Source organism: Pseudomonas sp. RL_105y_Pfl2_101, from assembly GCF_963970585.1.
Classification (GTDB): domain Bacteria; phylum Pseudomonadota; class Gammaproteobacteria; order Pseudomonadales; family Pseudomonadaceae; genus Aquipseudomonas.
Genome location: NZ_CAXAPG010000032.1, coordinates 1 through 57,671, shown reverse-complemented (window position 1 = coordinate 57,671; position 57,671 = coordinate 1). Strand labels below are relative to the sequence as shown.

Sequence of the window (57,671 nt, the reverse complement as noted above, 5' to 3'; positions counted from 1 at the left end):
AGGTGTTTTCAGCCTTCAGGCTGCTGCCGGTTATCTGGATATCACCCAGGGTTCCCGCCGCGTCCCCCGTGGCAACAATCGATAGCTCTTGACCGGCATTAAGGGTGCTTTGCTTCGCCGTCAGGCTGTTGTACTCACTGCTGCTTTTGCTGCGCGTATTGGCCAGCTCGGTACCGATCTTGATCAGTGAGCCATTGCTGGGAGTGCCGCCTTGCTTGTTTTTGAATCCGGAGCTTTGCCCGTTTGCGTCCGAGGCCTGGCCACCCAGGTTGTAAAACGCGAGGGCGGCCTGGGCGATTTTTACCGCCTTGAGTCGAGGGTCATCGGCATTCTTCGCAGCTTTGGACGCGTCGCGAATAGTCCTTGCGGTGTCGACGAGCGCACCACCGATGACCCTACCCACTGCCAAGCTTTTAGAGCTGTCCTCAGTGGTTTGCCGCGCGGTTTCATCACCCGCGGTGATGGTCACGTTGGAACCGGTAAGCGCCATGTCCTTGGTACTGACCAAATCACTAGCCACCACACTCAACTCACGCCCAGCCGTAAGCGTTACATTGCCGGCACTGGAGCCAACTGTGCTGCCGGTAAGCGTGGTCTCTGTAGCCGTGCCGTTGTGCTTCTGACTGTTGATAAACAGATGCTGATTGCCCGTCATGTCATCCAGGCCCAGCTTGTTACCGGTCAGCACACCTGTCAGGTCGCGATTCTTTTCCTTGTGCATATCGGTGCGCGAAAAGGTGTTCTGCGCCGCATCGATGGTCAGGTCGCGCCCGGCCTGGACCGCCAAATCACCGGTACTGACCAGGTACGAGCCCGTCACTTTCACATCTTGGCCGCCCGCGACGGTGACCGTCTCGCCTGAGACCATGCTGCCCACGGCAGTCGTGCGTTTCTCGTCGACCTTGTCCTGGACTTTGCTCGACTTGAACCCGCCCCAACTGCTTTTGCTTTCCTTGCGCTCATGGCGAGCGCTGTCGGAGTCGGTCACGGCAAGAATCTGTACGTCCTTGCTTGCGACCAATTTCGTCGCGCCTTTCTCGGAAGTCACGGCGCTACCTGCCAACAGCAGGTTTTCACCCGCCACCAGCGTACTGTCGCCACCGGAACTGACCAGGCTGCCCACCTGGGTGGTGCTGTCCGTTTCATCCAGCCGGAATTTCTTCCCGGAAGAAGACTTCTTGGTCTTGCTGTAGAAGCTGTAGTCCTGATCCGCAGCAGCCTTCAGGGCGAGGTTGTTACCCGCCACCAGGTACGCCTCATTCCCCGCGTTGACCGTACTCGCTACCAACGTGAGATCCTGCCCCGCGCTCAGCGTCGCATCCCCGCCCGCCTTGAGCGTGGTGGACACCTGCTGGACATGATCCTCGATGCTCTTGACCTTCTTGCTCTGGCCATACGAATGCTGTTCATTCGCCGCGGGCCCCAAGGTCAAGTTCTTGGTAGCGACAATGGCCAAGTTCCGCTTGGCTTCGACCTGGCTGGCGATCACGTTGAGGTCACCGCCCGCAGCGGCCTGAAGATCACGCCCAACCGTAACGCTAGAACCATTCTGGGTAATGGTCTGGTCTCGATGTTTGCTGCCCTGCGTATGGCTGTCCACCTGCTCGGCGGCGGTGATGTTCATATTTCGGGCTGCGCGCAATGTGGTGTCGTTACCACTCTTGAGCACACCACCAACATTGGCGATATCCCGCCCAGCGCCCGCGCTCAGGTCATGACTCGCCTCAATCCGCGCCGCGCTGTCAGCAAATTCGCGTTGCTCAGTCTTGTAACCAGTGCCGCTGGCATGCCGGGTAATGGTTCGCTCATTGGTCAAATCACCAGCGACGGCAACAACACTGACATCCCGCCCAGCAATAACCCCACCCGCCCTGTTAGTCAGGTTATTACTCGCCAACGCATCAAGCCGACCACCCGCTTCCATCAACCCACTGTTGACCAAGCTGTCGCCCGCCGTCGCCCTCAGGTTGCTGGACGCGCGCAAGGTGCCCGCATTGTTCAGGTTCTTACCCGCAATCAGGCTGACGTCTGAGCCCTGAATCAGCGCACCATTCGGCGCCAGGCGATTATTGGCCTGGGCCAGATAAAGCACCGGCACCAGCACCTGTTGATTATTCACCGTCCGGTTTTCCATCCAGACGATGTCATGGGTCAGGGCCGTAACCTGTTCGGCGGTCAGGCTGACGCCCAGGGACAGGTTGAGACTGTCCTTGCTGGCGATGGCGTTGTTCATCAGGTACTTGAACATGCCGTCGTCGGAGTTCTGGCCGTCGAGGAAGCGTTGGCCGGTGCGGGCGATCACCGCCTGTTGGATCAGGCGTTGTTCGTAGAAACCGTCGCCCAGGCGCTTGGCGGCGGTGTCCGGGTCGTAGCCCAGGTTTGTCAGCAGGTAATCGGAGCTCATGAACCGGCGCATGTCGGTCAGCGCCGGGTTGGTCTCGATCAGGTACTTTTGCGGGTTGGCCTGGAACGAACGGTCCGGCAGGCCACGCACTTGCGTCAGGCCCGTGCTCTGGGTCGGCGTGGCCGAGCCGTCGCCGCTCATGCGGAACAGGCCGTTTTGCCCGGTGGGCAAGTCAAAACCCGGCAAGGTCAGCGGATCGACCTGTTGCTGGGTCAGGTTCGGGGGTAGCTGCCGATTGACGCTGATACGGGTCGAGAAGGCGTTGTCGGCCTGGGTGTCGGTGCGCGGGCCGGCGCCAACGTAGTTGTAGCCGCCACGCACGACGCCGCTGTTGAGGTCGCCCTGGGTAGGAATGTCGACGGCACCACCGGCCTGGATAATCGCGGCATAGGTCTGGTTATCGGTAGTACTGGTTTGGGTGCGAAACTCCAGCAGCTCACGCTCGGTCATACCAATGAAGCGGCTCATCGCCGCTTCAAGACCGCTCAGGTCATTGGCGTTGTAGCCTGGGCTCTGCAACCAGTATTTTTTGGTGAAGTTATTGGCGGCGGTGCGCCAGCTACCCGGGCGGCGCGTGCGTTGGGACCTGAAGGTGCGCGAGGTTTCAATCTCGCCGGGCTCGATGCCGATGTTGTCCAGGCTGACGAGGTTGGCGGTCAATGCACCGCCGACGCCGATGCTGCTGCTCCGGTTGGTCAGCGTGTCGCCCTGGATATTCAGGTTGCCGCCGGTGGTGATGCTGGAGGCAGCGCTGGCCGCGGTGACTTCGAACTTGTCGCGCTGGACGATCTGCCAGACGTGGTTTTCCTTGCCTCCGCTGCAATCACCGGCGTTGACCCCTTCGATACAAGCCACTTCCCTGATTGAGGCGGTGTAGATGCCAGCATCGTTGGTGGCCAAGACCTCACGGACGTTGTCGATGGTGCTGGCCGCCAGGCGCATGTTGCCGCCGCTTTGCAGCGTGCCGGAGCTGTTGAGGATGCGGCTGGCACGGGTGCCGAGGCCGTCGCGATCGATGCTCAGATCACCCAGGCTGTAGATATCGGCATAGCGGTTGGTCAGGCTATTGACGCGCAGGCTGGTATTGCCGCCGCTGAAGATCAATCCGTGTTCGTTGAGCAGGTCGCCGGTTGTGACACCGAGCGCGCCGGCACTGCCCAACGTGCCGTAGTTGTTGAGCGTGGCGGCCGTGACGCTCAGGTCCGCCGCCGAGGTCAGCCGACCGTAGCTGTTGAGGACGCCATCGACCACGACGGTTGTGTTGCCACCGCCAGCGATACTGCCGTTTTGCTCCAGACTGATCAGCGCGGCCTTGAGGCCCAAGGTGCCGAGACTGCTCAAGCGACCGTTGCCTGTATAGGCGCCGGTCAGTTGCAGGTCGATCGCCCCATCGCTGCCGATCAGGCCGTCGACGCGCCAGTTGCTGCCACGGCCCACCATGCTGTCGGTACTGAGCAACTGGCCGGTGGCGGTCTGGGTCAACTGGTCGACATCCACGACCAGGTTCCCGGCCTGGATCGCCGTGCTGTTGGTCCAGCGATCAGCCGTCACCGTCAGGTTGCCGTAGGTCACCAGCTGTCCGCCGGCCTGCCCCAGGTTGGCCTGGCTGATGCCGAACACTCCCAGGCCAGTGTGCAACAGCTTGCCACCCACGTTCTGAATGCTGCCGGTGTCCAGGCCGACATTTTGGCTGGCGGTTTCCAGGGTGCCGTCGTTGTTATCGAACAGGTCACCGATGTTGAACACCGTGGTGCTGTTCTGGCCCAGGGTGCGCAGTTGGCCTTTCTGGTTGCTCAAGCTGGCGGCCAGAATGTCCAGGCTGTCCTGGCTTTCGATGATGCCGGCGTTGTTGTTCAGCGCACCCGAAAGGTCAAAGTCGATACCACTGGCGCTGACCTGCCCGCCGCCGCTGTTGTCCATGCCCCGGCCAGTGACCCAGACCTTGCCCGTGGCGTATATCCCGCCGTTGCGATTGTTGATATCCGCCGCCGCGTTGGTGACCACGACATCGCCGGCTTGTGCAGCGATGCGTCCGCCGTCGTTGAACAGCCCAGCCAAGGCTCGGATGTTGAGTCCTTGAGCCTGGATCGTGCCGCCCTGGCGGTTCACGTCATGGCCGTTTTTCAGCACACCGGTGGTGCGTGCCTCCAGCGCCGCCTTGACGCTGGACAGCACGCCGCCACGGTTGTCCAGGTTGGTGGCGAAGACACTCAGCTTGGCGTCCTTGGCGATGATGCTGCCGCCCTGGTTATCGATGTCGCCGGATACATCCACGGTGACCAGGCCCTCGCCTTGCAGCGTGCCCTTGGCGTTATTCAGACTGGCAGCATCGAACTCGACCTCGGCAGCACGGCTGGCGAGCAGGCCTTTTTCGGCGTTGTTGACCGCGCCGGTGGCGCTGACCAGCAACTTGCCATTGGCGGCGACGGTGCCTTTGTTGCTGTTGTCCAGGCTGGCGGTGTGCACGGTCATGACGCCTTGGCTGGATAGCTCGCCGCCCCGGTTATTGATCGCGCCGGTGTTAGTGATGTCGAGATTTTTGCCGGCCATGACCAGGCCGGTCAGGTTGTCCAGGCTGCCGAGGACCAGGGTCGCGCTGTTCAGGCTCGACAGTTCACCTGCATTGTTTTCCAAATGGCCCAGGTCGGCCGTCAGCAGGCCCTGGCTATTGATCAGGCCGCCCTGGCTGTTGAGGACTTGATCGGCGCTCAGGTGCAGTTCGGTGTTACCCAGGATCCGGCCTTTATTGCGGTTATCCACAACGTTGCCGGTGACGGTGGTCTTGCCCTGCCCACTGAGCGTGCCGCCCTGGTTGTTCAGCGCTGCGGTGGTCGTGACATTCAGGTCGCGACTGGCGATGACGGTTTTGCCGGCGTTGTTCAACTGCTTGGCGGTGAGGGTGACATCACCCGTGGTATTGCGGCTGTTATCGGCGTTGACCCCGGCTTCGATAATGCCGTTGTTGCTCAGTGTGCCACCGCTGTCCAGATGAACGTTGTCGCGCGCTACCAGGTTGTTCTGGCTGATCAGGTCGCCCTGGGTCTTCACGTCCAGGCGGCTACCGGCGTAAACCTGACCACGGGTTTCCAGGCTTTTGGCGTCGATGACGATGGCGCCGGCAGCAGCCGTCTGCGCCATGCTCAAATGACCATTGGCATCCAGCTGAATATCCCCCCCACTGGCAACCATCTTGCCGTCCAGCTTCACACCAACCCCGGCCTCGGTGCCCACCAGCTTGATCGCGCCGGCGTACATACCACCCAACGCCGAAGAGTCGATAGCCAGTTCTGGTTTCGCACTGCCGTCATCAGCACGGGCAGTGGCGTTCAGGGTATTGGCGTTGACGTCATTGCGCCCAGCCACGATGGTCAGGTTCTTCGCCTGGATCTCGGCGTTGATCTTGGCGCTGCGAGTGATGATTTCGAAGCGGTCGACGTTGTTCGCGTTCAGGCCCGCGCCTTCAATGGCGACGCTGCCCTGGTCCACCTGATAGCGACCCACCTGGCCGTTTTCGATGATCGGCTTGCCCGTGGTCAGGGTCGCCTTCGGGGTATTGATAAACCCGCAGCCATTGCAGGTGATGCCATAGGGGTTGGCAACGATGACGTGGGCCGACTGCCCCGCCACTTCGGTGTAGCCGCGCAGTTGGCTGGGGTTGCCGCCGTTGACTTCGTTGAGGATGACTTTGGCGGCCGTGCCCTTGAGGTTCGGGTTGCCGAGGATGATCCCACCCAGTTGCGTGGACTGGGCGGCGTTGGTGGCGTTGTTGAGGATCACGCCGTTGCTGCCGACGTTGTAGTCCTTGAACTGGTTGTGAGACAGGCCGCTGCCGTTGGGCTTGGCGATGTTGACCACCGGCACGCCGTTGCCGGCCTGGCCGAGGCTGGTGCCCGGCGCGCTGACCACGATGCCGCCCGCCTGGGCCCACATCGGCTGCCAGAACATGACGTTGGCCAACAGGAACGCCAGGCCACGCTTGGGCATGCCCCAGAAGGCGTCGCGGGTTTGCAGGGCAGCAGAGGGCTGGCGGGCCAGGAAGGCGTGTTGGCGGTCGTCCATGATCAGGTCTCGTTGCAGCAGAAATTAGATGGATACATCCACGCGGAAGTAGATCGGCGCTTCGCGCTCGGTCAGGGCATCCGGACGTTCCAGGGAGTGGGCGAAGGTGACGCTGGCGCTCAGGTGTTCACCGCGGGCGAACAACTCCAGCGAGTTGCTCGACATGCGCCCGTGCTGGTCGCCGTTGTAGCGATTGCCACGAATCACGCCCTGGTCATAACCGAGGCTGGTGCCGTATTCGGCGAATACCGGGCGTAGCCATTCCAGGGTCACCGGGCGGCTCCAACGCAGGTCGTTGCGCCAGTAGCCGCCGCTGTCGCCGGACAGTGTCTGATCCTTGTAGCCGCGAATCGACGACAGGCCGCCCAGGCTCATGCGCTGCGAGGCGAACAACGCATCCTCGCTGCGCTGGCCGGTCATCAGGCTGCTGAAGCTGAAGGATTCGCCGCCCAGTACAAAGGGTTGCAGGTAGCTGAGGGTGGCGGTGTATTTGCGGTAGCGCGCATCCGGCAGCCCGGGGCCAGGGTCGTCATCGCCCTGGGCATCGAGGGCGCCGATGCCCTCTTGCATGCCCAGGTCGAGGTTGACGAAGGCATTGCCCACTCGCCGTCCATGGTTGATGCCGAACTGCGCCTCGCTGATGCGATTGCTGCTCTCGGCGAGTTTGCTGTCTTCGATGAAGTTGTTGGTACGCAAGTACGCCAGGCCAGTATTGAGGGAGGTCTTGCTCACCGCGTCGCGATGGACCACACGCTCCAGGCGCACCTGATGGTTCTGGCTGTCGCCGCTCTGCTTGAAATTGAAGCCGTTGGCCTGGCCCACGGCGCGGTACTCGCTTTGGCTGTAGGTGTAGCTCAGGTTCCACCAGCCAAACGGCAGGTTGTAATAGAGCATGCCGTTGCGCGAGGTTTTCTGGTGATCGCTGACGGCATCGTGGCCGCCGCGCAAGGCCAGTTGGTCAGCCAGGCCCAGGGGACTGTCCCAGTCCAGGGAGGCGCCCCATTGCTGCTCGCCAGTGCTTTTTTGGCCGTCGTTATGCCGTGACAGGCCGGTGCGCCAAGGTTTTTGCGGGGTGTTATTGACCCGCACTTCACTGCCACCGATGTTCTGTCCCGGCGTCAGTTCCATTTGTGCACGGTTGGACGGCAAACGGTTCAGTTGATCGACCATCTGCTCGATCTCACGCAGGTTGAGCAGATCGCCGGTCTTGCCGGGAAACGCCATCGTCAACTCGCGATCCGACAGCTTGCTGTTCTCGGCACCTTTCAAGCCTTCCAGGCGGCCCTCGACGACCAGCACTTGCAGGTGGCCGCTGGACAGGTCCTGTTGGGGCAAGTAGGCGCGACTGGTGACCAGGCCTTTGTCGAGATAATGGTCAGTAATGACTTTGAGCAGCTCGTTGAGCTGCGGCACGCCCAGGCATTGGCCGATGTAAGGCTTGAGCAGGCGTTCGCGCGCCACATCGGACAAAGCATCGGCGCCCTTGAGCTCGATGGTCTTGATCGGGAAGCAACGGGTATCGACAGGTGCCGTCGGCTGGGTCGGCTTCGCTTCCTTGCCGGGCAGGTCCTTGAGCTCTTCAAGGCGTCGGCGCTGCTCTTGGAGCAGGCGATCCTGACGTTCACGGATCAGGTCCGTGTCACCGGGGGTTGGTGCGGCGACGGCACTGCTCATCGCCAGAAAACACAGCGAAGCAACGACTAGCCTCGTCCCTAAGGCAAATACGGACATGTTCAATCCCTCGATACAGAAATGACAGCAGGCTTGCGAGCAGGTGTGCATAGCAATGCGCGCACACCAGACCCTGCATATCGTTTTCGGTTCAAGAGAGCGGAAACTTTCTACGTAAAAAAGAGACGCGTCTCACAAGACGCGTCGAAAAACACAACAAAAACGACGATTCAGATTGCGCAGACGCCTACAAACACCCATCCAGGAAACTCACCACCGTTCCCATACAAGCCATCCGCTCCTCGATATGGGGCATATGGCTGGAGTGTTCGAACAACGCCCAGCGAATGTCGGGAACATGATCCACATAGGGTTTGACCACCAACGGCGTCGCTTCATCGTATCGGCCTGAAATCAGCAGTGTCGGCACCTTGATCCGAGGCAAGCGATCGGTGATGGACCAGTCCTTCATGCTGCCGATCACATGGAATTCGGTGGGGCCATTCATGGCGTGATAAACAGTAGGATCAGCATCGATCTGGGCAAAGGTACGGGCGACGTCATCGGGCCAGGGCGTGACACGACAGACATGACGGTCGTAGAAAACCCGAGCGGCCTCAAAATACTCGGTAGACGTCAAGGTCCCCGCCCGCTCGTGCTTGAGCAGTGTTTGCTGCACCTCAATGGGTAGAAGCTGGCGCAAGCGATTGACTTCAAGGAGCCAGGTGGACATGTCCGCCGGGGAGTTGGCGATAATCAACGCGCGCAAGCCCGTGGGCTGGAGCACCGCATGCTCGCTGGCCAACATGCCGCCCCAGGATTGCCCCAACAGTGCATAGTTGTCGCCAATGCCCAGATGATCCAGCAGGTTCGCCAACTCATCAAGAAAGAGCGCCACGTTCCAGAACGAGGGGTCTTTTTCCGGAAGATGGGTGGAACGCCCATTGCCCAGTTGGTCGTAATGAATCACCGGATAGCCACTGTTGGCAATATCCTTGAAGGCATCGACATAATCGTGTGTGCAGCCTGGGCCGCCGTGCAGGACCAGCAGCGGCGTACGGCCACTACTGAAATCGCCCGTGATGCGATACCAGGTCTGATACGAACCAAAAGGCGCAAAGCCTTCGTGTGTTAGGGGAAGATCCATTTCGTTCCGCTCTCTAGAAATCCTGCGGCACACGATACCGGGGACTGGCCGGCGGAATAACTAGAGAAACAGATAGGTTTTTGCCCGATTTCAGCTATCGAGCAACCGATAATGCACCGCCCTGACCACGGCCTGGACCCGATTTTTGGCGCCAAGCTTGTGCATTGCAGACGTCAGGTGGAGGGTGATGGTGGCCAAGGAACGATTCAGTTGCCTGGCGATGTCCCCCGCCGTCAACCCTTCAGCGGCTAATCTCAAGCACTCACGCTCGCGTTTGGTCAGGCGAACCGGGCATGCGCGGGCTTCCTTGCCGAGCAGCGGAAAAGCCGCCTCTTGCAGGGCATGGGAAATCAAGCTGAAGTCGCCCAGCGTTTGCCGGATATCCGGCAGGGAGCTCCCCTTCGTATCGGCGCGCAGCCCGGTCAATGTCGCAAAGCCGCCTTTGGGCAAATGCATCGGCACCGTCACGCCACAGGTCATGCGCGAATCCTGCAGATAGCTCACGACCGGTGCATGACACTGGCCGATGAACGACTGCAGCACCGTGTCGGCCTCCGGTCGATAGGACCAGACAAAAGGGGAAATGGTATTGATTGCCAGATGCTGGACAGGGTCGATCTGGTAATAACCTTCTTCACACCAGAGCGAGTGCCAATCACGGGGGGTATTGCGCAACTTCAGCACAGCCGGGGTGATCAGCGCCCCTTCATGATCCAGCGGCACCGGACTGTAGTCGTACACCAACGCTTCAAAGCCTAACGCCTGGACCATCCCCAAGGCGTTATCCATCTGTTCGTCCAGGCTCCTGCCAGATAAAAGACGAGTATTGAAGTCAGACAGCTTGGCCTGCATCCATTCAGCTCCCTTATTAATTTCAATCCTGAAATCGTGCAAGTAGAATGCCATGCCTGGGCGAGGGAATGCCAGATCAAACCTATAAGAATTGCTAGCTTATGGGCGCGTAGTTTCCTCGGTAAGGTTTAGCCAACGAGCGGCACCCGAGCAGGAGAGCAATGATGTGGCGTGAGATCGAGTCAGACCAGCGGTACGACGTGGAAGTCGATGGTCATCACCTGGTGGCCTATGGCTTTGGCGACGGCGACGAGGTGCTGTTGTGCCTCAATGGCGGCCCGGGATTGCCTTGCGATTATCTGCGTGACAGCCATGGCTGGCTCAAGGAAAAGGGCTTGCGGGTCATCGCCTTCGATCAATTGGGTACCGGTGCCTCGGCCAGGCCTACTGACGAATCCCTGTGGGACATCACCCGCTATGTGGCGGAGGTCGAGACCGTCCGCCAAGCCCTCGACCTGGGCAAAGTGCACCTGCTAGGGCACTCCTGGGGTGGCTGGCTGGCGATCGAGTACGCCATTCATCACCCCCAAGCGCTGAAAACCCTGATTCTGGAAAATACCGCCGGCGATATCCCCCACCTGTCCCTGGAGCTCGAGCGTCTGCGGGCTGCCCTGGGCAGTGAGACCGTCGCGATGATGCAGCGCCATGAAGCCTTGGGCACCCTGGATCATCCGCAATACCAGGCGGCCATCACCCTGCTCAACTATCGCCATGTCTGCCGTCTGGACGAGTGGCCAGCACCGGTGACACGTTCCCTGGGTGACTGGAACATGGGGCCCTACATGACCATGCAGGGCCCCAACGAATTTCTCTATACCGGTAATCTCAAGGACTGGAATCGCATCGAGCAGATGGCCGGCTTCGAAATGCCTGTGCTGATCACCACCGGTCAACATGATGAACTGACGCCCGCCTGTGCTATGCGCATGAAAATGGCGCTCAAGGATGTACAACTGAATGTGTTCCCCAACAGCAGCCACATGCCGTTCTACGAAGAGCCCCACGCCTACTTCCCAGTCCTGCTGGATTTTCTGCGCCGCCATCGGAACTAGCCCATGAACCTGGCGCGCTACCGTTTCATACTGTCGCGCCCGCTACAGCTATTGCCGGTGCTGTTTGGCATCAGCATGATCACCTTTGTGCTCGTGCGCTCAATCCCCGGGGACCCCGCCCGGGCGCTGCTGGGCTCGCGCAGCACACCGGAGGCGCTGATCCGGATTCGTGCCCAGTACGGTCTCGACCAGCCGTTGTGGATGCAGTACTTCTACTTTCTCAAGAACCTGCTCAAAGGCGATCTCGGCCAATCGCTGCTCTACAAAGTCGATGCCTTGAAGCTGATCAGTACCCGCATTGAGCCAACCCTGTTCCTGGTGCTCGGCAGCGTACTGCTGGCGCTGCTGATTGCCGTGCCGCTGGCAACGGTGGCGGCGCGCAACAAGGGCGGCTGGCAGGATCACCTGATTCGCCTGTTCACCACCGCAGGGCTCGGCATGCCGGCGTTTTGGCTGGGCATCATGTTGATCCTGCTGTTCAGTGTGCAGTTGGGGCTATTTCCGGTCTCAGGCTATGGACGTACAGCCTGGGACAAACTGCATCACATGGTTTGCCGTGCCTGACCATTGCCTTGGCCCTCTGCGCCGTTCTGGTGCGCAATCTGCGCGCCAACATGCTCATGGAGCTACACGCCGATCATGCCACCGCTGCACGGGCCCGGGGCTTGTCCGAGCGGGCGATATTTCGGCGGCATGTGCTGCCCAACTCCCTGGTGCCGGCGGTCAACCTGCTGGCGGTGAACATCGGCTGGTTGATCAGCGGCACGGTGGTCATCGAAAGTCTGTTTGCCATTCCCGGCATCGGCCAATTGCTGGTACGCGGTATCTTTACCCGCGACTACATGGTGGTCCAAGGCGTGGCCATGGTGCTGGCCCTCGCCACCGTCACGGTCAATTTCCTCGCCGATGTGCTGACCGTGATGATCGACCCGCGGGTGAACATGCGATGAGCGGCCAGACCCTCAGTCCCGCCTGGCGTCTTGCGCTGCGTTTGGGCTTGCGCAACCGTCGCCTGGCCACCGTGCTGGGCCTGGCGATTCTGTTTGGCTGGCTGTTGCTCGCACTCTTCGCACCCTGGGTCGCACCCTTCGATCCGATTGCCCAGAACACCGATATCCGCCTGCTGGGGCCGAGCCTGGCCCATCCGTTCGGCACGGACAATTTCGGCCGCGACGTTCTTTCCCGAGTGATCTGGGGCGCGCGCATCGACTTGCAGATTTCCGTGATCGGGGTGATTTTCCCGTTCTTGATCGGCACTTGCGTCGGCGCCTTGGCCGGCTATATCGGTGGCCGGTTCGACACGATCTGCATGCGCCTGATCGATATTATTCTGGCCTTCCCTTTCCTGGTGCTGATGTTGGCAATCATGGCCATCCTCGGCCCCGGCCTGAGCAGCTTTTATATTGCGATGGCCCTGGTGGGTTGGGTGTCCTATGCACGGCTGATCCGCTCGCAGATTCTGGTGCTCAAGGAGAGCGATTTCGCCTTGGCGGCGAAAAGCCTGGGCTTTGGTCATGGACGCATTCTGTTTCGGCACCTGTTGCCCAATGCCATGTTCGGCTCGATCGTGTTTTCCATGTCCGACGCGGTGCTGGTACTGCTCAATGGGGCGGCGGTCAGCTACCTCGGCCTGGGGGTTCAGCCACCCACCGCCGAGTGGGGCACGATGGTCGCCGAGGGCCAGAGTTTTATCACCAATGCCTGGTGGATCTGCACCTTCCCGGGACTGGCGATCGTCACCCTGGCCATGGGCTTCAGTCTGTTGGCCGACGGTGTCGCCGAGCACCTCGGAGAGCGTCCATGAGCACACCGGTGTTGCACGTCGAGGACCTCAGCGTGATCGCCGGCCACGGTGAGCGCGAAGTCACGCTGGTGGATCGTGTGTCATTTGACCTGGCGGAAGGTGAAATCCTCGGTCTGGTGGGTGAAAGCGGCTCAGGCAAGACGATGGCCTGCCGGGCCTTGATGCGCTTGCTACCCTCTTCGAACCTACGGGTCCAGGGCAAGGCCGTGCGCCTTGCCGGTGAGGACCTGCTGCCGCTGGATGAAGCCGACATGCGGCGCATACGGGGTCGGCGGCTGGGGATGATTTTTCAGAATCCTGGCAGTCATCTTGACCCGCTGATGCGTATCGGCGAACAGATCGGCGAGGGCATACGCCTGCATCAGGGGGCGTCCAAACGTGAAGCACGGGCCAAGGCCATTGATGTGTTACGCCAGGTGGGCATTCCCGATCCGCTAAGGCGGGTCGACAGTTACCCCCATGAGTTTTCCGGTGGCATGCGTCAACGCGCCATGATTGCCGTGGCATTGGGTTGCAACCCCCAGGTGCTGATCGCCGATGAGCCGACCACTGCCCTGGATGTCACCGTACAGGCACAGATCCTGCGCCTGCTCCTGGATTTGCGCGATCAACGTGGGCTGTCAATCATCATGATCACCCACGACCTGGGGGTCGTCGCCCAGACCTGTGATTCCATCGCGGTAATGTACGCCGGTCGGCTCTGCGAGCACGGCAACAAGCTAGATCTGCTGGCTCACCCACGACATCCCTATACGGCGGCCCTGATCGACTGCCAACCGGCTACCAGCGCCGGCCATGCCATGCTCAAAACCATCGCCGGCCAGCCTCCTCTGCTGGATGCGCTGCCCACCGGTTGCCGCTTCAATCCACGCTGCCTTCAGCAGGGCAGCCAGTGCACGCAGCTGTTGCCACAGATGCAAGTCACGGCACAGGCACACCGGGTGGCCTGCCATTACCCGCTGCCTGTGGGAGCTTCGTCATGACCCTGTTGCACGTGAAGGATCTACAGGTGCGCTTCGCCGCCCCTGGCAGTGGTCCGTTCGGGATCAACAGGCAATGGGTCAAAGCCGTCAACGGTGTGTCGCTGAGCCTGGCCACCGGGGAGGTGCTTGGGCTGGTGGGTGAGTCGGGCAGTGGCAAGAGCACCCTGGGTCGGGCCATCTTGCGCCTCAATGAGGTCAGCGCCGGACAAATCCTGTTCGATGGCGTGGATATGGCGCAAGGCAAGCGGATCGACATCGAGCGACTGCGCCACGAAACCGCGATGATTTTCCAGGATCCTTATACCGCCCTCAATCCGCGAATGAGCATTGGCGATACCCTGGCTGAAGTGCTGCGCGTGCGATGTGCGACCCCAGCATCGCTGATTCGCCATCGGGTCGATGAGTTGCTGACCCTGGTCGGCCTGCGGCCGCAGCTGGCCAACCGCAAGCCGGGCTCGTTGAGTGGCGGTCAATGCCAACGCGTGGGGATCGCTCGGGCACTGGCCATCGAGCCACGGTTGATCATTGCCGATGAATGCGTGGCCGCGCTGGACGTTTCCATCCAGGGACAGATCATCAACCTGCTGCTGGAACTGCGCCAGCGCATGAACCTGGCGATTCTGTTCATTGCCCACGACCTGGCGATCGTTCGACGGATATGTGATCGGGTCGCCGTGATGTACCTCGGCGAGATCGTCGAGCAAGGCCCCACGGAGGCCGTGTTCAGCAGCCCGCGGCATCCCTATACCGTCGCGCTGATCGAGTCCATTCCACACATCGACCCGACTCGACCATTGCTGGGCGCCCCCCTGCCTGGCGAGCCGCCCAGCCCCCTGAATCTTCCATCCGGCTGCGCTTTTCACCCGCGCTGCCGGCATGCACAACCCATCTGCGCGAAAGCGCCGCCCCCCATCCGTGACATCAATGGACATCGTTATAGCTGTGTGCTCGGAGAGCCATTGCTCTAAAAAACATTCATCAATAGGGAGTTTGACCATGCGATCGAAACATTTGAAGTTGCTGACCGCCGCGACGTTGACCGTTTGCACACTGGCGGCAGGTGTCGCCCAGGCAGCAGGCGTGCTGACCATCGGTTGCCGTGAAGAAAGTACGACGTTCGACCCGATCAAAAGCGCTCAGAACCGCGACAACTGGGTGTTCTCCAATGTTTACGACGTATTGGTGCGCGTCGACAACACCGGCACCAAGCTGGTACCGGGGCTGGCCGAAAGCTGGCAGGTTTCCGACGATGGCCTGACCTATACCTTCAAACTGCGCTCGGCCAAGTTCTCCGACGGTTCACCGATTACCGCCAGCGATGCAGCGTTCAGTCTGTTGCGCATTCGCGACAACAAAGGGTCGCTGTGGAGCGACTCCTACAAGATTATCGACAAGGCCCAAGCACCCGACCCGCAGACACTGGTGGTAACACTCACAAGCCCTTCAGTGCCCTTCCTCGCGCAGCTGGCGTTGCCCAACGTCTCCATCCTGTCGCAAAAGGCCATGGAAAAAATGGGTGAGGATGCCTATGCCCAGGACCCCGTCGCCTCTGGCGCCTTTATCGTCAAGGAGTGGCTACGCGGTGATCGCGTGGTGCTGGAGAAGAACCCCCACTTCTGGCAGGCCGACACGGTCAGCCTGGATGGCGTGGAATGGATCTCCATCCCGGATGACAATACGCGGATGTTGAAGGTACAGGCCGGCGAACTGGATTCGGCGATCTTCGTGCCCTTCTCGCGCGTCGAAACCCTGAAGAAAGATCCCAACCTGGTCGTACACATGGACCCCTCCACCCGTGAGGATCATCTGCTGATCAACCATGAGCACGGACTGCTGGGCAAGCCTGAAGTACGTCAGGCGCTGGACCTTGCGATCAACAAAAAATCGCTGGTCGATACCGTGACGTTCGGCCATGGTCAGGTGGCGTATTCCTACATTCCTAAAGGCGCGCTTTATCACAATGCCGATAACCTGCAACGCCCGTATGACCCGGAAAAAGCCAAGAAAATGCTGGCGGATGCAGGCGCGTCAGGCCTGAAGCTCAACTATGTGGTCAATGCAGGCAATGAAGCTGACGAACAGATCGCCGTGCTGGTCCAGCAACAGCTCGCCGCAGTTGGCGTGACAGCCACCTTGCAGAAAGTCGATCCGACCCAGAGCTGGCAGATGCTGATCGACGGCGATTACGATCTGTCCGTGATGTACTGGACCAACGACATCCTCGACCCGGACCAAAAGACCACCTTCGTGCTGGGACACGACACCAACATGAACTACATGACCCGCTACAAGAACGACAAGGTCAAGGATCTGGTCGCGGCCGCACGGGTAGAAGTGGACCCGACCAAGCGCAAGCAGATGTACACCGACCTCCAGGCGATCGCCAAGCAGGACGTCAACTGGATCGATCTCTACTACAGCCCGTACATCAATATTTCTCGCAAGAACATCGAGCACTTCCAACAAAACCCACTGGGGCGCTTCTCTCTTGAGGAAACGGTGAAGCGCTAGCAAGTAATGGCTTTGAGCCGAGTCGGATAAGGCCAGTGGCAAGCCTTGATCACAGGTCGAGGCTTGCCACTTGATGACCAAGCAACATCGGCTGCTCCCCGGTCATCTCGCACAGCAGCGCCGTGACGGCATTCCCCTCAACCGTACCGTGCGTTTGCACAAAGGCCGCCACGGCGCTGACAGCTGGCCAGTAACGGTGCACCAGGCAACTGCAACGGGCGATGGCCAGGGATTGGGCATCAATCAGCTTGCGCGGTGGTAACAGGCTGATCAATTCGTGCCCGCGGTCCAGGTCACCGCGACCGCTGCCCCTGATCAACTGGTCGGACCGGCGGTGCCGGTAGATCGCTTCGGCCACTGGCCCCGCGAAGCAATGGAGCAGGTCCCGCTCAATGGCATCGACCATCGAGGGCAGGTATTCAGCGATCCCCGGGGCGTCGAAGGCCGGGTGCGAGACAAGGTAGTCAGCTTCGACCAACCCTTCTGCGTATTGCGGGTTACCGCGCAGGTCGAACAGAGGCCCCGCGCGGGCTTCAGCCTTGGTACGCACGGTGATGCGTTTTATCGGTTGACCGTTCCACCAAAAGGCCAGGGCATGACCCGCTTCGTGGAAGGCCGTGCTGCGCGGGCATTTGTTCATTATTGGGTCCGTCACGGCAGGCGCTGTTCATATCATCTGTCTCTGCGCCGGGCCCCGATAAAAGATTATCCCTATCGACCGTTAACACTGCGCCTATTAGCTATCTGGCAACGGGAGACTAGCCTGAATTCAGGCTGGTGCAATCTGGCCCGTGAAACCTGACAAAGAGATACGAAGCGTTCAGAAACGTATTGGGCTTGCCGTGGGCCACCGCACGGGTAACTCGTCTCGCGCGTTACCGTGTGGCCGCACACGATCACTTGAGCGAACGGTAAGCCCTGCGCCCTGCGTCATTTATTTCGCCTGTCGCTATTCGGAGCCCGACTGGGCTGGATAGCTGGATGAATACGACCAAAGGTAGCTTCTCATGGCAAACGAATCGAAATGTCCGTTCAATCACGCCGCTGGCGGTGGCACGACGAACCGCGACTGGTGGCCGAACCAGCTGAATCTGAAGATCCTGCATCAACACTCCTCGCTGTCCGATCCCATGGGCGAGGATTTCAACTATGCCGAAGCGTTCAAGCGCCTGGACTTCCAGTCCCTGAAACAAGACCTGAATGCACTGATGACCGACTCGCAAGACTGGTGGCCGGCGGATTTCGGCCACTATGGGCCGCTCTTTATTCGCATGGCCTGGCACAGTGCAGGCACCTACCGCACTGGTGACGGGCGCGGTGGGGCCGGTTCCGGCCAGCAGCGATTTGCACCGCTCAACAGCTGGCCAGACAACGTCAGCCTCGACAAGGCGCGTCGGCTGCTGTGGCCGATCAAGCAAAAGTATGGTCGCAATATCTCCTGGGCCGACCTGATCGTCCTCACCGGCAACGTCGCGCTGGAGTCCATGGGCTTCAAGACCTTCGGTTTTTCCGGAGGCCGCGCCGATGTCTGGGAGCCGGATGAAGACGTCTACTGGGGTTGCGAAAACACATGGCTGGGGGGCGATGTTCGCTACGCCAAGCCCGACAAAGCCGCCATGCAAGACCCCGGCGAAGGCCAATTGGTGGCCGAGCCAGGCAACGAAGAAAGCCGCACCGACGAGGGACGCAACCTGGAGAACCCGCTGGCCGCCGTGCAGATGGGGCTGATCTACGTCAACCCGGAAGGCCCCGAGGGCCAACCAGACCCGGTCGCCGCCGGGGTGGACATCCGCGAAACCTTCGCCCGCATGGCCATGAACGATGAAGAAACCGTGGCATTGATTGCCGGCGGCCACGCCTTCGGCAAGACCCACGGCGCCGGGCCTGCGGACAACGTCGGCGCCGAGCCCGAGGCTGCTGGCCTGGAACTGCAAGGCCTGGGCTGGAAAAGCACCTTCGGCACCGGTAAAGGCGCCGACACCATCACCAGCGGCCTGGAAGTCACCTGGACCACCACGCCCACCCGCTGGAGCAATAACTACCTGGAGAACCTGTTCGGCTTCGAGTGGGAACTGACCAAGAGCCCGGCAGGCGCACACCAATGGACGCCGAAAAACGGTGCCGGCGCAGGCATCATCCCCGATGCCCACGACCCGTCCAAACGGCGTAACCCCACGATGCTGACCACCGACCTGGCGCTGCGCTTCGACCCGATCTACGAAAAAATCTCCCGGCGCTTCCTGGCCAACCCCGACCAGTTGTCCGACGCCTTTGCCCGCGCCTGGTTCAAGCTGATCCACCGCGACATGGGCCCGCTCTCACGCTACCTTGGCCCGGAACTGCCCAGCGAAGAACTGCTGTGGCAGGACCCTATCCCGGCGGTCGACCATCCGCTGGTCAACGACAGCGACATCGCCGCCCTCAAAGGCAAGCTACTGGCCTCGGGCCTGTCGGTTTCACAGCTTGTGTCTACGGCATGGGCCGCGGCTTCCACCTTCCGTGGCTCCGACAAACGCGGCGGCGCCAACGGTGGCCGCCTGCGCCTGGCCCCGCAGAAAGATTGGCCGGCCAACCAGCCCGAACAACTGGCCAAGGTGCTGGCGACCCTCGAAGGGGTCCGGAATGAGTTCAACGCCGCCCAATCCGGCGGCAAGAAAATCTCCCTGGCAGACCTGATCGTGCTGGCCGGCAGCGCCGGTATTGAACAAGCCGCGAAAAATGCCGGGCTCAGCGTGACGGTACCGTTCGCGCCGGGACGCATGGACGCGAATCAGGAGCAGACGGACGTCGAGTCGTTCGGTTTTCTCGAACCCATCGCCGATGGCTTTCGCAACTACCTCAAGGGCCGGTACCGCGTGTCTGCCGAGGCGTTGCTGATCGACAAGGCCCAACTGCTGACCCTCAGCGCCCCGCAAATGACGGCATTGATCGGCGGTCTGCGGGTGCTGGACACCAACGTCGGCCACACGGCGCACGGTGTCTTTACCCAACGGCCCGGGACGTTGACCAACGACTTTTTCGTCAACCTGCTCGACATGGGCGTGGAGTGGAAAGCCCTTTCCGACACCCAGGAAACCTTCGAGGCCCGAGACCGCAAGAGCGGCCAGGTCAAATGGACCGGCACCCGTGTCGACCTGGTCTTCGGCTCCAATGCTCAGCTACGGGCCTTGGCCGAAGTCTATGCCAGCCCGGATGCGCAGGGGCAGTTCGTCAAGGACTTCATCGCGGCGTGGGTCAAGGTGATGAACCTGGATCGGTTTGATCTCAGGTGAGCAGCGTCCGAGGACATGAGGTCTGGCAAGGAAGCGACCTCATGAACTTTTCTTCACCCCACACCCCCGCGTGATTGGGTACAGTCGCCTCGCTCATTCAAGAAACTAAGGTTTTAGCCCGCACTCCCAGCGGGCTTTTTTTTGCCTGGCATTCAGGCTGACGCGTTGCCCGACGCAGGCAAGACAGCCGCCGCCGTCACTCGCGCTGATTTCAACACAGGTTGCTCCAAGGCCGTGCGCCCATAAAACAGCAACGCCATCAGCCAACAACTCAACCAGACGAAAATCCCCGCCCAGAACGTGTGGGACACGTAATTTTCAGCAGGTCGAAATTCTGGAACCATTCCTTGTGCTCGATCTTGCCGGCGTATTGGGTGGTTTCCACCGGGCAGTACACGCTGGTGTGGCCCTTGAGGTAATGGACCACCCCGGTGCTGAGGAAAAAGGCGAAGACCACATAGAGAAAGTCGCGCCGATGTTTGTGGGCAAAACGCAACGGCGCGGCGAACCGGATTTTCTCCAACAGGCGCAGTAACCCCAGGCACTTTTTCGGCTTGAAGATCGGCCAGACAAACGACAACAGCACACAGATAGTGGCCGCCTCACCGGTCCAGTTCGGAATGATCCTGGCCCACTTATGGGTGATTTTCTCGAACAGCCGCACGTGCTCCAACGGAAAGACCTGGTGCAGCGGGTCGTAGAGTAAATTGCTGAAGGCGATGTCGATGCGAGTCATGTCGAACAGCAAGAACACCACCACGGCGTTTTGGTAACGGGCAAAGCGGCGCGTATCGATCGAGCGCCTCAGGCCGAAAAGGCTCAGTCTCCGTTCCACATCAAGCCGCCCCAACGGCATCCACCCAGTCATTCGATGGCGCGACAGTAGAGAAACCGACGTGGGCGGGCGGTGAAACAGAAGTGAAAAAAGCTTGGGGTGCGAGCAACGCTTGCTCACACAGATACCCGGAAAAAAACTTACAGATCTTGAACCCACCGCCGATACAGCCCTGTTACATGCTCTGCTGGCTCTTAACAACAACAATCTTCCAGCGTACCGACGATCAAGCAGCACAACGTTCCTGGAGGAATTTGATGAACAGCTGGTTTGGCAACATTAGCGTCAACATGAAATTGGGCCTGGGCTTTGGTCTGGTGCTGGTATTGACTTGCCTACTGGCCCTGACCAGTTGGACCAGCCTGGACGGGCTGATCAAACGCAGCAACTGGATGAGCGACATCACCCAGCTCAACGCCGGCCTGACCAAACTTCGGGTCACGCGCCTGCAATACATGCTGACCAACGGTAACGAGACCGCCGCCCAAAACGTGCAGACCACCCTCGATGGTTTCGTGGCACAACAGAACGCCCTGCTCAGCAGCTTAAAGAGCCCGGAAAACGTCAAGTTGCTCAAGGAGCAGAGCGCAGTCATCAGCGCCTACCAGGTGTCCCTGAACAAAATGCGCAGCGCCTACCGCACGGGCAACACCGCCCGCGATGCCATGGGGACGGACGCAGAGATCGCCTACAAGCTGATTGAGACCCTGGATTCGGACGTGCGGAAAATGGGCCCCGGCGATGAGCGTTTCGCCCAGTTCCAGGCCATCACCCAGGCCAAGCAGGACTTCATGCTGGCCCGCTATGAAGTGCGCGGCTACACGACCAACAGCAACGCCGACACCGAACGCAAAGCCGCCGCCCAACTGGACGCCGCCATCGCGTCGCTCAAGCCGCTGAACGAGCATTTCTCCAGCACCCGTCAGGATGAACTGCGCCAACTGGAAAACGCCCTGGCCCAATACCGCAGCGCCGTGCAGGCCTTCAAGCTGGCCACCGCCGACGCGGTACAGGCGCGCAAGGAAATGACCGACCAGGGCGCGTCAATCGTGACGTTGAGCGAACAGCTGTACCACATCCAACTCGAGCGCCGCGACGCCGAAAGTGCCCAGGCCCGCACCCTGCAACTGGTCAGCACCCTGCTGGCGTTGCTGGTTGGGGTCATTGCAGCCGTGATCATCACTCGCCAGATCACCGGCCCGCTGCGCGACACCCTGGCCGTGGTCGAGCGGATCGCCAGCGGCGACCTCTCGCACACGGTCATCGTCACCCGTCGCGATGAACTGGGCGTGCTGCAACAAGGCATCGCGCGCATGGGCGTGACCCTGCGCGACCTGATCAGCGGCATCCGCGATGGCGTGACCCAGATCGCCAGCGCCGCCGAAGAACTGTCCGCCGTGACCGAGCAGACCAGCGCCGGGGTCAACAGCCAGAAAGTCGAGACCGATCAGGTCGCGACCGCCATGCACGAAATGACCGCCACGGTCCAGGAAGTGGCCCGCAACGCCGAAGAGGCCTCCCGGGCCGCAGCCGCCGCTGATGGCGAAGCCCGTGCCGGCGATCAGGTGGTCAGCGAAGCCATCGTCCAGATCGAACGCCTGGCCAGCGAGGTGGGGCGTTCCACCGACGCCATGACCGTGCTGCAACAGGAAAGCGACAAGATCGGCAGCGTCATGGATGTGATCAAGGCCGTGGCCGAGCAGACCAACCTGCTGGCGCTCAACGCGGCGATCGAAGCGGCACGCGCCGGTGAAGCCGGGCGTGGTTTTGCCGTGGTGGCCGACGAAGTCCGTGGCCTGGCCCAGCGCACGCAGAAATCCACCGAAGAAATCGAAGGCCTGGTGGCCGGCCTGCAGAACGGCACCCAACAAGTGGCGGCCGTGATGAACAACAGCCGCAGCCTCACCGACAGCAGCGTGGCCCTGACCCGCAAAGCCGGCGCGTCACTGGAAAACATCACCCGCACGGTGTCGAACATCCAGTCGATGAACCAGCAAATCGCCGCTGCCGCGGAGCAGCAAAGCACCGTGGCCGAGGAGATCAGCCGCAGCATCATCAACGTGCGCGACGTGTCCGAACAGACCGCCGCCGCCAGCGAGGAGACCGCAGCGTCCAGTGTTGAGTTGGCGCGGTTGGGTAATCAGTTGCAGATGATGGTCAGCCACTTCCGCGTCTAACGCCCTACGCACTGTGGGAGCGGGCTTGCTCGCTCCCACAGGACGCTCATAAACGCAGCCCACGAATCGCTCTTTCGTACAAATCTCCCACCCCCTGCCCTACCGCCGTTCTCTGCACGCGCCTGTACGGTTTTCGCTTGAACAAGCACATCCCGTCAGCACTCTAGTGTCGGGCTCCTGCAATCAATGAAATCATTGATTGCCGCTAACAAGCCTTACGTCATCAGGACTCGGGGAGTTGCCAGACGGTTCACACGTTAATCGCATTGGTAAACACCAACCGATTTCCAAACGGATCACTGATAGCCATGTCCTGGCTACCCCAGGGCATGGCCTGGATCTGTGGGTGGGCGTAGCGGTATTGCTTGGCCAGCAATTGCTGTTGGAACGCTTCCAATTCATCGGTCTCGATCCGCAACGCCGAGCCTGGCGTACAATCGCCATGGTGCTCGGACAGGTGCAGCACGCAGTCGCCGCGGGAGACTTGCAGGTACAGCGGGAAGTCGTCACCGAAGCGATGTTGCCAGTCGACGGTAAAGCCCAGGAAGTCGACATAAAACGCCAACGCCTTGGCTTCATCGAATATCCGCAGGATCGGGGTGGTTTTACCGAAGCTCATGGGTTGCTCCCTGGCTGAAAAGACCCAGTGTAGATGGGTTGACCCACAATGCTTCGGCTTTAAGCCCGGCTTCTTTAGTTCCCAAGTGCCATTATTGTGGCGCCAATTCACGTTATTTCGGCCACTTGCACACCATCAAACGCCGTCTGATGGGCTGAATTCCTGGCCCAGATCGCCTTCGCGAGCCAGGAACCGCCCTTCCCTGCGTCCATTCGCTTGGCCGTCGCAATAAACTCAGGACACCATTGACCCACACCCCGTCGATGCCTTCGCGGCGCGTTGAAGTCGGCCACGTCGCGAATCGTCTGTGGATTGAACAACACCAGGTCCGCCCAATCGCCTTCACGAATTTCTCCCCGTTGCATGTCGCTGACGGACATCGCAACGCAACAATCATGAAAATCCAGCACTGAACGTTCATACCCCTGAGGCGAGCACGCCTGCTCCCGCAGGACCGTTAGCAGCCCCCTGGCCGCCCAATGACTGGCCGTGCAGCCCTCAATTCAGTACCATCGCCCCCTGTTTTTGCACCACTCCCCGGCAGCCGACTCTCCACCGGCGCCCAGTCAGGTAAATCATGAAATCAGCACGTCTTCGCGCCGACGTCCTCGCCGGCCTCACCACCTCTTTCGCCTTGCTCCCCGAGTGCATAGCCTTTGCCCTGGTGGCCCACCTCAACCCGCTGATGGGGCTCTACGGCGCCTTTATCATCTGCACACTGACCGCGCTGTTCGGCGGCCGGCCAGGCATGGTGTCGGGTGCGGCGGGGTCGATGGCCGTGGTCATCATCGCGCTGGTGGTGCAGCACGGCGTGCAATACCTGTTGGCCACTGTGCTGCTGGGCGGGCTGATCATGACGGCGTTCGGGCTGCTGCGGTTGGGCAAGCTGGTGCGCATGGTCCCGCACCCGGTGATGCTCGGCTTCGTCAACGGCCTGGCGATTGTCATTGCGCTGGCCCAACTGGAGCATTTCAAGCAGGGTGAGACCTGGCTCAGCGGCACCCCGCTGTATCTGATGGCCGGCCTGGTCGCGCTGACCATGGCCATCGTCTACCTGCTGCCACGCCTGACCCGCAGCGTGCCGCCGGCCCTGGTGGCGATCCTCGGCATCGGCCTGGGGGTCTATTTGCTCGGCCTGCCCACCCGCACGCTGGGCGACATGGCCCATATCGCCGGCGGCTTACCCACCCTCGCCTGGCCCGACCTTCCCTGGAACCTGGAGACCCTGCAGATCGTCGCGCCCTACGCGGTGATCATGGCGATGGTCGGTTTGCTGGAAACCCTGCTGACCCTGAACCTGACGGATGAAATCACCCAGAGCCGCGGTTATCCGGACCGTGAATGCGTGGCGCTGGGCGCAGCCAACATCGCCTCCGGACTGTTCGGCGGCATGGGGGGGTGCGCCATGATCGGTCAGACGGTGATCAACCTCAGCTCGGGTGGACGCGGACGGTTATCAGGCGTGGTGGCCGGGGTGATGGTGTTGCTGTTCGTATTGTTCCTGTCGCCGTTGATCGAGCGCATCCCGCTGGCTGCACTGGTGGGCGTGATGTTCGTGGTTGCACAGCAGACCTTCGCCTGGGCCTCGCTACGGGTGATCAACAAGGTGCCGAAGAATGATGTGTTGGTGATCATCGCGGTGACCGTCATTACCGTGTTCACCGACCTGGCGGTGGCCGTGCTCTGCGGTATCGTCATCGCGGCGCTCAACTTCGCCTGGCAACAGGCCCGGGAGCTGTACGCCGACGCGCACCAGGAAGCCGACGGCAGCAAACTCTATCGCTTGCACGGCACGCTGTTCTTCGCCTCGACGACGCCGTTCCTCAACCAGTTCGACCCGGCCAACGACCCGGCCCAGGTCACCCTGGACTGCCGACATCTGAGCTTCGTCGACTACTCGGCCATTGCCGCACTCAAGACCCTGCGCGAACGCTACAGCAAAGTCGGTAAGCACCTGCGTGTGTTCCACCTGTCCGAGCGTTGCAAGCAAATGCTCAAGCGCGCGGGCGAGCACCACGACTGAAGCAACACCCAACAAAAACCTGTGGGAGCTTGCTCGCGATAGTGCTGGATCAGCCAACTTCAATATCGACTGACCCGGCGCCATCGCGAGCAGGCTCGCTGCCACAGGGGCAGGTGGTGGACTGAGATACTGCGATCACTCGCTCCCATAGGGGAAAGGGGTTATCAGCCCTTGAATTCCCGCGAGGCGTATCCGGCGAGCTTGCCTTGGATGAAGTCCAGGAAGCACTGGATCCGCAAGGCCAGTTGCGAGTTGCGGTAGTACACGGCATTGATCGGCTGGCGATATCCGCTGTTGGCCTCGGCCAGCAGCACTTTCAGCCGACCGGCACGGATGTCTTCGCGGGTCATGAAGTCCGACAGGCAGGCAATGCCCTGCCCTTGCAGTGCCAGGTGGCGCACGGTTTCGCCGCTGGACGCACTGATGGCCGGCTGGATCGGCCAACGATCACCGTGTACGTGGCGCAGTGGCCACTGGTTGAGGCCCTCGTTCTGGGCAAACCCCAACAGCGCATGACCTGCCAGCTCGGCGACGCTTGACGGCGTGCCGTGCTGCTTCAGATAAGCGGGGCTGGCCAGTATGTGCAACGGGCTGCAGCCCAGGGCGCGGGCGTGGAGGGTCGAGTCGGTGAGGGTGCCGATGCGGATGGCGATGTCGGTGCTTTGCTCCAGCAGGTCGATGATCAGGTCGTTGCTGTTGAGTTCGAGCTGGATATCCGGGTAGAGCCGGCGGAACTCTTCGATGTGCGGGACGATGGCATGCAGCATGAACGGTGAGGCCGCGTTGATCCGCAAGCGGCCTGCTGGGTTCTTCTGGCGGGATGACAGCCGCTCTTCCAGCTCATCCATCTGGTCGAGGATGCCTTTGGCCTGCTTGAAGAAATACTTGCCCTCCTCAGTCAGGTCCATGCGCCGCGTGGTGCGGTTGATCAGCGTGGTGTCGAGCTTGGCCTCCAGCCGCGACAACGTGCGGCTGACCGCCGACGGCGTCTGTCCGACCTGCTCGGCGGCGGCGGAGATGGATCCGCACTCGATCACGCAGACGAAAATCTGCAATTCGTCGGATCTGGCTTTCACGTATCCCCCTGTCGACTGATCTCTCTTGTGGCAAGGGGATTTATCCTCGCTAGGTGGGAGCAAAGCTTGCTCCCACCGTGCAGGTTCACCCGCCCGCCACAGGATAGTATCGGGATGCGCAGCAAAAGAAAGGTCACGCCTTCAAACCGAACACCTCAACCAAATGCTGCTCATACCGCGCCACATCTTCTTCGATGTTCGGGCGCTTCATCACGTCCACGCACAGGAAGGTCGGCAGGCCGCTCATGCCGAGGAACTGGTTGGCCTTGTGGAACGGGAAGTACACCGCGTCCACGCCCTTGGCCTCGAAGAAGTCGGTCGGGTCGTCGAAGGCTTGCCGCGGGGCGTTCCAAGTCAGGGACAACATGTACTGCTTGCCCTGGATCAGACCACCACTGCCGTATTTCTGCGCGGCATCGGAACGGGTCCGGCCGTCGCTGGCGTAAAGGCTGCCGTGGCCTTCGGTGAAGACTTCGTCGATGTATTTCTTCACGGTCCAGGGGGCACCCATCCACCAACCCGGCATCTGGTAAATGATCACGTCGGCCCAAAGGAACTTGGCGACTTCTTCCTTGATGTCGTAGCCACCGTCGATGAAGGTGGTTTTCACATCAAAACCGCCGCGGTCCAACACGCTGACCGCCGTGTCGTGGAGGGTGGCGTTGTAGCGACCGGCGGAGTGAGCGAATTGTTTGCCGCCATTGAGCAACAGGACTTTTTTCATGGGGAGCCTCATCGGGTTCCACGGCGTGGACCGTCAAAGGGCCGCAGCATGGAAAGGTTGAAAATGATGGCGGCACAATAGCGACGGACTTCACAGGGAATAAGCAGTGCAACGGCAAAACTGATTTGACCTACACGCACGAATGAACGACTGATTATTGCCTTAAACTCCGAGACCTCTTTTATCTCAGGAGCCACCTCGATGAGCGAACTGCACGGTTTCATCCTGCACGCCAAGACCCGTCCGGAAAAAGCCGAAGCTTTCGAAGCGCTATTCCGCGCCTACGTCGAGCCAAGCCGTGCCGAGCCTGGATGCATCGAATACCACATGCTGCGGGACCAGCAGGATCCGACGCTGTTCATCTTCTATGAGATCAGGGCCTCCCAGGCGCACCTGGAGGTGCACTCGAACCTGCCGCACATGCAGCAGTTCTTCGAGCAACGCATGGATTATCTGGAGCGTGACTTCGAAATCCGCCGCGTCGACATGCTCAGCCCGTCCTCGGCTAGCCGCTGATCAGCAGATGGTCGCCGAGCACGCCCAGACCGGTGCCAATGAAAATCACCAGCAACCGCGGCCACAGGTGCCAGATCAGGGCTTGCAGATGACCGCCAAACACCCATTGCCAGACGTTGGTCAGGGTCGCCGGGATGATGCGCGTTTCTGGATAGCTCGGTGTCGACCACAGACATCTACCCGCTCATGCCGCGCGTTAGGGTGCCCGTTCCCTTCTGCCCCTTTCGGAGCTCACATGACCGCACCCATCACCGTCCTGCGCGACACCCATCCGCTGCCCGTACTCGACGCCTGCAAATGGGAAAAACTCGAAGGCGACCCGCACACCGTCAACCTCAACGCCTACACCAGCGAAGACGGCAGCAAGATCATGGGCACCTGGATCTGCACACCTGGCAAATGGTATGTGGAATATGTGAAGTGGGAGTACTGCCATTTCCAGGAAGGCTACTGCATCATCACCCCGGAAGGCATGGAGCCGATCCATCTGCGCGCCGGTGATATCTTCGTCGTCGAGCCAGGCATGAAAGGCACTTGGGAAGTGGTCGAGACCGTGCGCAAATATTTCGTCTTTGCCTGAAACAAAAAACCGAGGGACCACCCGACGTGGTCTCTCGGAAAACAACGTTCTGTACCACCTCTATGGCGAGGAAAGTATCTGTAGGGGGCCTTGCTCCCGTAGAAAAAGCTCCCCGGCCATAGAAGCTCACTTGATATCGCCGCGTTTATTGCGGCTTACGATAGCTGTTCACAATCGCCGAAAAGTCCTTGCCACCCTCGCCCCGTTGGCTCATCGCCTGGTACAACTGCTGCGCCACCGCCCCCAGCACCACCGGCTGATGGGCCTGCCGCGCGGCTTCGGTCGCTAGGCCCAGGTCCTTGAGCATCAGGTCGGCGCCAAAGCCGCCCGTGTAGCCACGGGACGCCGGTGCCGTTTCGATCACGCCCGGCCATGGGTTGTAGGTGTCCGAACTCCAGCAACGGCCCGTTGAACTGTTGATGATGCCGGCCAACACCTGGGTGTCGATCCCCAAGGCATCGCCCAACGCCATGGCTTCGCTGACGCCGACCATGGAAATCCCCAGCAGCAGGTTGTTGCAGATCTTGGCGATCTGCCCGGTGCCGACTTCGCCACAGTGCACGATATTACGGCCCATTTGCGCCAGCACCGGTTGCAAGGTGGCGAACAACTCAGCCGTGGCGCCGACCATGAAGGTCAACGTGCCCGCCGCCGCACCGCCGGTGCCACCCGAGACCGGCGCATCGGCCATTGCCACCCCCTGTTTCGCCGCGGCAGCCGCCACGTCGCGGGCGGTTTGTGGATCGATGGTGCTGCAATCCACCGCCGGTGTGCCGGCAGCGATGCCGGCCAGCACGCCGTCGTCACCCAGCCAGACACTGCGCACATGGGCGGCGGCCGGCAGCATGGTAATCACCAGCGCAGCGCCCTGGGTCGCGTCGCGAGGCGAAGCGCTGATAGTGCCGCCCAACGCCGCCAGTTCAGCCAGCACCGTCTGGTTCAGGTCGAACAGGTTCAGCGAATGGCCAGCCTTGAGCAGGTTGCGCGCCATGGGGGCGCCCATGTTGCCCAGGCCGATAAATGCGATGTTCATGTCCGGCTCCTTAACGCAAATTGATGGTGGTGTTCACACCGTCATTGACGCTGTCATCATCGAACCAGCGCGCGGTCACGGTCTTGGTTTGAGTGTAGAACTGCACCACCTGTTTGCCGTACGGACCGAGGTCGCCAAGTTTCGAACCGCGGGAACCGGTGAAACTGAAGAACGGCACTGGCACCGGGATCGGAATGTTGATGCCGACCTGGCCGACGTCGATTTCGCTCTGGAATTTGCGCGCCGCCGCACCGCTTTGGGTGAACAGGCCGGTGCCGTTGCCGAATGGGTTGGCGTTGACCAGGGCAATCGCCTGATCCAGGGTGTCGACTTCCAGCACCACCAGCACCGGGCCGAAGATTTCTTCGGTGTAGATGCGCATGTCGGTGGTCACGCCGGAAAACAGGGTCGGACCGACGAAATTGCCCTGTTCGAAACCCGGCACGCTGATGCCACGACCATCGAGCTCCAGCTTCGCCCCTTGCTGCACACCACTCTCGATCAATTCGAGGATCCGCGCCTTGGCGCGCTTGGAAATTACCGGACCGACGTCAGTGCCCGGCTCGCTGCCAGCGTTGACCTTGAGCTTCTGTGCCAGGGCCTTGAGCTCCGGCAACCACTGCTTGGCCGCCCCCACCAGCACCACCGCGGAAGTGGCCATGCAACGCTGGCCCGCCGCGCCGAAACCGGCGCCGACCAAGGCGTTGAGGGTCTGCTCTCGATTGGCATCGGGCAACACCACCGCGTGGTTCTTGGCGCCCATCATCGACTGCACGCGCTTGCCGTGGCGACCCGCCAGGTCATACACGTGAGTACCGACCGCCGTCGAGCCGACGAATGAAACCGCCTTGATATCCTTGTGGGTGCAGAGCGCGTCCACCACGTCCTTGCCGCCGTGCACCACATTGAGCACGCCCGCCGGCACGCCGGCCTCGATGGCCAACTCCACCAGGAGCATGGTCGACAGCGGGTCCTGTTCCGATGGCTTGAGCACAAAGGTGTTACCGCAGGCGATGGCCATCGGGAACATCCACAGCGGAATCATTGCCGGGAAGTTGAACGGGGTAATGCCCGCGCACACGCCGATCGGCTGGCGCAGCGTGTAGGTGTCAACGCCACCGGCGACGTTCTCGGCGAACTCGCCCATCTGCAGGGTGCCAATGGAACAGGCGTGCTCGACCACTTCCAGGCCACGGAAAATATCGCCCTCGGCGTCAGCGATGGTCTTGCCCTGCTCGGCGCTGAGCACCGCGGCGATGCGCTTGGAGTGCTCGCGGATCAACGCCTGGAGCTTGAGCATGATGCGCATCCGCGCGCCGATGGGCGTCAGCTTCCAGGTCTGGAACGCACGCTGGGCAGCGGCGATGGCGGCATCGACTTCCGAGGCCGTGGCGAACGGAACCTTTGCCAACACCTGCTGGGTGGCCGGGTTGACGATGTCGTGCCACTCGCTGGATTGGGATTCAACCCACTCGCCATTGATCAGCAGTCTGACGGTTTGCAGGGTGGTATCGCTGGGCGTAAGGGAAACGTTCATGCTGGCCTCCGGGATTGTTCTTATAGAGAGCGTTGGTTCAGCAAAAACCAAGGTGCATAGGACACGCTTGGTGATGAGACTGTTTTTGGAGTATAGATGTGCAAACTTCTAATAAGAACGCACATAAAAACCGGTCCAACATGCAAAAAAACATCACCTCCCTGGGGTCGCTGAATTGGGACGACCTCAAGTTTTTCCTCGAAGTGGCCCGCACCCGCAAGGCCAGCACGGCCGCCAAGCGCCTGGCCGTCGACTACACCACGGTGTCGCGGCGCATCAGCTCGCTGGAAGCCTCGTTGGGCACGCTGCTGTTCGAGAAGTCCCGGACCAACGGTTTTGTCCTGACGGCCGAAGGCCAGCGCCTGCTGGGTTACGCCGAATCGATCGAAAGCACCCTGCACATGGCCTGCGAACAGGTCTCAGGCTCTGGCGTCGCGCTGTCCGGCCACGTGCGCATGGGCTGCACCGAAGGCTTCGGCAGCTTCTTCATCACCCCGCAACTGAGTCACTTCGTCGACGCCTACCCGGCCATTTCGGTGGACATCCTCCCGCTGCCGCACTTCATCAGCCTCTCCAAGCGCGAAGCCGACATCGTCATCGCCCTCGAACGCCCCGAACATGGCCCCTATGTGTGCTGCAAATTGTGCGACTACCGGTTGCAGCTCTACGCCACCCAGCAATACCTGGACAACCACCCACCCATCCAGCGCCCGGCAGACCTGGGCAAGCACTCATTCATCAGCTACGTGGATGACCTGGCGTTCAGTTCCGAATTGCTCTACCTGGCTAACGTACTGCCCGGCGCCAGCGCCCACCTGCGCAGCACCAGCGTGATCGCGCAATTCGTGGCAGCGCAGCAAGGCCGCTCGCTGGCAATCCTGCCCTGCTTCCTCGCCGCCCAGGACCCACGGCTGTTGCCGGTGCTGCCGGAGGAAATCACCGTCACCCGGCAATTCTGGATGTACTGCCGGGAGGACTTGAGGAAGCTGAAGCGGATTACGTTGTTGTGGGATTACATTCGCCAAGTGACTGAACAGAACCAGCCACTGCTGATGGGCGACAGCCGGGAGATGGTGTTCGCCGACTAGTAGATTTTCAAGGAATCAGGTAGCGGAATCGTAACGGGCTCAACACGCCTTTGCCAACGGTTTGTAACAGCGGTTGGTACACGACTTGTAACACCTCGACGTCGACATTCGGAGACGCACAGTCACTCAATAAGGACCACGCGAGGCCACCCATCGCAGACTGATTGAACACCGACGCCCGGCCACACACTGTACGCACATACAGCACATGGTGCGCGCGGGATGAAAGACGATTTGATCGATGACAGCGGGTTTGAACTGGGATTGCCCTCACGCGAGGAAATGCTCAAGCACCAGTGTGATTTGCTGTGTGCTGAGCTGGAGACGACACGCCGGGATATGAGGACGGCCCACAAGAACATGCCGGACTGATCGTTAAGTACCGGGATAGCTCGACCGAACTGGCTGCATTGGACGCTGACTGACATGTATAGGCGTGAGCGGGAACAGGGAACAGGGAACAGGGAACAGGGAACGACGCAGTAGGGCTACCAGTACGGCGACTACTCACAACACAAAAAACTCTGGGGCCAGGTCGAACGAATGGTGCTGTCGAGACGGATTAATGCGTGGCTATATATAGAAGAAACCTGTGATGCGTGTCGCCCCATGAAATATCGCTCGGCCTAAGCGCGCGATACAGACATAGTCGTCAGACGGTTTAGGGCAGCGGCATCGCGGCCAACGCCGCCGATTCGCGCTTTCACAAACAATTTACGCACAGGGTTATCCACAGGTAGCACGTTGCAGCACCCCCAAAAACGCATTATCTTGTATGTCGCCTCCCCAAAAAGCCCTACATGTAGGGTTTGTCGTGACGAACGCCCCCAGAATTAGCGAAAAAGCTCTTTTATCGGAGAGTACTACTTCGTCTGGAAGGATACTTTTGAGGGCCTCATTAGGGCCTCTTGAGGGCCACAGGAAGCGTTAAAGCGTTAATAACGGTCTATGGGAGGGGGGCGGAAAGAAAACTGCCTGGAAAGCACCATAGAGGCTTCCGCCCCTTCTTGAAATCGATTATGATGTGACCAGACGCACAAAACCGCCCATGAGGGCGGTTCCGTTAAAGATGTCTACGAGTAGTCGCGTTTCTGTCCGCAAAAACGATACGTGACCACTCGCACCCTCTTTCACATGCGTTAGCACGGTCAAGAGAAGGACGCCATTAAAGCCAATTGATGCCACTACGTCAATTGGTGATTGATCGGTGGTCGGTTCTTGAATGGTGCGATTAAGCCTCAAAACCCTTAATCCTATGCAAGAGAGATGACCACCATGTTTAACTTCGAACGCAACAACGTCGGCAAGAAAACCATCCCTGTCCGTCAGTATCGCCGGTTCCGTTTCGGCGAATGGGAGGATGTTTGCCATCACCATCGTAGTCCGCCTCGTTAAGGCGTAGTGACAAGCCACCAAGTTTTCGCTGATTTGGTGGTTCCCCTCTGATCGACCAAAAATCGCCTCACACTGGGACCAATACCGTCCCGCCGCACTCCATGCCCAACTCACGACTGCCGTAGTCGCATAATGGCGTCAGTAATCCCTCGGGCATTCGTGTCCAGCGTTTCCAAAGCAGCTATTCTGATGCTCGCCGCCTCTGTGCGCTAGTGACTATAAAGCTAATCATCCACCAAATTTAGATTTAAAATGTACAGAGAGTTGTCCCGCCGCCATGCTCAGAAGCATTTCAAATACAGATGCTACGATAGTTCTATTTTCGCGCCAGCGAAGATAGAACAAAAAACTTGGCTCCAATATATATACCGTCCTATCACACTTACTCCATTCTAGCAGCTCAAAATTTCTTTTATCTTGAAAGTTCTTTAGAGATGCCAGAGTGCTGTTGATAGATGCTGCGGGAGGTAGTTCAGAAGCGGCTAATCCAGCAGCTTTCAGGCGGATATCAATTTCGTGCCTGGTAAAACTAAACGTTGGCGGATCCTGAGCAAAAAGTGCAAGAATTATTTTATATGTATCGTATTTTCTGGCCTGCTTCCTAGGCCCTTGTACGAGCTGGGCATACCACGATTCGAAATTTGAATAACGGGTCTTAGCAACCTTGTGCATCGCTTTTTGAGCATCGCCCTTAGTAAAGGAGATACTGTTTTCGGGATCCCACTCAGTAATGCCTTTGTCGATAAAAAGCTGAGCGCATATTTGTTGAGTAAGAATTGGCAACCCTGCACTTTCTTCCGATATTGGATTCACTACTAGGGATTTATCAGCAACATTTAACAATGTCAGGCCTTTATTGGCGATGGCCTTTAGATCACTGTCCGACCATCGACCCAGGTCAATGTGCGTGATCCTCCCAATTAGATCCGAGTTCGCGGTTGCCAAATCAACACCATGGTGCGTAGTGCCAACAACTATCACTGAAACTTCATTATCCGTGAAGATTTTCCACTGCTGAAAAACTTCTCGCTGCACCACTTCAGTTAAGTAATGAAAATCCTCAACTACTAGTACTGCATTTGATTTTTTTAGCAAAGGAACCAGATGAGTTGGAGACGGCTTCGCGAGTATGGCGTCCTTTACTTCCTTTTCAGCTTTAGCATCGGTGATACCTACCCCTACTGTTCCCTTTAAACTCGCAAGCCATCCCCAACCTAAGGTCCCGCTTACGCTACCTGTTCCGCTAATTGTTCGGGTGCGCCCATCCTCCAAGGTCTTTAGGCGAGAAAAATCCAAGTTCTCTAATGGATAGCTCCAGAAATCATCAGCTTTAAGGGATGCACTGCATCGTACACGAAGAGGTTCCTTATCAAGTTCCGATAATACCTTTTGATAAAGGGTCGTCTTTCCTGTTTTTGAGGATCCGGTGATTAAACAAAGAATTCCATTTTCTAAAATCCCCTGTTTAAGCTCTGCTTCGTACCTCCCTTTTTCACGTTGGACATAGGTTTCACTAGAGGCTTTGCCCCCATTAAAAACGTCAGCAATTACTATGGTGGTCATATGCTGCCCTTGCAAAATATAAAACTATAAAAAGAATACTGGTGTAATGTATACATATACTATATCGCTTTATCATGGCTGATAGCTATCGGTACATGCATGTGCCGCGTTGGGGCACCAGACGCTGTCGCCACGGTTACGGCCTCTAATTTACTCGTAGTGCTGTAAGCGATCCACCATGTACACATTCAAAACTGCCCGTTGAAGCCTGATGCTGTGCTCCCGATTCCCATCAGGAGCCCGCAGTTATGATGCGCCCCGACGCCAAAGTTGAAAAAGTCTACCTCTACCCCAAGCCTGTCGACTTCCGAAAATCCATCGACGGCCTCGCCGCCTTGGTCGAATTGGATATCAAAGTGGCGGTGTTCGACCCCGTGCTTTTTGTTTTTCTGAATCGCCCCCGTAATCGGGTGAAAATACTTTATTGGGAGCGCAACGGCTTCTGCCTTTGGCTCAAGCGCCTCGAATCCGAACGATTCAAAACGTCCCCTGACGATACGGATGAAGCCATTGTCCTGACGGTTCAGGAACTGAACTGGCTGCTCGACGGTTTTGATCTCTGGCGCAACCGTCCGCATCAGGTTTTGACGCCGCGATTCGTCGCTTGATTGGGTATAATCCGGGCCATGATTTCCATGCCCGACAACCTCCCTGATGATCCGGTTCTGCTCAAGCAAATGCTTGTGCAGATGTTCAGTGAGCGTCAGGTGGACAAAGACCAGATTGTTGACCTGAAAGAACAGATCAAACTATGGCGTCAACGTTTTTTCGGGCGCAAATCAGAGCAAACCGTCGATCCGCAGACGCCACAGCTCGCGCTCTTTAATGAACCCGAAAGTCTCGCGGTTCCGGTCTCCGATGAGTCTGACGAAGAAGTCGTTGCCCCGACCCAACGCCGAGGCAAACGCAAACCACTGTCAGCCGATCTACCACGCATCGAAGTCATTCACGAACTGCCCGAACATGAACTGACCTGCGCGTGCGGCTGCCGCAAACACACCATCGGTGAAGAAACCAGCGAACAGCTTGAAATCGTGCCGATGCAGATCCGGGTGATCAAACACGTCCGCAAGGTCTACGGCTGCCGTGGTTGTGAAGCCGCGCCAATCACCGCCGACAAACCGGCCCAATTGATCGAAAAAAGCATGGCCAGCCCCAGCGTCCTGGCGATGCTGCTGACCACCAAATACGTCGACGGTCTGCCACTGTATCGGTTCGAAAAAGTCCTTGGCCGACACGGCGTCGACATCCCACGCCAAACCCTGGCGCGCTGGGTGATCCAGTGCTGCGAACACTTTCAGCCGCTGCTGAATCTGATGCGCGACCGGTTGCTGGAAAGTCCGGTGATCCACTGCGATGAAACGCGGGTACAAGTGCTGAAGGAACCGGATCGAGACCCGACCAGCCAGTCCTGGATGTGGGTGCAGGCCAGCGGCCCGCCTGAGCGCCCAGTTATTCTTTTTAACTACACCACCAGCCGCGCGCAGGAGGTGCCACTGCGTCTGCTCGCCGATTATCGTGGCTACCTGATGAGCGACGATTACGCTGGCTATAACGCCGTGGGTGCGCAACCGGGTGTCGAGCGTCTGGGCTGCTGGGCGCATGCGCGGCGCAAGTTCGTCGATGCGCAAAAAGTGCAACCCAAAGGCAAGACGGGCCGTACCGATATCGCGCTGGCCATGATTAACAAGCTGTATGGTATCGAACGTGAACTCAAAGAGGTCACGGGTGATCAGCGTTTTGTCGGTCGCCAGGCACAGAGCTTACCGGTGCTTGCCCAACTGAAAAGCTGGCTGGAGAAAACCCAGTCCCAAGTGACGCCGCAAAGTGCGCTGGGCAAGGCCGTTAATTATCTGGCCAGCAACTGGAGCCGGCTGGAGCGTTACGTGGAGGCTGGGTTTTTACCGATAGACAACAATAAAGCCGAGCGCGCAATAAAGCCGTTTGTCATAGGGCGCAAGGCATGGCTGTTCAGCGATACGCCCAAAGGCGCCACCGCCAGTGCGCAGATCTATAGCTTGGTCGAGACCGCCAAGGTCAACGGCCAGGAGCCCTATACGTGGCTGCGCCACGTACTTGAGCGGTTGCCGCATGCATCCACGGCAGAAGACTACGAAGCGTTGTTACCGTGGAACTGCTCACCGGAAATGCCACGGTAAACGGAAACCGTACCTGATTGTAGGTGTGCTTGGTGGATCGCTTACGTAGTGCTTGGCTTATGGTCAATCGCCAGCATCTGACTAGGACAGGCCGAAACCGGCCACAAGCAGCCGATCTTGACTGCCTGCTTTTGGCCGAAAGCGACCTGTTCTCGGCCACTTTGTACCCGCCTGCCGGTAATATAAGCGGTACAACTTTCTACGCGAGTGGCGCCCTATGCCCCAAAACCGGGAGTGACTACAGGCAGGAGTTTGCCATAAGCGGATATTCAAAATATCTACTAAACTGTGGTCGATTCATAGCGAGTGAACGGTACATCGTTTTTCAGGCAGGCCGTGAAATATCAAGCGAGGCGCGACATGGATGAAATACCTGCTCAACTGTTATTGAATACCGATATCGACACCGTCATCGTTCTAGTAGTTGATGATCAACCAATGATTGGCGAGGCCGTACGCCGTAACCTAGCCGGTGAAAGCGATATAGAGCTTCATTACTGTGTGGATGCGATGCAAGCCGTTATTGAAGCCGAGAAAATAAAACCCACGGTAATTCTTCAAGATCTAGTCATGCCAGGGGTTGACGGTTTCTCACTAATAAAAAATTATAAAGAGAACCAAAATACTCGAAACATACCTATAATTGCCCTATCAACCAAAGAAGATCCAAAAATAAAGAGTCACGCCTTTGAAGTTGGCTATAGCGACTATATAGTTAAATTGCCGGACCCCATAGAACTTGCAGCTCGCCTTCGATATCATTCCCGATCCTTTAATACCACAACACAACTAGATCGGGCATATCACGCCTTAAGAGCTAGTCAGCAACAACTATTAGATACAAATCTATTTTTGCAACGCGCAAACAATAAGCTGCAACAGCTAATAAATTCCGATGGCTTGACTGGACTTTCAAATCGTAGGCATTTTGACGAATTCTTAGAGACCGAGTGGCGGCGCGTGGGAAATGAACATTTAGAGATATCTTTATTGATGATTGACGTCGACTTCTTTAAGCTGTTCAACGATCGCTTTGGGCATTTGGCTGGCGACGAGGCGCTAAAAAGTGTTGCATCTGCAGTGCGGGATACGATAACCAACGAGAATTATTTGCCAGCACGATACGGGGGAGAAGAATTCGCAGCAATCTTGCCTGGAGCGTCGTCAGATGAAGCCAAAGTCATTGCGGAAAAACTACTCGAGAATGTGGAGTTACTAAACATACCGCACTGCTCACCAAATACTGATTCTGTAGTTACAGTTAGCATTGGGCTCGCTACTTTTGCACCGATAAGCTTGGGAAGCAGCAAACTGCTGATCGAACTCGCTGACAAGGGGCTATATCTGGCGAAGGGCCGTGGCCGTAACCAGGTAGCCATTTATAGGGAAAAGTGAATCCCAGACTCCCTTTGGAATCCGCTGATATCCAAGCCTTTCAAAAAATCTGCACCTGCCAAGGATCAAACATCACCCTTGAATCCGAGACGAAATATCAACGAGGTTTCGGCCAGTCGCAGATTGCTCGCACAGGATGGGTCGAGGTTAAGAGACATTCGAGTACCACCTCACCATCAACGGCTAAGGGTTGTAGCGAATACAGAGCGCGGGCCGGTTGCAAAAAGACAGATGCCGCTAAGTAAGGGCTCGGCCAAGGTCTGTCCCCCTCAGGCACGGTAGCCACTGGCATTTCTCCTGTGCGCTGTGGCCTAGGGAGGGGGTCAGTCAGGGGGGCGGGGATGCGCATAGCACAGTGCAGCACAGAGCGCCTCACACCAATAGTTACAATATAACAATCGACTTTAAAAACCCCCAACAGCCACTAGGGCCATCGGGGAAAGGCGACTCAAACGAACTAAGTACACAGAGGGTTGCACTTACTCCTAGCACCTAGGGATTGCTCCTAAGGTGCCAGTGATAAACGACCTCAGTAACCGGCTGCATCCAGTTCTTCGGCTGTGACAGTACCGGCCTTGATCTTCTCTAGCAGCTCAAGCTGTGCCTTGGCATCACGGGTACGATCAGCCAGAGCCTGAGCCTTAGCCTCTTCATCACGGATACGGGCTGCCTCAGCCTTACCTTCTGCATTTACAGCAGCCTCTGCCTTGAGTAGACGCGACAGGTTGAACTCGACAGCACAGGTGCGGACAGTACCAGGACGCGGGCCAGCCACCTTGAACATCGGGTCATAAGTCAGGGCTTTCAGGATCTTGTCTGAGTGCAGCTCGTTCCAGCCAGCACCAGCCAGAGCCAGCGCATCGTCTTCACTGAGCAAAGTGCAGGAAAGGTCTTCGACTAGAGAGCGTGCGTGCTGATGACCATTGAACGGGCAGGCCAATACAGACAGCTTAGCCCGAAGGGACTTAGCCAATGCACGGGAACGGGAGCCATCATCGAACACGAGGCTGTACACCTCAGCACCTACCGAAGCCCAGCCTTTGTAATAGGTCGGGGCCATGATCTTACGTCGCCCACCGTTGCTATCTCGACGTGCCCCCGCAAGGGCACCAATGAAGGCAGGTAGGGTAGGTGAGAAACGATCGGCTAGCAGTGCTTGCCATTCGCCATACGCGAAGTCTGGCGAGCGGTACTTGTTCCTGAACAGGTCGCTGTCAGGGGCTTGGGTTTCAATGCTGTTCATCAGCTCCAGCAGGAAGGTAAAGGCGTTCTGGTAGTCCTCAGGACGTGGCAAGTTGGCTGGCAGTTCGCCAATGTACCGACCATGTACCTTGAGGCATTCCAGATGCTTGACCACTTCGGCGCCTACCATCGCCATGTCTCGCAACTTGGCATCGTGAGAGTCACGACCGGGGATCAGGTAGGAACGGTAGGCGCGGAAACTGGCGGTGATGCCATCGGCTACACGGGATACAGGGTTGCGGGACAGCTCATCCTTGGCACGGTCGGTGCCGTATTGCTTGAGCAGTTCCAGTGCAGGGCGCACCTTCATTTCGTTGATGGTCAGCGCGGAGTTGTAATTCAGGGAAGTCATTGTGTCACCTCTTGGGTATTAGTTAGTTTGGGTTAGTTATTTCTTATTATTTTTATTAGCGTGCTTCTCTGGCCGCACTCTTTTGCCAGTAACAGGATCAACTTGCGTTGTATGCAACTGAGGAGGCCGACCGGGAGTAAAGCAAGACACAACGTCTGAGATTAGGGGCAGGAGATATGGTGCGCGAGTCATTTGCGGTAGCGTTTGTTTGGCTTCGTCGCAAAGTTGATGGCACCTACGTTGTGTAGCAGCCAATCACGGGCGCCAGGAGCCAGATCCAACTCGGGACCATTGTTGCCACGGTTGCGGACATAGAACCCGGTAGCTCTACCCTTGCCAGTTTCCGCCACTTCGCCGCAGACAATGCGCCAGAAGCCGTGAGTCTCGTAAATATATTGCTTGGCAAGTAGCGGACGTTCGATGCCATACATGTCACAAGCAACTGTCCACGTCATCGAGTTCTTATTATCGATGCGGGAATATGCCCTGAGCTTGTAGCAGTTATCGGCAAATAATTCCTGATGCGCCATTGCCAAACGCTCATATACCTGAGCTGATAACAGTGCATCACTGCGAACAGCGATGAAGACAGAAACAACCATCTTGTAGAAGTCGTTACTGACCCACATAGCGTAGGCGATAGTGGCCACCTCGGTGCCCAAAGTCTCGCTACCAACCAAGCTGTGCAAATTTGCACAAGCTGCCAAGTCGCGGGAAATGGATGTACGCCATTGGGCTGGACGTTTGGAGTTTGCTAGCCCTAGACGACAGTGCATCTCGGTGAGGTTAAACATACCCTGAGTATCAGGGATAAAGGTGTGGCTATTGCCTTTTGCATCACGCAGGGTAATAGGCAGCGCCTTACTAGGTTCTGGGTTCATGGTCATCTCTATATATGTGGGTGGATTGCTCTCGTTAATGGATAGCGGACAGCCTTCTTGAGCCGATATAGACGGCGACCAAACCGGAGAACCCCGGAACCAGAAGACTGACAGCTATGCACTACGAAAGCTAAATATGCAAAATTGCACAGCTTAATAAGGTTGGCTGGGAAGCTGTGGCTACAGAGAGAGTCCCCACAGCCTTATCTATACAGCAACTTAAAACCCCGAAGCGTTGCGCTTAAGGTCTGCCTGCATCAGCTTTTTCGACTGCGGTGACAGCGCCACAGGCTCAGGCTCAGGTGATGCCCGTTTTTGCTGGCCAGTCTTGAAAATGGTTATCTGACTCAGCATGTACTGCTGCTCTGTCTGAACGTTGCGATTAAGCATTGCCACCCTCCTTATGCTGGAACAATATCCGCGCCATCGTTGGTGATAGCTATCCATGCGTCACTTGGCTTATTGCCAGCGGCCATATACAGCACAGGCTTAGCGTAGCCACTGACAGTAATCATGGCGCCGTAACGCTTGCCACTCTCGTGCTCTTGGTTAATAGAGGAAGCTTTGTTGCTCACATCAGTGCTTGGATACACTGGCATATTGTGCAGAGTTACGCCTTGCCTCTTGGTCGCCTTGAATGCGCCGAAGTCGCCGGTAATTGGAGTTGCCATGGTCTGTTACCTCTCTGTGATTACTAGGATGTGTGTAGTGAGGATAGAACAACTAACCGCCCACTAAAGAAACGGGCTGCTAATGGTTGCCACTGTCACTTTCCCTAGCGGGTCTTTTCTCATAAGAGAAAAGGAGAATTGCTACTGTTGCTACTGTTCTTCTTGTCCTACCAATTCCATTGGGATCGCAGACCGATGAACCTAATAATAATTCTCATTTAGAGCATCGACCTGTGCAATTGAAACAACGCTTGACCGTTTGTATATATCGCGATAGGACGAATACTCGACTCGCTATTCTATAATGCAACTTAATTACCGGGTCTATCGGTGTGAGACTTTCTGGGACTCCCGGCCAAAACGAGAAAGCCCCTGAGGCTCGCTGTGAGCGCCTGAGGCTTTTGGGGGACGCGTAGGTCAGTGCTCTACCCCATTGCTGTCTATGCGCGGTGTGGGGCCTGCTGGGCTGGATACCTCGTAACGTCTATAAGCTCTCCCCCCCTCTTCATAAGGAGAAGAAGGGAGGAACAACTATCACTACTTGAGCAACTAGACAATACTGGGCTACTACTCTACATCTCCCACTGTAGACTACTTAACCTACTCTCCCTAATAGACAATACTGAGTGCTACTAACACTACCATCACTACTACACTACTGTTGCTACTGGGGTTCTCTCTATAATGCAACTTAAAGGGCAATCGGGCTACAGGCCCCGTATTCCGTGGCCTCCAGCGGTTTTGATTAAATAATAACCAGCCTCCAGAAGTCTAACAGTGTGAGACTTTGTGACCAGAATTGGCAATCCGGTCACGCTTGCCGCTGGCCGCTCTAGAATTCGAAACTGTGGGATTTCAAGTGTCTAGCACTGTGAGACTCAGCAAATCTAAGCTATCGGCGATCCTATAATGCAATTCAAAGCCTAAACCAGCTTTGAACCCGTGAGGCCCTGAGAGCGCGCCTGAGGCACGTTTACCCGTACCCGTCACATCGTCCTGGGGTTTCCTGTGACAGCCGCAAGCGAAGCAGACATCTAATTACCCGGAGCTTTAGCAGCACATCGCGCATAACCATCCCGGCGCTTGCCCTGAACCTCAGCCCTCGACCAGTGGGACAGCCGCTGTCAGGTGGGATACCGCAACCGTGAAGGCCGGTGATAGGTATTGGCCTCCCCCGTGGATCGACGTAGCGTCTGCGCGCTCTGGTGGCCTTCCACGGTCAACATAGGATTGATCAAGACATACCCGCTAGGCGGCTTGCAACTGGAATAACCGGTGATGCAAGTGATCGCATGCCCGCGTGTAAATGCTGGGTCTCAAGCTCAAGCTCCCCGCGTTACGACTCAGACAGACTCCTTGGCGCAATGGCGCTTCACGGTCCGCAGGGACAGCCCTAGAGCCTCGGCAACCTCAGATTGACTCATACCCTTGGCACGCAGCTCGCGCACCTGAGACGTGACGTCATCAGCTACAGGACGACCCAGCTTCACACCAGCAGCCTTGGCACGGGCGAGACCCTCACTGGTACGCTCCCGGATACGGCCACGCTCCATCTCAGCCAGCGCCGCCATTACCTGCATGATAAACCTACCCTCTACGCTGGTCAGGTCTGAGGCTGGCAGGTCGAGCGAGATAACCCGAATGCCCAGAGCCATCAGTTTATCGATGGTGGCCTGCACGTCGATGCTGTCACGACCAAGGCGGTCAAGCTTCAGCACTACCAGCGTGTCACCACTCTCTAGACGATCTACCAACCTTGCAAAGACTGGACGTTCTGAGGCTGGCACTGAGCCGCTGATAGTCTCACTGTGTACCCGGTTCGCAGGGATGATGTATCCACGTTCCTTGATGGCGTGCATCTGGTTGTCAGTGGTCTGCTCGGTAGTGGATACCCGACAGTAGGCGTATGTACGTGCGGTCATGGTGTCACCTCTGGTGTGTCTAGCTGGCCTATGGTGCCAAGTAATGGTGACAACAATACAAGTGGTGCCAACAAGTGTCAAAGCCTATTTTGATGTCACCACTTCGCGACATGTTTTTAGGGTGATGACAATTGATCGTTTGATGTCACCACCTACAAACCAGACCGACCGGCCAGCGCCCAGCCCCAGACAGCAGCCATTGCACGACCAACGCATGCACAGCCAACGATAGAGCAAGAGGATCGGCACTAGCCCCAACTCGACGCATCGACCGGCAAACAGCAGTACAGAGCACCACGGCCAGCGCAGCCCTGAGAGTTTGCAAAATGGAATATTCCACTCTGGACCTGACCAGCCCTCAAGCCCCTGAGAGGCCGCATGTATTGAGAGAGGCCCTGCCCTAGGATTGTGTAAGAGGCATGCCCGTTTCCAACGAGAGACGACGACAGCCCCGGCCAGCCAGCAGATGAGGGGCACCCCTCGACTCGCCAGCCCAGCAGGCACACGTCCAGCCCCCCTATGGGGGAACGCCCAGCCGCCGCGAGCGCGAGATATGCCTCACGGGTGCAAACCATTTTCGATTCGGGCCCGGTGGTTGCTGCTGATAAAAAGTCCCCTGAGCACCTCAGCCATGGTTTCAACGGGAACCCCAGAGCCGTATGTGTCAAAAGTAATCGTGCCAGAAGCATGCCCCATCACCGCCTGGGCATAAGTTGTTGGAACCCCTCGGACCTGCATTAGGGAAGCCAGAGAATGACGCAATGAGTGGAACACCAAACCACGCTCATAAGAATCTCCAAGAGCCGCTGGGATGGCCTGTTGATTAGCCCACTCGCCTGCCGGTCTGTAACCAATTTGCGCCAATGACTCGGACTCGCTGAGCTTGCGCGCTTCGACATACCTCAGGAAAGCTGCAAGGTCGAAACCATAGGCACCATCCGTCAAAGGCACCACCCGTTCACTGCGCTTATTCTTGATGGATTTCCCTTCACCGGCCTCATTGATATGAATGCCTGTAATCCCTGATGCAAAGGTATGAATGTCCCCCGTGGATAGCTGGGAGATTTCGTTGAGACGCCCGCCAGTGATGATGCCCAGACTCAACAGCCAGCGCTTCCATGAGGTCTCAGGCAGATTGTTGGCGTATTGCATCAGCTTACCTACCTGCTCCTGGCTGAGCGCCTTACGGCTCGACTCTAGGCCCTTGGTGAATTTGAGTTTCTTATCGAAGGACTTTTCGAGGTGGCCGTTTGCAACCGCCCAATTCAGGACAGCCGAGAGCTTCATTAGCATCTGATTGACCGTTGACGGCTTACGCGTAGTAGCAAGCTGGTCCCTCAAGGAAACGAGGTCTGCCCGTGAGTGAGTCCGAAAGTCCAATGCCCCTAATGCGGAGCAGAGAACTCCATGCGTGAACTTCGTGCTACTCAGCGTATTGGCTTTCTGCTCGCTTGCCCGATCGGCCATGTAGAGACCAGACAGAACCTCAAAGGTCATCGAAGGCCCCCTTATAGGTTGAGACGCAGAGATGCCGCCCACCAGTTGCAACGAGCTGGAAGGGAAAGCCTCAAGGTTCGAAGAACGACACTCACCACCTGCGTGCAGCGCCCCCCAAGCATGCGATGACTCCCCTACGCGTTTAGAGCCAAGTACCTCTGCCGAGACCGACAAGAAATGCTCCCTCAGCTCAGACCATAGAGCCTGTGGGTTCTCCAAGTGGAATTCCCTGATTAAGCCCGATAGCTGATCTGAAGCACCCAGTGCGGCCCTTCTGTTGCTGGTCCTGAGGGAAACAGAAGTGGACTCAGTGGTGCTACCTGTCGCCCTCAAACGCAGGTAGTAGATACCGTTGCGCCTGTAGTGATATGGCATAGCGAGCCTTGTGGCAGGCCTCTGAGATGCGAGGAGACTTGTGACAGTGGTTGTGACAGCAGGTCGCGGTAAAGTGAGGTTCATCTCGGTTAAGCCCCGTATTCATTGGGTTAACCTGTATCACCCGACAATTCTGGATGTACTGCCGGGAGGACTTGAGGAAGCTGAAGCGGATTACGTTGTTGTGGGATTACATTCGCCAAGTGACTGAACAGAACCAGCCACTGCTGATGGGCGACAGCCGGGAGATGGTGTTCGCCGACTAGCCGGCGATGACCACGATGGCGACGCGGCGGTTTTCGGTGCGGCCGCTGGCGGTGTCGTTGGAAGCGACCGGTTTGCTGCTGCCCAGGCCGCGCAGTTGGACGTTCTCTTCGCGCATGCCAACGCTTGTCAGCACCTTGCTCACGCTGACGGCCCGACGCATCGACAGTTGTTCGTTATAGGCCTGGGAGCCCGATGCGTCGGTATGACCATCGATGCGCACCCGCTGGATTCCCGCCTCCAGCAGCGCCTTGCCAATGCGTTCGACGATTTCGGTACTGGCCTGGTTGAGGTTTTCCACGTCACTGCCGAACAGGACTTTGCCTGACAGACCGAACGCCCAGCCATCGTCAGTCAGTTCGAAGCCTTGTTGCTTGAGTACGGCGATTTGCGCGGGGGTCAGGCCCTTCTGCGGTGCCGTCTGGCAACCGCTCATGGCCAGGACGGCCAGCAACAAAAACGCCGCGAACCAGCGCAGGGAAAATGAAGGGTATGAACGCACGAGTCAGCTCCTGGTTTGAAAATCAGCGACGGGGTGATCCGACCCCGTCGTATGTTGACCGCCTCGAGCGAGGCGTTTGGCTTGGTACATTGCCGCATCGGCGGCGTGGAGTAAGGTGCCCGGCGTGGCACCATGATCGGGGTAAACGGCAATGCCGATACTGAGGGACGTCAGCACTGAAGCATTACCGGGCAATTGAATCGGCATTTCCATGCTGGCGATGATTTTTTCGGCGATCCGCTCGGCGTCCTCGGCCTTGTGCAGGGGGGCCAGCAGCACGGCGAATTCATCGCCTCCCAGGCGCGCGACCAAGTCGTCTTCACGCAACTGTGCCCGGACCCGGGTCGCCACGGCCGTCAGCACCGCGTCACCAGCGGCGTGGCCGAAATTGTCATTGATGCCTTTGAACCGGTCGCTGTCCAGGTACAACACGGCCACTTGCTCGTTGAGCTTGCTGGCGTTGCGCAAGGCGCGGATCAGCCGGCCCTCGAAAAACGCCCGGTTCGGCAAGCCAGTCAAGCTGTCGTGGCTGGCCTGGTGTGCCAGGGTTTCGTTTTCGCTTTGCAGGTGGGTCTGCCAGGACTCCAGTTCGTCGAGCAGTGCATTGAAGTCATTGGCCAGGTTATCCAGTTCGGCGATAGCGGCCGGCGGCACGCGTCGGTCCAGGGCGCGCTCGCTGCGTGCCGCGTGGGCCACTTCGGCCAGGCTGCGCAATGGTCCGGTGATCGCCCGCAACTGACGCCGCGCCAGGTACAACGCCACCCAGGCACTCACCGCCGTGCACAAAATGATCCCCGTCAGACCGCTGAGTAAAAAGCGCAACAGGCTGCCACCATGCCCCGCCAATAGAACGCTGCCAATGTTCTTTCCTTGGTGAACGATTGGCAGGCTGATGGGCTTTTCCAAAAACGCCTTGGCAATGTGCATTTCCAGTTCCGACAATAAACCGGTGTCCGGACGTTTCCAGCGCGCCAACAGGCGGCCGCGCTCATTGAACACTTGGGCATCGGCAACCTCCTCGGTGGAGGCAATCAAAGCCAGTACCTCGGTGGCCGCCGCCGCGTCATCGAATACCACGGCCGCTTCCACGGTGTAGTTGATCGAACGGGCGATCAGGTGCAGGTTGTGATCGGCATAGACCCGCAACGCCAGCAGGCCGAGCAAGGTCAGGGAAACACTGGCCATGGTGATTGCCACCAACGCGACAATCAGGTGGCCGCGCCCGATGACCGCGCCCAGGGTGGGACGGACCTTTGGTTTGCCCTGTTTCATGGCGCTGCGGGCCTGCGGCGGGAAAGCTGCAGCACACTCGGATGTATGCGCACGCCACTGCGTGCCACCGAGTCGAGGTTGACCTCGAAAGACACTTGTTCATCGCCGACCCGCAGGCAGAACAGACTCCCCACAGTGCACTGGTCGCCACCCTCGCTGATGCTCAACACCGGCCTGCCAATCAAGGACGCAAACAGACGGGTGTGCTCATCGTTGGTCAGCCGGCCGATGTAGACCGCGTTGCAGCCAGTGGCGATGTCAGGATGATCGGCCAGTAACCGCTGCACATTCACCGGCCGCCCCGTGGCCTGGGTGGTGCCGTTGACCAGATCGTCGGTGTATTGGGTGGGTCCGACGATGCACAGTTGCAGTTCGGTTGGCTCCACAGGCCAACGGGCGTAGCTGAGAATTCCCAATACAACCTGGGTCACGGCTTCGGACCGCTGCTCGGCCTGGGTCGTGGCTGCCTGCTCCTGAGCAGCCCCGACAGGCACCAGCAAACACATAAGGCTGGCAAGCAGAAAATGCCTCCAGCCCTTGCTGCGCACCGCGTCCCGTACAGGCACTGTCATGGAAAATCTCTTGATACAAGCGATTAGTGCCGGAACGATAGCACAGTGCCAAAAAGCCGGCGAGACAGGGTGTTACGTAGGCTTCGAAACGAAACAGGTGAAATCACAACGGGGGCATGAATCATTAAAAGCTGATGATTCAGTCAGGCTGCTCCAACTCCAGCATCAACCCGCTCAAGCGCTTGACCTTGCGCCGGACCGCCTCCTCGAATACCCCCGCTCGCGGCTCAATCAGACTGAACCATTGCTTGCCCCGGGTAATGGCGGTGTACACCAGTTCCTTGGTCAAGACCGGGTTCAGCGCATCCGGAAGAATCAACGCGGTATGGGTGAATTCCGAGCCCTGGGATTTGTGCACGGTCATGGCATACACGGTTTCCACGTCATTCAGGCGGCTGGGCAGGACGAAACGCACACCGCCCTGGCCGTCGTTGCGCGGGAAAGCGACCCGCAGGACCTGTTTGCCGGCATCGGGGCCGTCACGCTCGGGCAACTTGAGGGCAATACCGATATCGCCGTTCATCAACCCCAGCCCATAGTCGTTACGGGTCATCAGCACCGGGCGTCCTTCGTACCACTGGTGATCGCTATCGATAAGACGGGCCTTGAGCAATGCGGCGGTGATTCGCAGGTTCAGTCCTTCGACGCCCCACGGGCCTCTGCGCACCGCGCAGAGCAATTGGAATTCGTCGAAGGCCGCCAGGACTCCCCGGGCCCAGTCGGCCCAGCAGCGGTCTTCCAGCGGGCGAGAAGCGGCCGGGCGGTGCTGCCGGAGCAGGCTCAGGTAATGCCGATACCCTTGGGGTCCTTCTGGCTTGCCGTCGAGTAACAGCGTTTCCAGTTTCGTATCGTGCTCGCTCGCCAATTTCAGGGAAGACAGATCGGCATGCTGCCCTTGCTCCAGCAATTGACGGGCTTTTTCAGGCTGCTGCTGGTTGACCCAGCGAGCCAGTTGACCGATCCCGCTGCCCTCGCCGAAACGCCGGGAATGCCTGAGCATGACCACTTGCTGTGCCAGGGGATGAGTAGCGTCCAGATCCTGCTGCAGATCACTGGCCGCCAGGTTTTCACCACTGACCGACTCAAGCCAGGCTCGGGTCTGGGGGCTGTACCAGCCGTCCTCGGCGTCTCGACACAAATCCCCCAGCACCGCACCGGCTTCTACAGAGGCCAACTGGTCCTTGTCCCCCAGCAACACCAACCGTGCATGGGCCGGCAGTGCATCCAACAGATTGGCCATCATCTCCAGGTCGATCATCGACGCTTCATCGACCACCAGCACATCCAGTGGCAATCGATTGCCGCCGTGGTGGCGAAAATGTCGGGTGCCTGGGCGACTGCCCAACAATCGATGGACCGTCGTCACATCGCAAGGAATCCGTTCGCGCACAGCGGCGTCCACATCCAGGGTCCGGACCTGCTGGCTGATGGACTCGGTCAAACGCGCCGCCGCCTTGCCAGTGGGCGCGGCCAGGCGAATCCGTAGCGGTTTCCCGGCTTCGACCGCCGGTGCCTGGAGCAGGGCCAGCAGGCGCACAACGGTCGTGGTCTTACCGGTGCCCGGGCCGCCGGTCACGATGCTGAAGGCCCCGCGGGTCGCCAGTGCGCAGGCCAGTTTCTGCCAATCGATCGGGCCGCTGGCATTGGCCGGCCCGAACAACCCGCCCAAACGCTCGCGCAGATCGCCGGGCGCCGCTTCATGCTCGATAAGCCGTTGACGCAACGCTTCATCGATCCGCCGTTCGTAACCCCAGTAGCGGCGCAGATAAAGACGCTTGCCAGACAGCACCAACGGACGCTGCTGCGCCTCATCGCTCCCATCCACGGCCAGGGCTACCAGGCGACTGGACGCCAAGACCTTGCACCAATGGCCGCCGTCCAGTGTCGCCAATATTTGCGATGGCAGCAGCATCACGCCAGTCTCCAGGTCACCCTCGGGAGGCAGAGACAGCGCAAAATCCGGTTCCTTGAGGGTCTCGAACAGATCCAGGCAAACATGCCCGTGACCCAGTTGATGGCTGGTCAGCGCAGCGGCGAGCAGGACCAATGGATCATCGTCAGGTGCCAGTTCATGGAGGAACGCCACGAATGCCTTGTCCAGGGCACGCAACCAGCCGCGCTCGACCCAGCGCGTCAGCAACAACAGCAGGTCCTGCGCACGACTCAAGGGCGCCAACTCCACCAGGTGTTCGCCATCGGACGATTTGGGCAGCAGGTCGGCAAAAGAACGACTCATAGCAATTCTCCTTGTACCCACGCCGGCTCAGCCTTGGGTTCGGGCGCCCCCTGGAACAAGCGATCCAGTTGCTCGATCAATGCCCGTGGCGGCTTGGTGAAATAAACACCCTGACTGGTGGAGCGAGTTCCGCGGAGGAACAGGTACAACGCGCCGCCGACATGCCGGTCGTAGTCGTAATCGGGGAGCCGTGCCTTGAGCTGGCGATGCAGGGCCAACAGGTACAGCACGTATTGCAGGTCGTAGCGATGGTCCAGGATTGACTGTTCCATCGCCTGTACGGTGTAGGCCATGTCATCGACACCCAGCCAGTTGGATTTGTAATCGACCACGTAGTACCGACCGTCGTGCTCGAACGTCAAATCGATGAAGCCCTTGAACATGCCGTTGAGCAGCACCGGCTCCGCCGCGATGCGGGCCACACCGCCATGGGTGAACCGGCAAACCAGTTGGTCAAGCTTTTGCACATCAACCTTGTGGCTGGCGAACCAGAACTCCATCTCGACCTGGAATCGGCTCAGTTGCTCGAGCACTACCGGTGCCTGGTCGTTGCCGACGTGCATGGGCATCTTGATCAGGTGCTGCAGCCAATCGCTCAGCGTGGTGATCCAGCCTTTCCAACCTCGGCGATTGCAGCGTCGGGCAATGGCATCCTCGATATCCGCTGGTGTCGATGAAAAGCCCTCCCCGGCGGCCCACTCCAGCAAACCATGCAGGAAAGTGCCGGGGTTGGGGCCACGGGGAAAGCGGTGGATGTCGCCACCAACAGCGATAGTCTCCCTGGGAGCATCCGGATCCAGTCGCTCATCGTCGAACAGTTTCTGGGCCTGGGGATTCTCTGGCGCGGTATCGCTGCCTTCGCTCAGGCTGTCGCTGATGCGCAAGGCACTGTAGGACGCGATCCACCAGTTCTCGCTGGCTTTTCGCAAGGGCACCAAGGGTTCAAGCAACACGGCTTCGTTGCGCGGAGGCCGGTAGTGCTCGTCGGTAGCTTCGGGCATAGGCTGGCAGTTCACCGCGTCGCTGCCTTGTTGCAGGTCGTCCAGCCAGCGCCTCAGTTCCACCGACTCGGTGAGCGGTGCACCACCGCCCAATAGATACCCCAGCGCGGACACGTGGAGGATCGAGCGATTGTTGCTGCCCCGCTTGAGATCCGCGACACCTAGCCAGCAGGCATGTTGTGCACGGGTCAGTGCTACGTAGAGAAGCCGCAAATCCTCGGCCAGACGCTCGTCATCGGCCTTGGCGATCAATTCGGCAGTGGGCTTGAGGCTGATCTGCGCCTTGTTGGCCTCATCGTGGTAATGCAACGGCAATCGGCTGCCGTCCACCGGTTTCGTCGAGCAGATGAAGGGCAAGAAGACCAACGGATATTCGAGGCCCTTGGACTTGTGGATCGTGACCACCTTAACCAGTTGCTCATCACTTTCCAGGCGCAGGATCTGCTCTTCTCCCGCTTGTCCGGACAAGGCCAGGTGCTCGGACAAATGCCGGATCAAAGCTTGTTCGCCATCCAGCTCACCGGCGGCTTGCTGCAACAGTTCGCATAGGTGCAGCAAGTTGGTCAGCACCCGCTCGCCATCACTGCGCGCCATCAGGGCCTGGGGCAGTTCGAAATCATGCAGCAGACGCCGCAACATCGGCAGCACGCCCTGGCTGCGCCAGACCGTACGATAACCGCGAAATTGCATGACCCGGGCTTCCCAGGCCAACTCATCCTGATTGAGACGCTCCAGCTCCATCAGCGACAGGTTCAACGTGATACTGGCCAGGGCCGCCCGTAGCGGTCGTTCGGCATCCGGCTCGGCACAGGCCCTGAGCCAGATCAGCAAATCCCGCGCTTCCTGCGAGGCAAAGACCGAATCCTTGTCGGACAGATAAACACTGCGCACGCCCCGCGCGGACAGCGCGTCTCGCACCGCCTGCGCTTCTTTACCATCGCGCACCAGGATGGCGATATCTGCCGGACGCACGCCTCGCAGCACTTTTCCATCGATCGTGAAGCCAGCGCGTCCCGACTGACCGCCGTTGAGCAACGCCGTGATCTCACTGGCGCAGACGGCCGCCATCGATTGTCGATACACCGCACCGGAAAGCGGCTGCTCCGACGACAGGTGCCAGATGTTCAGCGCCGCGACCGCCTGCCCTGCGACCTGCAAGGACTCCTTGCGCCCCTGGGACTCAACGGACAGGAACGGCACCGGATTCTCTCCCGTAGACCCACGGAACAGAAAGGCCCCACGCCCCTTCGGACGGGACTCGGCATTCTGGAAAACATGGTTTACCGCACCCACCATGGCATGGCTGGAACGGAAATTCGTGCCCAGCGTGTGCAGTCTGCCAGCAGTGGCTTCGCGAGCGCGCAGATAGGTATAGATGTCGGCACCGCGAAAAGCGTAGATCGCCTGCTTAGGATCGCCAATCAGGAAAAGTCCGGTCTCAGGGTCGTTGTCTTCGATACGGTAGATGCTTTCGAATATCCGGTATTGAACCGGGTCGGTGTCCTGGAACTCATCGATCAGCGCCACCGGAAACTGTTCGCGGATCAGGCTCGCCAGACGCTCGCCTCCGTCGGCCTGCAGGGCCGCATCGAGACGCAGTAGCATGTCATCGAAGCCCATCTCGGCGCGGCGACGTTTCTCTGCTTCGAAGCGCCCCCCGACCCATTGTGCGGCATGCTGCAAGACGGCGGCATCGGGCGTGGGCAACGCGTCCAGGCTGGCCTTGAGAGCGGCCATGGCATCCAGCCCGGGATGGTTGGGCACTTCACCTTTCCAGGCTTCGGCCATGCCCTCGGGCGTCAGCCGCGTGAATCCGGTGCCAATGTCCAACAGCTCAAGGCTTTCGTCGTCCACCCAGGCAGTGATTTTCTGAAACCACGGCTCGAAGTAACGCGCCTGCATCTTGCGCCCGTCGACAGATTTGCTGGCGACGCCTTGCTGGCAGATCTCCAACAGCTCCACCGCCCATTGCCGCCACGGCGCCTTGAGATCGAGCAAGGCGGCACTGCGCTCCTGCAAGGCCGCGGCGATGAGTTCGGCAGGCTCAAGCCCGTCACCGTCGCCACGCTCGCTGGAAAACAAAGCTCTCACCCGCGGCAACAGCGCAGCAGGCCCTCCCCAATGGGTACGCACCCAGTTCAGTGCCTCGCCCTGCATCGAATAGCAGAACAACCGCCAATAATCGCGCAGTACCTCGCCCAGCAATTCGCTGTGGTCGGTTTCCAGGGTTTGGGTGAACAGGCTACCGCTGTCGAAGGCATGCTCACGCAACATGCGCTGGCACCAACTGTGGATGGTCGAGACGGCCGCTTCGTCCATCCACTGCGCAGCGATGTCCAGCCGGTTCGCGCAGCCAGGCCATTGGTCAGCGTTGAACTCATCGCGCAACGCAGCGATCAGCGAATCCGGGGCGGGAATTTCGTCGCGCAAGAAACGTGCAGCTTCGGCCAGACGGGTGCGAATTCGTTCACGCAACTCCTTGGTGGCAGCGTCCGTGAAGGTCACTACCAGGATTTGCGGTGGAAGCAACTCGCGGCCAAAACCGGACGCCGTACCGCCATGCCCCAGCACCAGGCGCAGGTACAGCGCCGAAATGGTGAAGGTCTTGCCGGTACCGGCGCTGGCCTCGATCAGTTGGCTGCCCCGTAGCGGGAAAGCCAGGGCCAATGGTGTCTGCCGACTCATGAACGGGCCTCCTCGCCGACCAACGAACGCCATGGGGCTTCGAGCAATGGTCGGTAGAGCGCATCGCACCAATCGGGAAATGTTTCGTCAGCCATCAAGGCTTCGAAATCAGGAAACTGTCGAGCCAACGCCGGACTTTCCCCCCGTTCGCCCTCAAACGTCTGTCCATCGCCTTCATAGGCTTTGCGAGCCGCCGCTTCGGCCTTGACCGGATCAGTCTGGCCGAGCCAGGCGAAAGCCGTCTTCACGGCGATCGGTAGCGGCTGGCGCATACCGGTCTGCCAGGCCAGCAACATGTCGCCCAGTAGCCTTTGAGCGACAGGTTCTTCAAAAGGTGCCAGTTGCAAGCTGTCATCACTGGCCACCAGTGCTGTCGTCAACGACAAGCCATTAGCGCAGGCCACAAGATGGTTGACCCAAGGCCGTATCAGCCGATGCCACTTACGGGTCTTGATGGAGCCAATACTGTTAGGTATGGCCGTGATGGCGAGGACCGCACCGTCGGAGCGCTGGTGCAAGCCACTGAGCCATCCTTCGACATTCACGCCCTGCAATTGCAGGCTGACTGGCACAGCGCTGAGCGACGGTGTCGGCCATAGCGCCAGAAGCTGTTGGTAACGCTGGAGCAGATCCGGCAGGGGTTCGATCAATTCACGCTGCATGCATTCACCGAAACCGGCCATGGGTAACAGACCACTGTTCTGCAGCCGCTGGGCATGGGCGGTGAGGGCAAGATCCGGCTGGTCCAGGCGTACCAGGGCGGCCTCGAGCAAGCTGTCACTCAGGCTGTAGCGTTGCAGCGCATCGAGCACAAAAGGTTCGTCATCGGCCAGAGGCGCTTCAATGGCCTCGAAGAACACTTTCAGCCGCTGGCTGAAGAAATGGCGGACGGGATTGCGCAGGAAATCCTGCAACTGACCGAGGCCCAAGGGCTCTTCCTGGACGTAGGGTTCCAGCATCTGATTTTTATCGGTGTGATCGCAAGCGTCATGGAGCATCCGCCATTCGCTGGCGTAACTGAACAGCTCGTCACCTTGATGGAAATAACGTGCGCTGAACGGTTGCAACGGATGCTCCTGGGTCAGGGCATCAAGAAGAGTCTTGCTGTCATCTGCCAACCGCCAGCCACTGGCGAGATGATCGCGCAGTTGGCCGATCAACACCGATGCCGGGCGCTCGCTGTTGTCGCGAATACTGCGACCCACCCAACTGATGTACAGCTTTTCCCGGGCAGAAAGCAGCGCTTCCAATAGCAGGTAACGGTCGTCCTCACGGCGGGAACGATCACCCGGGCGATAATCGCCGCCCATCAGGTCGAAGTCCAAGGGGGGCTGGGCGCGCGGGTAATCACCGTCATTCATCCCCAGCAGGCACACCAGCTTGAAGGGGATCGCGCGCATCGGCATCAAGGTACAGAAGTTGACTGCACCGGCCAGGAAACGCTGGGACAGTCGCCCCTGATCCAGTCCGGCCAACCACGCCTCACGCACCACCGTCAGCGGCAATTCATCGTACAGCCCCACCGACTCACAGGTTTCCAGCCAGGTTTCACGCAAGTCTTCGAGTTGGGCCAGCAAATAGTCGTCATGTTCGTTGCTTGCCTGGAAAAACAGCTGCATCAGATCTTGCAGGCGTGAACCCCATTGCTGCGGCGATGCCGGTCGGGTGAGTTCCTGATGGGCCACTTCCAGGGCATCCAGCAAAGCAACCAAGGGACCGATCAACGCCGCATCCAGGCCACCGATTTCGTCATAGGGCTCAATGCCCTCATAAGCGTTCGAACTGCCGACGGCATACCCCAGCAACATACGACGCAAACCAAAATGCCAGCTGTTCTGCTCAAGCTCCGCGGGCAGGCCCAACCCGGCACGGTGTTCGGCGCTCATCCCCCAGCGAATGCCGGCGCCTTCGATCCAGCGGTGCAGTGTCGGCAGGTCGGCCTCATCGATGCCAAAGCGTTCGCGCAACGCCGGAACATCCAGCAGATCGAGGATTTCGCTGACCGGGAAACGACTGTCTGGCAGCTTGAGCAAATGCTCGACGGCGATCAGCAGTGGATCCCGTCCACGCTGGCCCTGGTCGGTCAACGTGAAGGGAATGAACCGCGGGTCGCTCCTGTCGAGCTGACCGAACACTGCGCGAATGTGCGGTGCATAACTGTCGATGTCCGGGACCATGACGATGATATTCCGTGGGCGCAGGGTCGGATCCGCACTGAAGTGGGCGAGCAATTGGTCGTGAAGAATTTCGACTTCACGCTGAGCGCCGTGGGCCACATGAAAACGGATCGAGCCGTCTCGCTCTGTATCGACGAAAGGCCAGTGTTCCCGGGTTTCGTTCAGGGGGCGCAGTTCCAGGATGTCGTCCTGCAACTGGCTGAGAAGGGTCGTGGGGCTTCCATCAGTGAACAGGTCAATTCGCCCATCGCGAAATACCGTGCGATAGCTGTTGGGGTCATCGTAGCTGTCGAGCAAGTTAATGTAGTCGCGCCCTTGCTTGCCCCAGGCGGCCAATAACGGATGGGCATGTTGATGCAAAGTTTGCGGATCGAGGACGACGGGCATGCCGGCCTTGCGTGCCTGGCGCTTGTATTGGTGACGCAACAAGTCCTTGTCGGCGACGATGTCCGCCCAATGATGACGACACGGGTTATGCACACAGAGCAGAACCTGGCTGAACCGGGAAAGGCCGGCGAGCGCCTCGAGGACTTGGGCAGGCAAAGACGAAATACCAAACACGATGACCCGTGCGGGCAGGCCTTTCGGAGCGACTTCCAGGCTGTTGATACGTTCGATGTAACGCTGATGAACGCCTGCACGGCTTTGCGCCATGCCCTGCTCTCCCACGTCCAGCAACAAGGCGCGCCACAGTTCCGCTTGCCAGCAATTTGCCGGCGCGAGCGGCTTGGTTTCGCCTCGGACAGTTCTTGTCTGGTGTCGACCTTCAGCCCAATCCTCAAGCCAGTCAGCCCGGTACACCTGGTACTGATCGAACAGATCGGCAAGACGTTCGGACAGCTGATAGCGTTTGCGCAAGTCGGTGTCTTGGGTAAGGAATCGTCGCAGAGGTTCGAAATGAGGCTGCTCGATCAACTGCGGCAGTAGACGCATCAGGCGCCAGGTTAACGGAGCCTTATCCAGCAGGGATTTGGCCGGAATTTCGTCGCGTCCCAAGACCGCTCGATAAAGTTGCCACATGAAACTGCCCGGCAGTTGCACATCAATGGCAGCCGCAATACCGCAGCCGCCGGAATCATCGTCTTCCGGGTCTTCAGCCAGCGCAAGCTTGAGCCATTGGGCAATGCCGTTGCTTTGTACCAGCGCGATTTCATTTTCAAGGGGAGCCAGCGGATAGCGCCGCATCAAGCTGATCACCAGGCTGCGCAATTCATCAAGGCGATTCCCGTGAACCACCATGAACGCAGGGCTAAGGGACGTTGCGTCCGGCATGAAAGGCATCCTTGAAAATGCAAAAGCTAGGGGCAGAACCTTATCACTGTCGGGGGGTTGTGACAGCTGGGAGCTGTCCGCGCTTGTCGTAAGAACTTTCCTGCGGGCAAAAACAAAACCCCTACCTGCGTCAGCAGATAGGGGTTTTGGAATTTAATCTTGACGATGACCTACTCTCACATGGGGAAACCCCACACTACCATCGGCGATGCATCGTTTCACTGCTGAGTTCGGGATGGGATCAGGTGGTTCCAATGCTCTATGGTCGTCAAGAA

At 58.8% G+C, this 57,671-nt stretch carries 39 protein-coding genes, 1 rRNA gene and 6 pseudogenes (1 of these 46 running past the window's edge); 18 read left to right on the top strand and 28 right to left on the bottom strand.

The annotated features are described in order from the left end of the window. From AACY31_RS24095 to AACY31_RS24080, 4 genes are all read right to left on the bottom strand, one after another. Window positions 1–6,463, bottom strand: the 5' portion of a protein-coding gene (locus AACY31_RS24095; RefSeq protein WP_339505172.1) for a two-partner secretion domain-containing protein. 2,828 nt of this gene lie to the left of the window's left edge; the window shows 6,463 of its 9,291 coding nt (coding positions 1–6,463); it begins with the start codon at window positions 6,461–6,463; the stop codon falls past the left edge of the window. Between the two features lie 24 nt (window positions 6,464–6,487). Then, window positions 6,488–8,194, bottom strand: a complete 1,707-nt coding sequence (locus AACY31_RS24090; RefSeq protein ID WP_339505171.1) for a ShlB/FhaC/HecB family hemolysin secretion/activation protein — start codon at window positions 8,192–8,194, stop codon at window positions 6,488–6,490. 187 nt (window positions 8,195–8,381) lie between these two features. Continuing rightward, window positions 8,382–9,281, bottom strand: coding sequence for a proline iminopeptidase-family hydrolase (locus tag AACY31_RS24085; RefSeq protein ID WP_339492820.1), 900 nt, complete (start codon window positions 9,279–9,281; stop codon window positions 8,382–8,384). Window positions 9,282–9,371: 90 nt separating this feature from the next. Then, complete coding sequence (locus AACY31_RS24080; protein WP_339482350.1) at window positions 9,372–10,133, bottom strand: LuxR family transcriptional regulator; 762 nt, start codon at window positions 10,131–10,133, stop codon at window positions 9,372–9,374. Between the two features lie 164 nt (window positions 10,134–10,297). Here AACY31_RS24080 and AACY31_RS24075 point away from each other — a divergent pair, with 164 nt between their 5' ends. The 6 genes and pseudogenes from AACY31_RS24075 to AACY31_RS24050 all read left to right on the top strand — a co-directional run bounded on the left by AACY31_RS24075 (window position 10,298) and on the right by AACY31_RS24050 (window position 16,483). Then, the gene (locus tag AACY31_RS24075) at window positions 10,298–11,185 is read left to right on the top strand and encodes a proline iminopeptidase-family hydrolase (RefSeq protein ID WP_339505170.1); all 888 of its coding nucleotides are present in this window, start codon (window positions 10,298–10,300) and stop codon (window positions 11,183–11,185) included. A gap of 3 nt (window positions 11,186–11,188) precedes the next feature. Beyond that, window positions 11,189–12,135: pseudogene (locus AACY31_RS24070) on the top strand (ABC transporter permease). Further along, the gene (locus tag AACY31_RS24065; RefSeq protein ID WP_339505169.1) at window positions 12,132–12,989 is read left to right on the top strand and encodes an ABC transporter permease; all 858 of its coding nucleotides are present in this window, start codon (window positions 12,132–12,134) and stop codon (window positions 12,987–12,989) included. The pseudogene AACY31_RS24070 and the gene AACY31_RS24065 overlap by 4 nt, the downstream one beginning before the upstream one ends. Next, complete coding sequence (locus AACY31_RS24060; protein ID WP_339482355.1) at window positions 12,986–13,972, top strand: ABC transporter ATP-binding protein; 987 nt, start codon at window positions 12,986–12,988, stop codon at window positions 13,970–13,972. The genes AACY31_RS24065 and AACY31_RS24060 overlap by 4 nt, the downstream gene beginning before the upstream one ends. Then, entirely contained in the window at window positions 13,969–14,940 is a 972-nt protein-coding gene (locus AACY31_RS24055) for an ABC transporter ATP-binding protein (protein ID WP_339505168.1), read from the top strand. Before AACY31_RS24060 ends, AACY31_RS24055 begins: the two co-directional genes overlap by 4 nt. A 28-nt stretch (window positions 14,941–14,968) precedes the next feature. After that, entirely contained in the window at window positions 14,969–16,483 is a 1,515-nt protein-coding gene (locus AACY31_RS24050) for an ABC transporter substrate-binding protein (protein WP_339505167.1), read from the top strand. Window positions 16,484–16,532: 49 nt separating this feature from the next. On the opposite strand, the gene AACY31_RS24045 is transcribed toward AACY31_RS24050, so the two are convergent. Next, on the bottom strand, window positions 16,533–17,123 hold the full coding sequence (locus AACY31_RS24045) for a hypothetical protein (RefSeq protein ID WP_339482360.1): 591 nt from the start codon (window positions 17,121–17,123) through the stop codon (window positions 16,533–16,535). A 367-nt stretch (window positions 17,124–17,490) separates the two neighbouring features. Between AACY31_RS24045 and katG the strand changes: the two genes are divergently transcribed. Further along, on the top strand, window positions 17,491–19,755 hold the full coding sequence (katG, locus tag AACY31_RS24040; RefSeq protein WP_339505166.1) for a catalase/peroxidase HPI: 2,265 nt from the start codon (window positions 17,491–17,493) through the stop codon (window positions 19,753–19,755). Window positions 19,756–19,907: 152 nt separating this feature from the next. Here the strand turns inward: katG and AACY31_RS24035 are convergent. Next, window positions 19,908–20,578: pseudogene (locus tag AACY31_RS24035) on the bottom strand (phosphatase PAP2 family protein). Between the two features lie 191 nt (window positions 20,579–20,769). Here AACY31_RS24035 and AACY31_RS29060 point away from each other — a divergent pair. Both AACY31_RS29060 and AACY31_RS29055 read left to right on the top strand, forming a co-directional pair. Further along, window positions 20,770–21,861, top strand: a pseudogene (locus AACY31_RS29060) (methyl-accepting chemotaxis protein); the annotation flags it as partial. A 42-nt stretch (window positions 21,862–21,903) separates the two neighbouring features. Continuing rightward, complete coding sequence (locus tag AACY31_RS29055) at window positions 21,904–22,767, top strand: methyl-accepting chemotaxis protein (protein ID WP_445261576.1); 864 nt, start codon at window positions 21,904–21,906, stop codon at window positions 22,765–22,767. 250 nt (window positions 22,768–23,017) lie between these two features. Here AACY31_RS29055 and AACY31_RS24025 read toward each other — a convergent pair whose 3' ends face one another. Together AACY31_RS24025 and AACY31_RS24020 are read right to left on the bottom strand one after the other, a co-directional pair. After that, window positions 23,018–23,386, bottom strand: a complete 369-nt coding sequence (locus AACY31_RS24025; protein ID WP_003197565.1) for a glyoxalase superfamily protein — start codon at window positions 23,384–23,386, stop codon at window positions 23,018–23,020. A gap of 135 nt (window positions 23,387–23,521) precedes the next feature. Beyond that, window positions 23,522–23,748, bottom strand: a pseudogene (locus AACY31_RS24020) (D-aminoacylase); the annotation flags it as partial. A 215-nt stretch (window positions 23,749–23,963) separates the two neighbouring features. On the opposite strand from AACY31_RS24020, the gene AACY31_RS24015 reads away from it, so the two are divergent. Continuing rightward, window positions 23,964–25,409, top strand: coding sequence for a SulP family inorganic anion transporter (locus AACY31_RS24015; RefSeq protein ID WP_339492822.1), 1,446 nt, complete (start codon window positions 23,964–23,966; stop codon window positions 25,407–25,409). 164 nt (window positions 25,410–25,573) lie between these two features. Here the strand turns inward: AACY31_RS24015 and AACY31_RS24010 are convergent, their stop codons facing one another. Then, on the bottom strand, window positions 25,574–26,485 hold the full coding sequence (locus AACY31_RS24010; protein ID WP_339482364.1) for a LysR family transcriptional regulator: 912 nt from the start codon (window positions 26,483–26,485) through the stop codon (window positions 25,574–25,576). A 133-nt stretch (window positions 26,486–26,618) separates the two neighbouring features. Then, window positions 26,619–27,209 (bottom strand): NAD(P)H-dependent oxidoreductase, encoded by a 591-nt coding sequence (locus AACY31_RS24005; RefSeq protein WP_339482365.1) that lies wholly within the window; start codon window positions 27,207–27,209, stop codon window positions 26,619–26,621. Window positions 27,210–27,410: 201 nt separating this feature from the next. Here AACY31_RS24005 and AACY31_RS24000 point away from each other — a divergent pair, with 201 nt between their 5' ends. After that, on the top strand, window positions 27,411–27,725 hold the full coding sequence (locus tag AACY31_RS24000; RefSeq protein WP_339505165.1) for a putative quinol monooxygenase: 315 nt from the start codon (window positions 27,411–27,413) through the stop codon (window positions 27,723–27,725). On the opposite strand, the pseudogene AACY31_RS23995 reads toward AACY31_RS24000, so the two are convergent. Then, window positions 27,718–27,864: pseudogene (locus AACY31_RS23995) on the bottom strand (sulfite exporter TauE/SafE family protein); the annotation flags it as partial. The gene AACY31_RS24000 and the pseudogene AACY31_RS23995 overlap by 8 nt on opposite strands. A gap of 96 nt (window positions 27,865–27,960) precedes the next feature. On the opposite strand from AACY31_RS23995, the gene AACY31_RS23990 reads away from it, so the two are divergent. Beyond that, entirely contained in the window at window positions 27,961–28,305 is a 345-nt protein-coding gene (locus tag AACY31_RS23990; RefSeq protein WP_339482367.1) for a cupin domain-containing protein, read from the top strand. A 145-nt stretch (window positions 28,306–28,450) separates the two neighbouring features. On the opposite strand, the gene mmsB is transcribed toward AACY31_RS23990, so the two are convergent. Both mmsB and AACY31_RS23980 read right to left on the bottom strand, forming a co-directional pair. After that, window positions 28,451–29,338 (bottom strand): 3-hydroxyisobutyrate dehydrogenase, encoded by an 888-nt coding sequence (mmsB, locus tag AACY31_RS23985; RefSeq protein ID WP_339492823.1) that lies wholly within the window; start codon window positions 29,336–29,338, stop codon window positions 28,451–28,453. 10 nt (window positions 29,339–29,348) lie between these two features. Beyond that, window positions 29,349–30,875: a CoA-acylating methylmalonate-semialdehyde dehydrogenase gene (locus AACY31_RS23980; RefSeq protein WP_339492824.1), complete on the bottom strand. Its 1,527-nt coding sequence runs from the start codon at window positions 30,873–30,875 to the stop codon at window positions 29,349–29,351. A gap of 140 nt (window positions 30,876–31,015) precedes the next feature. On the opposite strand from AACY31_RS23980, the gene AACY31_RS23975 reads away from it, so the two are divergent. Together AACY31_RS23975 and AACY31_RS23970 are read left to right on the top strand one after the other, a co-directional pair. Continuing rightward, the gene (locus AACY31_RS23975) at window positions 31,016–31,963 is read left to right on the top strand and encodes a LysR family transcriptional regulator (RefSeq protein ID WP_339482372.1); all 948 of its coding nucleotides are present in this window, start codon (window positions 31,016–31,018) and stop codon (window positions 31,961–31,963) included. A 222-nt stretch (window positions 31,964–32,185) separates the two neighbouring features. Next, window positions 32,186–32,335 (top strand): hypothetical protein, encoded by a 150-nt coding sequence (locus tag AACY31_RS23970; protein WP_339505163.1) that lies wholly within the window; start codon window positions 32,186–32,188, stop codon window positions 32,333–32,335. A gap of 645 nt (window positions 32,336–32,980) precedes the next feature. On the opposite strand, the gene AACY31_RS23965 is transcribed toward AACY31_RS23970, so the two are convergent. Beyond that, window positions 32,981–33,340 (bottom strand): hypothetical protein, encoded by a 360-nt coding sequence (locus tag AACY31_RS23965; RefSeq protein WP_339505162.1) that lies wholly within the window; start codon window positions 33,338–33,340, stop codon window positions 32,981–32,983. A gap of 246 nt (window positions 33,341–33,586) precedes the next feature. Continuing rightward, window positions 33,587–34,921 (bottom strand): AAA family ATPase, encoded by a 1,335-nt coding sequence (locus tag AACY31_RS23960; protein WP_339505160.1) that lies wholly within the window; start codon window positions 34,919–34,921, stop codon window positions 33,587–33,589. A 248-nt stretch (window positions 34,922–35,169) separates the two neighbouring features. On the opposite strand from AACY31_RS23960, the gene tnpB reads away from it, so the two are divergent. The 3 genes from tnpB (at window position 35,170) to AACY31_RS23945 (ending at window position 38,475) form a co-directional block, all read left to right on the top strand. Continuing rightward, window positions 35,170–35,529 (top strand): IS66 family insertion sequence element accessory protein TnpB, encoded by a 360-nt coding sequence (gene tnpB, locus AACY31_RS23955; RefSeq protein WP_060766773.1) that lies wholly within the window; start codon window positions 35,170–35,172, stop codon window positions 35,527–35,529. Window positions 35,530–35,547: 18 nt separating this feature from the next. Beyond that, complete coding sequence (tnpC, locus tag AACY31_RS23950) at window positions 35,548–37,080, top strand: IS66 family transposase (RefSeq protein WP_339483770.1); 1,533 nt, start codon at window positions 35,548–35,550, stop codon at window positions 37,078–37,080. 360 nt (window positions 37,081–37,440) lie between these two features. After that, window positions 37,441–38,475, top strand: a complete 1,035-nt coding sequence (locus AACY31_RS23945) for a GGDEF domain-containing response regulator (protein ID WP_339505159.1) — start codon at window positions 37,441–37,443, stop codon at window positions 38,473–38,475. A gap of 529 nt (window positions 38,476–39,004) precedes the next feature. Here the strand turns inward: AACY31_RS23945 and AACY31_RS23940 are convergent. The 6 genes from AACY31_RS23940 to AACY31_RS23915 form a co-directional block, all read right to left on the bottom strand. Next, the gene (locus tag AACY31_RS23940; RefSeq protein ID WP_339505157.1) at window positions 39,005–40,069 is read right to left on the bottom strand and encodes a hypothetical protein; all 1,065 of its coding nucleotides are present in this window, start codon (window positions 40,067–40,069) and stop codon (window positions 39,005–39,007) included. A 188-nt stretch (window positions 40,070–40,257) separates the two neighbouring features. Further along, the gene (locus AACY31_RS23935; protein ID WP_339505155.1) at window positions 40,258–40,950 is read right to left on the bottom strand and encodes a KilA-N domain-containing protein; all 693 of its coding nucleotides are present in this window, start codon (window positions 40,948–40,950) and stop codon (window positions 40,258–40,260) included. Window positions 40,951–41,169: 219 nt separating this feature from the next. Next, complete coding sequence (locus AACY31_RS23930; RefSeq protein WP_339505153.1) at window positions 41,170–41,340, bottom strand: hypothetical protein; 171 nt, start codon at window positions 41,338–41,340, stop codon at window positions 41,170–41,172. 11 nt (window positions 41,341–41,351) lie between these two features. Next, complete coding sequence (locus AACY31_RS23925; RefSeq protein WP_339505152.1) at window positions 41,352–41,621, bottom strand: hypothetical protein; 270 nt, start codon at window positions 41,619–41,621, stop codon at window positions 41,352–41,354. Window positions 41,622–42,964: 1,343 nt separating this feature from the next. Next, a complete protein-coding gene (locus tag AACY31_RS23920; RefSeq protein WP_024617842.1) occupies window positions 42,965–43,543 on the bottom strand; it encodes a recombinase family protein in 579 nt (192 codons plus the stop codon). Window positions 43,544–44,101: 558 nt separating this feature from the next. Continuing rightward, on the bottom strand, window positions 44,102–45,040 hold the full coding sequence (locus AACY31_RS23915; RefSeq protein ID WP_260676485.1) for a tyrosine-type recombinase/integrase: 939 nt from the start codon (window positions 45,038–45,040) through the stop codon (window positions 44,102–44,104). A 491-nt stretch (window positions 45,041–45,531) separates the two neighbouring features. Between AACY31_RS23915 and AACY31_RS23910 the strand changes: the two are divergent. Next, window positions 45,532–45,681, top strand: a pseudogene (locus AACY31_RS23910) (LysR family transcriptional regulator); the annotation flags it as partial. Here AACY31_RS23910 and AACY31_RS23905 read toward each other — a convergent pair. The 7 genes from AACY31_RS23905 to rrf all read right to left on the bottom strand — a co-directional run bounded on the left by AACY31_RS23905 (window position 45,678) and on the right by rrf (window position 57,669). After that, on the bottom strand, window positions 45,678–46,115 hold the full coding sequence (locus AACY31_RS23905; protein WP_339482379.1) for an OmpA family protein: 438 nt from the start codon (window positions 46,113–46,115) through the stop codon (window positions 45,678–45,680). The pseudogene AACY31_RS23910 and the gene AACY31_RS23905 sit on opposite strands and share 4 nt — an antisense overlap. A gap of 69 nt (window positions 46,116–46,184) precedes the next feature. Further along, complete coding sequence (locus AACY31_RS23900) at window positions 46,185–47,453, bottom strand: diguanylate cyclase domain-containing protein (protein WP_339492825.1); 1,269 nt, start codon at window positions 47,451–47,453, stop codon at window positions 46,185–46,187. Next, on the bottom strand, window positions 47,450–48,025 hold the full coding sequence (locus tag AACY31_RS23895) for a YfiR family protein (protein ID WP_339482375.1): 576 nt from the start codon (window positions 48,023–48,025) through the stop codon (window positions 47,450–47,452). Before AACY31_RS23895 ends, AACY31_RS23900 begins: the two co-directional genes overlap by 4 nt. 139 nt (window positions 48,026–48,164) lie before the next feature. After that, window positions 48,165–50,261, bottom strand: coding sequence for an exodeoxyribonuclease V subunit alpha (gene recD, locus AACY31_RS23890; RefSeq protein WP_339482376.1), 2,097 nt, complete (start codon window positions 50,259–50,261; stop codon window positions 48,165–48,167). Then, a complete protein-coding gene (gene recB, locus AACY31_RS23885) occupies window positions 50,258–53,947 on the bottom strand; it encodes an exodeoxyribonuclease V subunit beta (RefSeq protein ID WP_339482377.1) in 3,690 nt (1,229 codons plus the stop codon). The genes recD and recB overlap by 4 nt, the downstream gene beginning before the upstream one ends. After that, a complete protein-coding gene (gene recC, locus AACY31_RS23880; protein WP_339492826.1) occupies window positions 53,944–57,396 on the bottom strand; it encodes an exodeoxyribonuclease V subunit gamma in 3,453 nt (1,150 codons plus the stop codon). The genes recB and recC overlap by 4 nt, the downstream gene beginning before the upstream one ends. 157 nt (window positions 57,397–57,553) lie before the next feature. After that, window positions 57,554–57,669 (bottom strand): 5S ribosomal RNA (gene rrf / locus AACY31_RS23875). Window positions 57,670–57,671 lie beyond the last annotated feature (2 nt).

Bases quoted from the DNA above. Each gene is read 5' to 3' on its own strand.
- tnpC (WP_339483770.1), top strand. From the start codon at position 35,548: ATGATTTCCATGCCCGACAACCTCCCTGATGATCCGGTTCTGCTCAAG.
- AACY31_RS23940 (WP_339505157.1), bottom strand. From the start codon at position 40,069: ATGACTTCCCTGAATTACAACTCCGCGCTGACCATCAACGAAATGAAG.
- AACY31_RS23935 (WP_339505155.1), bottom strand. From the start codon at position 40,950: ATGAACCCAGAACCTAGTAAGGCGCTGCCTATTACCCTGCGTGATGCA.
- AACY31_RS24000 (WP_339505165.1), top strand. From the start codon at position 27,411: ATGAGCGAACTGCACGGTTTCATCCTGCACGCCAAGACCCGTCCGGAA.
- AACY31_RS23970 (WP_339505163.1), top strand. From the start codon at position 32,186: ATGAAAGACGATTTGATCGATGACAGCGGGTTTGAACTGGGATTGCCC.
- AACY31_RS23945 (WP_339505159.1), top strand. From the start codon at position 37,441: ATGGATGAAATACCTGCTCAACTGTTATTGAATACCGATATCGACACC.
- AACY31_RS23905 (WP_339482379.1), bottom strand. From the start codon at position 46,115: ATGAGCGGTTGCCAGACGGCACCGCAGAAGGGCCTGACCCCCGCGCAA.
- AACY31_RS23930 (WP_339505153.1), bottom strand. From the start codon at position 41,340: ATGCTTAATCGCAACGTTCAGACAGAGCAGCAGTACATGCTGAGTCAG.
- AACY31_RS24060 (WP_339482355.1), top strand. From the start codon at position 12,986: ATGAGCACACCGGTGTTGCACGTCGAGGACCTCAGCGTGATCGCCGGC.
- AACY31_RS24050 (WP_339505167.1), top strand. From the start codon at position 14,969: ATGCGATCGAAACATTTGAAGTTGCTGACCGCCGCGACGTTGACCGTT.
- AACY31_RS24080 (WP_339482350.1), bottom strand. From the start codon at position 10,133: ATGCAGGCCAAGCTGTCTGACTTCAATACTCGTCTTTTATCTGGCAGG.
- AACY31_RS24045 (WP_339482360.1), bottom strand. From the start codon at position 17,123: ATGAACAAATGCCCGCGCAGCACGGCCTTCCACGAAGCGGGTCATGCC.
- katG (WP_339505166.1), top strand. From the start codon at position 17,491: ATGGCAAACGAATCGAAATGTCCGTTCAATCACGCCGCTGGCGGTGGC.
- AACY31_RS23980 (WP_339492824.1), bottom strand. From the start codon at position 30,875: ATGAACGTTTCCCTTACGCCCAGCGATACCACCCTGCAAACCGTCAGA.
- recC (WP_339492826.1), bottom strand. From the start codon at position 57,396: ATGCCGGACGCAACGTCCCTTAGCCCTGCGTTCATGGTGGTTCACGGG.
- recB (WP_339482377.1), bottom strand. From the start codon at position 53,947: ATGAGTCGGCAGACACCATTGGCCCTGGCTTTCCCGCTACGGGGCAGC.
- AACY31_RS24005 (WP_339482365.1), bottom strand. From the start codon at position 27,209: ATGAAAAAAGTCCTGTTGCTCAATGGCGGCAAACAATTCGCTCACTCC.
- AACY31_RS23900 (WP_339492825.1), bottom strand. From the start codon at position 47,453: ATGAAACAGGGCAAACCAAAGGTCCGTCCCACCCTGGGCGCGGTCATC.
- AACY31_RS23965 (WP_339505162.1), bottom strand. From the start codon at position 33,340: ATGGTGATGGCAAACATCCTCCCATTCGCCGAAACGGAACCGGCGATA.
- tnpB (WP_060766773.1), top strand. From the start codon at position 35,170: ATGATGCGCCCCGACGCCAAAGTTGAAAAAGTCTACCTCTACCCCAAG.
- mmsB (WP_339492823.1), bottom strand. From the start codon at position 29,338: ATGAACATCGCATTTATCGGCCTGGGCAACATGGGCGCCCCCATGGCG.
- AACY31_RS23960 (WP_339505160.1), bottom strand. From the start codon at position 34,921: ATGACCACCATAGTAATTGCTGACGTTTTTAATGGGGGCAAAGCCTCT.
- AACY31_RS29055 (WP_445261576.1), top strand. From the start codon at position 21,904: ATGGGCGTGACCCTGCGCGACCTGATCAGCGGCATCCGCGATGGCGTG.
- AACY31_RS24025 (WP_003197565.1), bottom strand. From the start codon at position 23,386: ATGAGCTTCGGTAAAACCACCCCGATCCTGCGGATATTCGATGAAGCC.
- AACY31_RS24065 (WP_339505169.1), top strand. From the start codon at position 12,132: ATGAGCGGCCAGACCCTCAGTCCCGCCTGGCGTCTTGCGCTGCGTTTG.
- AACY31_RS24075 (WP_339505170.1), top strand. From the start codon at position 10,298: ATGTGGCGTGAGATCGAGTCAGACCAGCGGTACGACGTGGAAGTCGAT.
- AACY31_RS23895 (WP_339482375.1), bottom strand. From the start codon at position 48,025: ATGACAGTGCCTGTACGGGACGCGGTGCGCAGCAAGGGCTGGAGGCAT.
- AACY31_RS23975 (WP_339482372.1), top strand. From the start codon at position 31,016: ATGCAAAAAAACATCACCTCCCTGGGGTCGCTGAATTGGGACGACCTC.
- AACY31_RS23990 (WP_339482367.1), top strand. From the start codon at position 27,961: ATGACCGCACCCATCACCGTCCTGCGCGACACCCATCCGCTGCCCGTA.
- AACY31_RS23915 (WP_260676485.1), bottom strand. From the start codon at position 45,040: ATGACCTTTGAGGTTCTGTCTGGTCTCTACATGGCCGATCGGGCAAGC.
- AACY31_RS23920 (WP_024617842.1), bottom strand. From the start codon at position 43,543: ATGACCGCACGTACATACGCCTACTGTCGGGTATCCACTACCGAGCAG.
- AACY31_RS24055 (WP_339505168.1), top strand. From the start codon at position 13,969: ATGACCCTGTTGCACGTGAAGGATCTACAGGTGCGCTTCGCCGCCCCT.
- recD (WP_339482376.1), bottom strand. From the start codon at position 50,261: ATGAGTCGTTCTTTTGCCGACCTGCTGCCCAAATCGTCCGATGGCGAA.
- AACY31_RS24090 (WP_339505171.1), bottom strand. From the start codon at position 8,194: ATGTCCGTATTTGCCTTAGGGACGAGGCTAGTCGTTGCTTCGCTGTGT.
- AACY31_RS23925 (WP_339505152.1), bottom strand. From the start codon at position 41,621: ATGGCAACTCCAATTACCGGCGACTTCGGCGCATTCAAGGCGACCAAG.
- AACY31_RS24085 (WP_339492820.1), bottom strand. From the start codon at position 9,281: ATGGATCTTCCCCTAACACACGAAGGCTTTGCGCCTTTTGGTTCGTAT.
- AACY31_RS24015 (WP_339492822.1), top strand. From the start codon at position 23,964: ATGAAATCAGCACGTCTTCGCGCCGACGTCCTCGCCGGCCTCACCACC.